This window comes from Paraburkholderia sp. SECH4 (assembly GCF_030511745.1).
GTDB classification, from domain to species: Bacteria; Pseudomonadota; Gammaproteobacteria; order Burkholderiales; family Burkholderiaceae; genus Paraburkholderia; species Paraburkholderia madseniana.
On record NZ_JALOCP010000035.1, the window covers coordinates 1 to 57671 of the forward strand.

Sequence of the window (57671 nt, forward strand, 5' to 3'; positions counted from 1 at the left end):
TCGTATCTCTGATTGACGCCGCCGTTTAGTGTCGGCTTCTCACAGCCGTTCACAGTATCACCGCGGCGGCATCAACACTTCCTCAAACGTTCGACGAGCGGTCAATCATGTGATCGGGCTGCCCTTCATGGCGCAACAGGTGGACATTCCGTCAGCACTCGCTAGCACCGGCATGTCTGAACCACAGGATGAAACAATTAGGAAGTATCTCGGATACCGTTGGGCGCCGGCCGAAAACGCCATCGACTGGCGGCTACGGCGATCCTCGTGACTAGCTAGACTACTTTTCAAGAGCCACGCCCGTAGGCGTCGCCTCAACGTAGAGAACGAGCGCGGCGTCTGACGTACGCTTCCACTTTTGAAGAACGTGAAGCGGATACATCATTCGCTCGTTCAAAACGAGGCCCAAAAAACTCGGGAACGTCGTTTTCATGGGAACATTTCGGATACCAGACTGCTTCGTTCGTTCGAGCATGCTTAACGATAACTTTCGCGCTTCCGAACGTCGAACTAGAAAGTTAGAAAGCGGGAGCAGTATGTTCGAGAGGGGGAACGTCAGACCTGCTGTATGCTTCACAACCCAACCTGCCTGAGTGAACAAATCGACGGCAGAGTCGCGTGTATATCGCCTGACATGTCCAGCTATATCGTCCTCAATGCCCCAATGATCCGGTGATCCTGGAACGATCGTGATCATTACTCCGGTAGGCTTCAGGGCACTTCGTGTGAAGCTTAAGAATCTTTGCTGCGCCTCATCATCGAAGTGCTCCATCACCATGCATGAGATCACAAGATCACATTGCGCAGATTGACCGGTGGCTAACCAGTCTCCATGCACTGCTCGATATTTCCCGCTCTCGATTTCACGAGCGAATCGTTGCTGCAACGTATCGACGGTTGATTGCTCCAGATCATATGCCTCCCCTTGCCATCCGAGCGAAAGCAGTAGCGCGGACGTGTGGCCAGCGCCTGGCCCGACCTCTATGAATCGACCGGCTGGGAGTTGTGCTAGACGCTCTCTCAGATACATCAACTGCAGCAATGTGCCGGGAGGCAAAATAGCCATGACGGAGCTCTCAGGATGAAATCCGGGGCATTGTACCAATAACCCTTTTGGCGAACCGGCACCCTTAACGCCGCACGTCCGGCAAGACGTCCCGCTCACTGTGTCCCATCGGAATGACAGATGGCCGGGCAGACGGCTCCCCCGTGCACGACGGATCATACAAATGGTCACGAATCTCGCTCCCCGGCGCAAATCCCGAAACGCACTTAAGCAGAATTTCCATAATGACCAGATGATCGTTATCGACGCAGGCGTGCTGCAACCGCGCAAGTTCGCGCTCAAGCTCCTCTCGGGGAATGCTCGACTCGTTGGCCTTCATGATCCGCGGATGGGTCGTACCCAGCACGTCATCGCCGATCAGCAATTCTTCGTATAGTTTCTCGCCCGGCCGTAGACCCGTGAATCGAATCTCGATGTCGCCATGCGGGTCGTCCACGTCGCGGATCGACAATCCGCTCAAATGCACCATGCGTCTTGCCAGGTCGTAAACCTTGACAGGCTCGCCCATGTCCAGCACGAACACCTCACCAGTCCGGCCCATCGCACCCGCCTGAATGACCAGTTGAGCCGCCTCAGGTATGGTCATGAAATAGCGCGTGATTTCCGGATGCGTGACAGTGACGGGACCACCATGCTCGATCTGCTTGCGAAACAACGGCACAACGGAGCCTGACGACCCCAGCACGTTACCAAACCTGACCATGCTGAAACGTGTCTTGACCGAACGGTCCTGGGCATATCCCTGCAACACCAATTCCGCCATTCGCTTGGTAGCGCCCATGATGTTGGTGGGCCGCACAGCTTTGTCAGTCGAAATCAGCACAAACGTTGCGACGCCGGCGGAAATGGCCGCCATCGCGGTCGCGCGGGTACCGAACGTATTGTTCAGAACCCCTTCGGTAATGTTGTATTCGACCATCGGAACGTGCTTATACGCCGCCGCATGGTAGACGGTATGAACGCTGCTGCGTGTCATGATGTCTGCCAGCCGCAAGCCGTTCTGGACCGAACCGAGCACCGGTATGAGCGTTGTCGCAAGATTCGCGCTCTTGATCGTCATCGACAATTCCTGCTCGATCGAATACAGCGCGAACTCCGAGTGCTCGTAAAGAATCAGCTTGCTCGGGCGTTGCAGAACGATCTGCCGGCACAACTCCGAACCGATCGACCCACCTGCTCCGGTCACGAGCACGTTCTTGCCATGAACGTTCTCTTCCAGCAGCTTCTGGTTGGGCGACACCGCATCGCGCCCCAGCAACTCGTCGACACCAACCTCGCGCGTGTCGGCGATCTCCAGATCGCCGCAAACGAGTTCGGCAATCCCCGGGACGGAGCGCACTTCCACCTGCAGCCGTTCGAGTTCGTTGACGATCTGGATCCGTCGCCCTCGACTCGCCGAAGGCATCGCGAGGAGCACCAGATCGAAGTCCAGCCGATCACGCAGGCGCGTCAGATCAAGCCGCGAATGAATACGCATGCCCGACACGACCAGACCGTGCAGGCGTGAATCGTCGTCGATGAACGCGACCGGGTGGTACTCCTGCCCCGCCCGCAGGGCGACCGCCAGCTGCCGGCCAGCGCTGCCTGCGCCATAGATCAACACACGTCGGCTCAGGAAGATCGTCGGAGACACGTGCCGCAGCAGCGTGCGGGCCAGAAACCGGCTCGCCACGAGGTAGACAGACGCGAGCACCCAGTAAATCATAATCGCACCGCGCGGAACGTTCGGCAGCGCAAAAATGGCGAGCACGCCTGCAAAGATCAGCACCGACGACGTCACCGCCGCGATGATGGTAAGAATGGCGCGGTCGTCCAGATAACGGATTACCGCGCGATACAGCCCCATACGCACAAAGATCGGAATCCCGATCAATGACGGTAGAAGAAACATCCACAACGGGTGCGCGACCGGAAAATGAAAGTTACCCAGGCGCAGTGCGATCGCAGACCACAGTGCAAGCGGAAGCAAGACAAGGTCCGCGCACAGGATGATGAGACTCTTAGCACGTCTCGGCCAGCGAACGATGCTCTTGATCACGTCGACTCCTAGTGCGAGATACCGTCGCGCCGAATCACCTTGGCGAAGGTCATAACGATGATCCGAACGTCGAATAAAAACGATTGCTTGTGCAGATACTCCACATCCAGAGCCACCTTGTCGGGAATCGGCAATTCATCACGGCCATTGACCTGTGCCCAACCGGTCAGCCCGGGCAAAAGCATGTGCACCCCATTTCGGGTACGCAACTCGATCAGGTCCTGCTGGTTGAATAGAGCGGGACGCGGACCGACGAAGCTCATGTCTCCCGTTATGATATTCCACAGTTGAGGCAGCTCATCCAAACTCGATTTGCGCAGAAAATGGCCCACGCTGGTTACATAAGCATCCGGATCGCCGAGCAAATGAGTCGCAACGGCCGGTGTGTCCGTGCGCATTGAGCGAAACTTGGGCATTCTGAAGATGTCGTTGTTCCTGCCCACTCGATCGGACCAATACAGCGCCGGGCCAGGTGACGTGAGACGCACCAGCGCGGCGATCAGCAGCATCGGCACCAGAAGCAGCACGCCCGCTATCGAAGCAAGCACAATGTCGAATAGTCGCTTCATATAGGTTTTTCTATTCCTGGATGTCTAACGGCGCAGCAGGGACCGAGAAAAGCTCGCGGATCCATCCGTCGAGCGAATATTTTTCATATAGCTCGGGCGCCAACTCGCTATACGGGGTCTCGAAAAACGCCGGGTCGAGTTGCGGGTTGTCGCGATCCACGACGAGAATGTTCTCCGGCCGGAAAAACTCATACCGGCGCACCAGTGCGTTTGTCGTGACGAGTTTTTTTCGCGCGCCGACCATCTCGATGGTGCGCATCGTCAATCCCGTTTGTCCGGGATGCTGAAAATCCAGCACCGCCCGCGACTTCGCAATGATTTGATGCACCTCTTTCTTGGGCAACGGATCAAAGGCGAATTCTTGCCGCGAGCTGGTCCAAAACGCCGGCGAGAAAATGCGGCGCACCCAATAGATCGCCTTGTGCGGCACGAACATATAGAACATCGTGCTCTTGCCGTTGGTTTGCGCGAATTGACGGATCTTTCGCAGCAACGCGTAGCGGTCGCTATGCACCGTTCCCACAAAGCACAGATCGTATTGGGTCGGCAACACTGGCAGTTCGCGAAACTCATTCAGGAAAAATAGCGGCCTGAGTTTCAGTCTCGGGTCCTGCCCTGCGTCTTCCGTATCGAATGTGTAGAGTGCGTCAAACGAAGACGCAGCACCCTGGAAATTCGGATTGTTGCGCACCGAATCCCAAGAGTAGTAGATGAAGCGCGCCCGGCTCAGCTTGGAACGAAATGCGTGCAATATCCTGAGCGGCATGCATTCGAGCTTGATGATGAACACGAAATCGAAGTCGTTGCTCGCGTTATCGAGTATTTGCTCGAAGTAACCAGCCAGCTTACGCTTGATCAGCACCGGAAATCTTCGTATGGCCACCTTAACGAAAGGGTCGGCCGACGGCCGGTCGTCGTGATACTCGACGTGCGCGCCAAGTTGCCGCAACCGCCCAGCAATTTCCCGTTCGTAGCCAAAAAACTTAGGCCCAATGAACAGAATTTTCTTACCTTCGAAAAAATGCTCCATGTACTTCCTACTGCGGCGCCGGTGCGACGCTCGAATTGACGATTTGCGCGGGAACGCCAACGGCAACGGCGCCTGGCGGCACGTCGGTCAACACCACCGCGTTTGCGCCAACGCGCGCGCCTCGGCCGATTCGAATACCACCCAGCACCTTGGCCCCTGCCCCGATGATGACGTCGTCCTCGATGACCGGCCTCGAGGCCGGCGTGAAGTTCATATCGAGTTCTTTCGCGCCGAGCGTCACACCCTGAAAGATAGTGACGTTGCGGCCGATGCTGGCGGCGCCGATCACGGTCCCCGACGTGTGTGGCAGGAATAAACCAGTGCCGATCGGAATGCGGGCGGACACCTCGATGCCAAACAGCACCAGATTAATGACTGAGACAAACCGCGCGAGGAAACCCAAGCGATTTTGCGCAAGACAATAGGCTGCGCGAATCAGGATAGCCGGACACAGACGGGGGTTGCACACCCCCTTGAGGACGCCCAGAGCAGACACTGAGCGGGGCGAGCCGCTCAGTTCGTACATTCTGGCGATGTCGGAACGCGTCGTCTCGAACATCGTCATGCCATCAGCTTATGCCGGCGCAATTCTTCGTTTGCCTGCTCAAGACGGTCCTCAGGCAACGGTTGCGTGCGTACCCACGCGACAAAACGCTCCAACCCCTCGTCGATGCCGACTTGCGGGGTATATCCCAGCACTTGTGTAGTACGAGTGATATCAGCATAGCAATGACGAATATCGCCCACTCGGTACTCAGCGGTAATGTGCGGCGTAATCGTGCTGCCCAGCTTCTGAGCCAGCTTGCTGGCGATGTCCATCACCGATACCGGCTCGCCCAGGCCCACATTGAAAATATCGAAGAGGCCAACGTCGGTGTTCAGCGCAAGGACGAACGCCCGAGCAACGTCGCTCACGTGAACGAAATCTCGGCTTTCAAGGCCATCTTCATAGATCGGCAAAGACTTGTTCTGGCGGATGCGCGTCGAGAAAATCGACAGAATGCCGGTGTACGGATTGTTCAGCGACTGTCCTTCGCCATATACATTCTGCAACCGCAGCACGACGCTCGCGATACCGAGCGCCTGAGCCCCGATACGGATGAGTTCTTCCTGAGCGAACTTCGTCGCAGCGTAAATGGACGCAGGATGAATCCGCGCCTGCTCGCTCGTTGCCACCGGAGCCAGGCCCGCATTGCACACGGGACACGCCGGATCCCAACGGTGTGCCGCCAAAGCTTCACGCGTGCGCGGATCCGGATAACGGATTTCGGCGGGCGAGCAGCTCGGGCAAGCGAATGCGCCTTCGCCATACACAGACCGGCTCGACGCCAGCAGGATCTTGCGCACCTTGTGTTGACCCTGCTGCTGCAGCACTTCGAGCAACAGCGCCGTACCCTGAGTATTCACGTGGTTATAGTGCGCCATCTGATACATCGATTGCGCCGTCCCGGTCTCCGCCGCCAGATGGACGATCGCATCAACGCCTTCGACCGCGCGTTCGAGGTCGGCACGCACACCGACATCGCCGCGCATCACTTCGACCAGCGGCGAAGCCAGCACAGGATGATCGACCGAGGGCAACGCACCGTGGATCTGCGCGCTCAAATTGTCGAAGAGTCTCACGCGCGAACCAGCGTTGACCAACTGCTCTGCGAGGTTAAGCCCGATGAATCCCAGGCCGCCAGTAATCAGAATCGTTTCCATGTCTCACTCAATCCCTTCTTGGACCGATGGCGCACATACGCGCCTTCCCGGCGTCAGTCCTGTTTAACATTGCCGAACATCTCAGCCTGATTGCGCAGCGACGAGATATGTCCGATGTAACGCATAAGCATGTAATACCGGTGCGGCCCGAGTATGCGCAACGCGCATCGCAGCAGTACGTGTATGAATCGAATCGGCCCGCGGAACTTGCCCAGATCCTGGAAAGTATGGCGCTTGGACGCTGCATTTGTACTTACCAGCAAACGATTCTTGCGCGCAAACGCCATGACCTTGCCGTTTGGATCAAATGGGTTTGCAACGTCCGCGAACTGCTTGCGCAATCCAGCGTAGAAGCGACGCAGCGCAGGAGTGATATAGGTGCCGTCTTCGAAATAATCAAAGCCGTAGCGCCGCTTCACGAACTCCTCAGAGCCCTCGGCCTGCAATTGCGCCGCATAATCCTCCGCCAGCGCCTGAAAGTCGGGCCGCGTGCCAGGCGCGAAGCGATTCTGCTTGTGCGCAATGACGTCCGGGCGGGTCGCGTCAAACGAGCTGAAATGGATGAAACGCAACGGATACTGGCCGTTCACGAGCGGACCCTGCGGCCCCGCAGACAGGGTCCGTTCGTGCAGATTCCAGAACGCCACGTTTAATCCCGGATCATGCAGAATCTGCAATGCCGGGAAAAAAGCAGGGGCCAGATCTATCCATTTCTGATCCACAGCGAGGCCCACCTGCGGTTCGTAAAAGCCGAACTCGAGGCAACGATCGGACCACCAGTCGAGGAAGCGCAACCCTTCGTCGCAGCGAGATACACCTACAAAGCCGAGGTTATACGCGCCGAAGCGCAGCAGGTCCACGTCATCGGGCTTGTTGCCGTCGACGACCGGCAGGTTGGTATGCGGTGTTACGACCACGGAAGCCGTTTTCAGCGCCTCCTGTACCGGTGTGAGGGGCGCATAGATCTTGATGTCGGGATCGATGTACAGCGCCACTTCATAGGTGCGCAGCAGCATTTTCAGCGCGGCTGGCTTGACGTTCGTGCTCAGCTCGATCACGTCGAACTCGAACGCGTGCTGCTGGAACTGCTCGACACCGAGGTCCTCGACCCAGATCAGCCGCAACCCAGGACGGTCGATCGATATCGTCGGGTCCTTGCGGTCGACCAGCACAATATGAAAGTCGTGATCGGGATGCCATTGGCGATACGTCTCGTAAAGGACAAGCGCCTTCGGGAGGTAATTGATCGCACAAATTGTTAGCGCCGAGTTGCTGGAGCTCATTTTGCTTCCATCCGGACGAATTTTACTATCTTCAATCATCAGCACACCTGAGCCTGCTTACGCGGCCCCTTCAACATCAACTTGCCAAGCCAATGTAAAACGGGCGGTATCCAGAGTAAAACCCAGAATCCGGGCGAGGAGAAATAAGCGTCTTCAAAAACAGACATGCAAAGCGGGTACAAAGAAACGGCGTACAGATACCACGCTATCGGTTTTGCGCTCGACGAGCTCCATTTGAATAGGAACTGGTGAAATAATCCGAGCGCAAAAAAACCGAATATGATACCCGGAAGTTGCCCGTCATGGTACAGGGGAAACATCGCGGTATAGGTATTGCATGTCAAGGGAACACTGACAAACGGCATGAGCGTCGGGCGCAACGGAACATTAAGGCCCAAATGATCCAGCAAACCCCGCACTGCGTTCGGTATCAATGCGCCACCTGGGATTTCCTGCAAGCCGGTCTGCACATAGTTGTCGAAGCAAGCCACACTGCTGAGCGCATAAACCTTCGTGTTCCAACCCAGTTGCTCAATTAACCCGCTATCCGGGCTACCCTTCTGCAACACGATGGCAACCAGAAAGAAAAGCCCGACAAATAGCCCAAAAGTAGCAAATACCCCGCGAGTGGTCAGAATGCCCTGGCGGAAAAACAGCGCGGCCCCGGCGACGAAAAACAGCAGCATATAGAGTCGCCCGGTTGTCAGGATGGCGGAAATCAGCCCGACTGCAACGATGACAAAAAGCTGACGCCGCGTCAAAGAACCCGCATTTGCCAAAAAGTAAATACAGGCACCCACCCCGAAGAAAAACACTCTTAGCAGACCGAATATCTGACGCCCGCCAGTGAAGTCATAAACAATCGCCTGGCGCACAGCGGGCATGCTCATTCCCGCCCCCAATTCCCCGCGCAGTATGAGATAGAGCTTCGCTGTGGCTAGCATAGCGGCAAAACCATAAAGGACGAGGAACCAATAGAAGGCTTTGCGGATCAGCCAGTCCGGTGCGCTTTGCGCGGGCGCGAGCCTGGCGTCCATGACAGGCGTCGCGGCAGCGACGAGCGTGCCGGCACCGAACCCCAGTATCGTGCATACGATCGATACCCAGGTCAGCCACGAAAACGGTTCGAACACATCGCCGAACATTGCCAAACCAAAGATTTGAGCTAACCAGAACAACCCGAAAATCAGTCGTGGATCAAAGAGCATTGGAGGCCCATCGACGATAGAAGTAGAACATCCCGGCGCAATCAATTGACGCGCGCAGGACCCATGCAATCGCAGCGCCTTCCAGTCCGCCCACCTTCACGCATGCATAGAGCAGGGGAAGATATATCACCAGTTCGACGCAGTGAAGAATGCCCACCGGCCGCGCGATTCTCATTGAGTGCAGCGCAGTGTACGGAATATAACTCAAGCCATTGATGACCACGCCCACCGACAGGATCAGCACCACTCCTATGGCGCGAGGAGCAAACCCGGGCGCGAGAAAGTGTGCCATCAACGGATAGGCAATCAGACTGCAAATCACCGCCAGCGCAGTCATCAACACGAACGTGATTTTGAGGCCCGTGCGGAATATCGCTTTCGCCTGCTCAGGATCAGATGTGTGGCTTCTCGCAAGTCTGGGAAGCAGCGTTGTGCCAATGGCTCCTGGCAAAATCAGCAGCCGCACCAGAAATTCGAACGGAACGGTATAGAACGCGACCAGACCCGCGCCCAGCAGATGCGAAATCACAAAACGGTCGGCATTTACCAGCAGCGGGCTGATCAGATTACTCACAGCCATCCAGATGCCGAACGACAATAGTTTCTTGGCCGTGCCACGTTCAACCGGCAGCCGACCCAACTTGCGGTATGGCAAGCGGACAAGGAAAAACCAGAACAGCAGGGTCGATGCCACCCTTGAGAGGATCAGCCAGATCGTTACAACCACGAGCGACGGCCCGCTCAACCACACGCCGATGACCGGGAACAAAAAGATCGAAACGCCGAGAAAAATGCGAGCGACGTTGCTGGACCAGAAATGTTCGTATGCCTCGATCGCGCCGCGCAGGCCCGCACTGATTGTGGCAAGCGGAATGCCCACCGCGGCAATGAGCAGGCTGTACAACGTTTCCGGTTGCAGCGGCTTCGACACGTTCAACAGCGAAAATGCCAAGGGATGGGCCCCTGCCGCCAGGATCAGCGCACCGATCACGCCAGCAACGAAGGTGAACCGAAGCCCGGAGCGCACTAGTCCGGGAATCTCGCGCTCCCGGTCGCTCCCAATACATGCGGCGACTTGCTGGGTCAAGGCCCGACCCAGACCGAAATCGAACAGGCTGAAGTAACCGATAATTGCCCACAGCAATGTCAGGATGCCGAAGCGTTCGACCCCGAGCCGACTCATCAACCACGGAATCGTTGCAGCGCCGACGAGCAGCGGCAGCCCCGCGCCAGCAAGATTCCAAACCGTATTCCTGCTCAGAGACATTGATAGGTATCATCCCACGAGTGGCCATTGGCAGCGCGCTCGCGCGGCTCCACAGAGAAAAAATCCGCTCGGCCGGTGTGACCGATCCGCACTGAAGCAATGCTCGTCGCATTGCCCACAGCGCGGGATTCCAACTCTGGCCAGTTGTATTTCTAGTTGGACGCGCGCAAGCGTCGGAATTGCTCAGAGACCAACACGTAGGCGACTGTCAGAAGCAATGCGGCCAACCCCGCCGCAATCGTCAGCATGATCCGGCGCGGGCCCGACGGGCTCGTCGGCATTTCAGCTGGAATGAGCTTGATTTCGTTGCGCTGGATTACATCCAGGACTTCAACGCGCCTGTCGATCCGGTCGATCATTGCTTGCCAATAGGTTTCGTCCTGCAGCGCACTGATGGCGGCTGTCAACTGCCCGAGTTGCCCCGACTTCGTCTGCATTTCGTCGGCCAATGCACGCTGAATACCGGCAAGCCGCTCCTGCAACCTTACCATTTCGTTCTGATCGAGCGACTGGGTCAACAATTGCTGCTGTTCAGCTCCTTTCAGGCTGATGCTGGCCAACGTCGTTTCCGCCTCGATGCCTGCCATGCTCACCAGCCCCAGCCGGGTGGACGGCGAGATAGCTGTCACGGCGACTTTCAGATCCGGTTGCTCCAACCGCTCGCGCGCCTTCGCCAGACTTCTCTGCGCGAGTTCACGCCTCGCGCGCAGTTCGTAAATGGCGTTCGACGCGTTGGTCAGATGCAAACCCACCAGCAAGTCGACCATGCCTGTGCCATATCGATTGGCGAGTTGCATCGCCACCTCTGGATCGCGATCAGTCGCTTTGACATCAACATAGCTGTCCTGCAAATTACTAACGAACTGAACATGCGATAAGAGCGTGTCTTTTGCGCGCTCCTGTGAGGATGCCCCGTAGTGGGCTTGCAAATTGAACTGGCGAGCTATCGATTGGGCGAGCCCGTTGTCGCGCAATGCCCACATATACAACTGCGCGGTAGTCGACGGAGCAATCTTCAAGGTCGCGGTGTACTGGTCTTGCATGAAATGCATCGCGCCACCGGCCAGCGCCATGACGATGACCGGGACCCCAATCAATATGCGCTTGCGTCGCATGAGTGCATGAGCCAACGACAGCCACGGCGAACTTGCACCCGCAACGGAAGCAGAATTTTTATCGATCATAGAGTGAACAAGAGACATTTTCGATTGGTATAGATTTCAAGGCAGCCCCGCTGGCCGCAGAACTCGCGGACAACGATGCACGGCGACAACTCAATCGAACAGTTCGGTATCGCGCAAAAGCGCGCCTGCGGCATCCTTCGGGGCCACTATCGGGTTACCGTCGATCGGCCACTCGATACCGATTTCAGGATCGTTCCAGAGAATGCTACGTTCGTGCTCTGGGTACCAGTAATCGGTAGTCTTGTATAAGAACTCGGCCGACTCGGAAGTCACGACAAAACCGTGAGCAAAGCCTTCCGGGACCCACAACTGCCGCTTGTTGGCCGCGGAGAGCACGACACCGACCCACTGCCCGAACGTCGGAGAACTCTTGCGGATGTCCACCGCGACATCAAACACCTCACCCGCGACTACTCGCACGAGCTTGCCTTGCGCATGCTGAATCTGGTAGTGCAAGCCACGCAGCACTCCGGCACTCGAGCGCGAATGATTGTCCTGGACGAATTCTCGCTTGAGGCCGGTGGCTTGCTCAAAGGCGCGAGCATTGAAGCTCTCGAAGAAAAACCCGCGATCGTCACCGAACACCTTGGGTTCGAGGATGAGAACGCCGGGCAACGACGTAGGAATGGCAGTCAGATTCATGGATACTTACTTGATCGATTCGGAAACAATGCGTTGCAGGTATTTGCCGTAGCCATTCTTCGCCAAAGGCCGAGCGAGCTCGGCCACTTGCTCCGCGCTGATCCAGTGGCTGCGATAGGCGATTTCTTCCGGACACGCCACCATCAAACCCTGCCGATTCTGCAGCGTGGCGATAAAGCTGGCCGCTTCCAGCAGTGATTCGTGCGTGCCGGTATCGAGCCATGCAAAACCGCGCCCCATGATTTCGACATCGAGCTCGCCACGCGCCAGATAGCACTTGTTAACGTCTGTGATTTCCAGTTCGCCACGCGCAGACGGGCGGATATCAGCGGCAATGTCACATACCTGGTTATCGTAAAAATAGAGACCCGTGACGGCATAGTTCGAACGAGGCTTTACGGGTTTCTCTTCCAGAGAAAGCGCGCGGAAATTCTCGTCGAACTCAACGACGCCGTAGCGCTCCGGATCATGCACGTGATAGGCAAATACCGAAGCGCCCGCATCGCGGCTGCCGGCGCTCTGCAACTGACGAACCAGATCGTGGCCGTGGAAAATGTTGTCGCCGAGAATCAGTGTGGACGGATCGTTGCCAATGAACTCGCGCCCGATGATGAACGCCTGCGCCAAACCATCCGGCGAAGGCTGCACCGCGTATTGCAGATTCATCCCCCACCTGCTGCCGTCGCCCAGCATGTCGACAAAACGCGGCGTATCTTCCGGCGTGGAAATAATGAGTACGTCACGAATACCGGCCAACATCAGCGTGCTGAGCGGGTAATAGATCATCGGCTTGTCGTATACCGGCAGCAATTGCTTGGATACGGAGCGTGTAATCGGGTACAGGCGCGTGCCAGAGCCGCCGGCGAGAATGATGCCTTTACGCATAGTTCTGCTCAAGAAAGAATGTCATCAAGGAGATGGCGAATTTCCTGCTTCCAATCGGGTAAGTGGATCCCGAAAGTGCTTCTCAAACGCGTGGTGTCGAGCCGGGAGTTGGATGGACGCGGCGCTGGCAACGGATAGTCGCGCGCCGGAATCGGCAGTACCCGCTCGGGATCGGCCTTCAACACGGCTCCTCGCTGCGAAGCGTAACTCAATACTTCGCGCGCATAGAGATGCCAGGACGTTTCACCAGCGGAGGCAAGATGATAGAGCCCAGCCGGGAAGCTTGTGCGATCGGCGTGCAGCCAGAAGCGCCCGACGATCTGCGCAGTCACGTCCGCGATTAACGAGGCTGTCGTGGGCGCGCCAAACTGGTCGGCCACCACATTGAACGTCTCGCGCTCGCGAGCAAGGCGCAGCATAGTCTTCGCGAAATTGCTGCCGTGCGCACCCGCTACCCACGACGTGCGCAGCACCAATGCGTTTGCGCCGACTGCGGCTACCGCCTGCTCGCCCGCGAGCTTGCTCTTTCCATACACCGAGCGCGGCCCGACAGGATCTGCCTCCGTATAAGGCACCTCATGATCACCGCTAAAGACGTAGTCGGTCGAGTAGTGAATAAACAGGCTGCCGAGCGCGTGCGCCTCTTCAGCCAGCACGCCGGGGGCGACGCCGTTGACGGCGTGCGCGAGTTCGGGCTCGCTCTCGGCACGATCGACTGCGGTGTATGCCGCGGGATTGACGATGACATCGGGCCGATACTCGCGCACCACGCGGCGCAGCGCGTCGACGTTCGACAGGTCACAGGTGTTTCGATCGAGGGCAATTACTCGGCCGAGGGGCGCAAAGCTGCGTTGCAATTCGAAGCCGACCTGACCATTGCTGCCTGTGATCAGGACGACAGGTGTAGCAGCGTCGTTATGCGGCATATTGTTTGGCCACCCACTCACGATACTCACCGGACATCACTTCCCGCACCCACTCTTGATTATCGAGGTACCACCGCACGGACTTGCGCAGGCCACTCTCAAACGTCTCCGCAGGTTTCCAACCGAGTTCGCGCTCAAGCTTACGCGCGTCGATCGCATAACGCCGGTCATGACCGGGACGATCGGTAACAAACGTAATCTGGTCGCGGTAGGAGCCTGCCGCCTTCGGGCTGAACTCGTCCAGCAAATCGCAAAGCGTATGCACGACATCCAGATTTGTCTTTTCGTTCCAGCCGCCGATGTTGTACGTTTCGCCCGGCATGCCGCGCTTGAGCACTTCACGAATCGCGCTGCAATGGTCGCCCACGTACAGCCAATCGCGTACGTTCTGGCCATCGCCGTACACCGGCAGCGCCTTGCCCGCCAGCGCATTGGCGATCACCAATGGAATCAGCTTTTCGGGGAATTGATACGGGCCGTAGTTGTTCGAACAGTTCGTGGTCAGTGTCGGAAGACCGTACGTATGATAGTACGCACGCACCAGATGATCCGAGCCGGCTTTCGTCGCCGAATACGGGCTGTTTGGCGCGTAGGGCGTCGCTTCGGTAAACTGCGGATCCGTAGCGGACAGCGAGCCGAACACTTCGTCGGTCGACACATGCAGGAAACGGAACGCAGCCTTATCCATCTCGCTGAGGTCATTCCAGTAGTTGCGCGCGGCTTCGAGCAGCGTGAACGTACCGACCACGTTGGTCTGCACAAAATCTGCGGGGCCATGGATCGACCGATCCACATGACTTTCAGCTGCGAAATGCACCACCGCACGCGGCTTGTGTTCGGCGAACAGACGATCGAGCGCCGCGCGGTCACAGATATCGGCCTGTACGAAGATATGCCTCGGATCGCCTTGCAACGACTTGAGCGTGCGCAAATTCCCCGCGTAGGTCAGTGCGTCGACGTTGAGGATCGCCTCATTCGACTCAAGTAACCAATCAAGCACGAAATTGGCGCCGATAAAACCGGCGCCGCCCGTTACCAGGATCATGAATTTCCCTTCTAGATATTGACGGCGGATCGGGTTCGCTTCACCGATCTGCGCACACCGCGTTGTGGTATTCGTTCTAGTCGACGCCGCGGTGGCCGCTGCCCGCGGCAAACGGACGCTCAGACACCAATCTTATGACGCCCCCAGATTATAAAGCCGTCCCGGGTAAAAACCAGAACCCTAACAACTTGAAACAGCTTGACAAACCGTTTTCTATCGGGTTGCGCCGGGCAATTTGCCGGGAGAAGTGTTGAGCCGGTCGGCAGAAGTGGAAAGCCGACCTCCTGTCCGAACGGCGGCTTTCGGCGTCGGAGAATGTCGCGGGCTTGAGAGCGAAATGCGCCTCGCGGATGCGGAGACGGGTGGCGTTGACTTCGACAAGGCGGCGCGCCACCGCGGCTGGGACGCTACAACCGCCAATTGGCGCCAATCACGCCGCCAACATCCACCGCAACGTATCCATAAACGGAATCGCCTCAACCTCCGGCACCAGCGAGCGCAGCTTGGCCGGCGACCCAGCCAGCATCTTCACGTCGGTTTGTCGCACGAAAGCAGGATTGACCTGAATCTCGAGCTCATGTCCGGTCAGATCACTCGCCGCCGACAGAATCTCCCGCAGCGTATAAGGCGTGCCGGTACACACATTGACCGTTTCAGCAGCAGCCTCCGATTCAAGCAAAGCCTCATAAGCGTTCGCCACGTAGCGCACGTCCGAGAAATCACGCGCCACGTCGATATTGCCGAGTTCGATCGCCGGCTCGCGTCGTGCGAAATGCTCGACGATCTTCGGCACAAGAAAGTTCGATGTCTGCCCGCGGCCCGTGTAGTTGAACGGCCGCACGATCAGGATGGGCAGCCGGTCGAACCAGGTCCGCACCATCGTTTCCATGGCCGCCTTGCTGGCGGCGTAGTGGTTCACTGGCGTGACGGGGAAGGTTTCGTCGATGGCGTCGCTGGTGACATTGCCGTAAACATTCGCGCTGCTCGCGATCAACAGCTTGCGGGGCGTATGGCCAACAGCCGCACAGGCCTCCAGCAGATTCAGCGTGCCGATCACGTTGACGCGGTAAAAATCGAGCGGATCGTTATGACCCACGAAGCTGATCGCCGCCAGATGCACGATGTAGTCGGGCCGCGCGGTTTCGATCACGCGCCGGCAGGCGTCGGGCGACGTAATGTCGAGCCTGAGGCGCGTCGGCGTTTCAGGCTCGTTGCGCCCGGCCACTGTTTCGATCACGGTATGGCCGCGGCCGAGCAGATTGTCGACCAGATAGCGGCCCGTGAAGCCACTCGCCCCGGTGACGAGTGTGCGGATAGGTTGATTCGCATGAAAAGACGACATGCTTTCTCCGTTCACGAGGGTGATCCTGTTGTGGTGCAATATCGCGCGCGGCCCTTGCGGTGCGCCTGACGCCCCGGGAATGCCACTTGCTGGCCGCTCCCGACGGCGCTTGCCACGATATCCGTGCATCAAACGGGCTATTATGTCACGCTAATTTGCTGCACCGCCCAACGCGGCACGCCTTGTTCGTAACCGCGTGTATCGAACTGCACCGACTTCTTGATGACATCCTCCACCGCTTCCACCGTCGCTTCTCCTGCCGCGTTTAGTGCCGGATCTAGTGCCGTTCCGCAGCCGCACCTGCTACCACTCGCTTTCGGCGACCTGCAAGGCTGCCGAAAGCCGTTCCAGCAACTGCTGGCCAAAGCCGCGCCGCCCGAAGGCACGCCGCTGTGGTTCGCGGGCGACCTGATCAACCGCGGCTCCGAATCGCTCGCCACGCTGCGCGACATCATCGCGCTGGGAGACCGTGCGGTGCCGGTGCTGGGTAACCATGACCTGCATCTGCTGTCGGTGTCGGCGGGGATTCGCAAATCGAAGAAAGGCGACACGATCGACGACATTCTCGCCGCACCGGATGCCGCCGATCTGCTCGACTGGGTCCGCCATCGTCCGATCGCGCATTTCGATAACGGCATGCTGATGGTGCATGCGGGCGTGTTACCGCAATGGGATGCCGCCCTGACGATGGAACTCGCCGACGAATTGCAGCGGGCGCTGCGCGCGCCGAACTGGAAGGAAACGCTCGCGGGACTCTACGGCAACGAGCCGAATCGCTGGACGCCCGGCGTCAAGGGTATCGAGCGGCTGCGCCTGACGTGCAGCGCATTGACGCGCATCCGCTTCTGCAATGCCGAAGGCGCGATGGATTTCAGCAGCAGCGCAGGTCTGAATTCCGCGCCGCCGGGCAACATGCCGTGGTTCGACGTGCCGTCGCGCAAGACTGCGGACATCACGGTGGTGTTCGGCCATTGGGCCGCGCTCGGTTTGACCTTGCGCGACAACCTGATCGGGCTGGATTCCGGCTGCGTCTGGGGTGAGAAACTCTCGGCCGTGCGCCTTGCGCAGAATCCCGCGGAGCGCACGCTGACGCAGGTCGACTGCGAGGCGTGCGGCACGCCAGGCGGCAACTAAGCCGACCCGCTAAGCCGCCCCGTTAAGCCGACCGGCCGGACTGATCGACGGGTTCGATCAGCGCCGACGAAGCGTTGGAAGCATCAGAGGCGTTGTGCGTGTAGGGCGCGCTGTACGCGTCGGCCGATGAAATCGACGCCGCGATCGCAGCACCGGACCTCGTCATGCCGCCCTGCATCTCCCGCAGCGCCGCTGCAATCACCCCTTCCGCCTCCGCCGCCAGCGTACGCCGATCCGCACCCGGCGCGAGCGGCGCGCCGACATACACATGCGCAGTCAACGGCCCGCCGCTCAACAGCATGTTCAGCGAATCAGCCAGCGTCAGATCGTCGATATACGCCGGCGCGGTGGATTGCCGGCCCTGCGCATCTTCATACATGATGCACAGCGGCTGCACTGGCGCCGAGGCCGACACGGCGGCCTGGAACATATTCGCGTGAAACGGCAGTAGCGCCAGACCGTTCGTTGTTGTCCCTTCAGGAAACACGCACATCAGCTCGCCCGCGCTCAGGCGGTCGGACAGCTCATGCATGATCCGTTTCGCATCGCTGCGCTTCTCGCGCTGGATGAACACCGTGCCCAGTTGCTGCGCCAGCCAGCCGACCACCGGCCACTGCCGGATCTCGGCCTTCGAGACGAACGGCGTGGGTCGCCACGCATTGATCACGTAGATGTCGATCCACGAGATGTGATTGGCGACCACCAGCGCGCCGCGGTCAAGCCGCGCGCTGTCGTTATGCACGACGAGCCGCATGCCGCATAGACGCAGCATTTTCAGCGACCATTCGCGGTTGAGCGTCTGCCGCCCATCCGCGCCGATCTTGGAAAAGCGCGTCGCAACGATCCACATGCCGTGCAGCAGATGGGCGACGAGACGGGCCTTGCGTAACGCGAGCTTCATTGTTGGAGCTTTCCGTAACTGGGCAATGCCGCGAATATTAGCGCTGTTCGAACGCAACGTGACCGGACACGATGGTCATCCGCACGCGCGCCGGCAGTTCATAGCCGAGGAACGGCGTGTTGTGTCCCTGGCTCTTCAATGCACGCGGCTCGACGCGCCAATACGCGTTGCGGTCGAACACGCAAAGATCGGCGACGGCGCCCACGGCGATGCGGCCAGCCGCCTCCAGCTTCAGCACGTCGGCCGGCGCCGTGGTGATGCGGTTCAGTGCCTTGGCCAACGGCACGCCCGCTTCGTCGGCCCATTTGACGGTTAGCGACAGGAACAGCTCGAGGCCCGTCGCGCCCGGCGTGGCTTCGGCGAACGGCAGCAGCTTTTCGTCGTCGTCGACCGGCGTGTGGTCAGAGCAGATCGCGTCGATCGTACCGTCGACGAGGCCCGCGCGGATCGCCTCGCGATCGCGCTGCTGGCGCAGCGGCGGATCGAGGCGGAATTGCGCGTCGAAGTAGCCGATGTCGACGTCGATCAGATGCACATGGTTCACGGTAACGTCGCACGACACCGGCAAGCCCTCGGCCTTGGCCGCGCGCATCAACGCGATGCCCGCCGCCGACGACACATGCGACAGATGCACCCGTGCTCCCGTCACGCGGACCAGTTCGAAGATCGTGTGCAGCGCGATCGTTTCCGCCGACACCGGCACGCCAGACAAACCGAGCCGCGACGCCAGCGCGCCGCTTGCGGCGACGCCGCCCTTGCCAAGATAGGCATCGACCGGACGCAGCCACACCGTGTAGCCGTATGTCTTCGCGTACTGCAACGCACGCATCAAGACCTGCGTGTCGACCACTGGCACATCGGCCTGCGAAAAGCCGATACAGCCCGCTTCGGTCAGCTCGACCATCTCGGTGATGACCTGGCCCTTCAGCCCGACGGTCAACGCGCCGAGCGGATACACATGCGCCTGGTCCAGATTGCGCGCGCGGAACTTGAGCATCTCGACGAGGCCCGGTTCATCGAGCGTCGGATCGGTGTCCGGCGGACACACGAGACTCGTCACGCCGCCTGCGAGCGCCGCGGCCATTTCGGATTCGAGCGTCGCCTTGTGTTCGTAGCCCGGTTCGCGCAAGCGCGCGGACAGGTCGACCAGGCCCGGCACGATATGCAGGCCTTTGGCGTCGATCGTCTTCGCTGCGTTGAAATCAGCAGGCGCGTCGCCGATGGCGACGATCTTGCCCGCTGCGATAAAAATGTCCTGCTGCTGTTCGGTGCCCGCCGCCGGATCGACCAGCGTGCCGCCTTGAATATGAATCTTCATGCGCTGCCTTAATGTTTAGCCAAGCGTTCAGCTAAGTTCTGCGTGACTTGTCGCGTGTGCTGGTGCGTGCGTTGATGCGTGTGTTGGTGCGCGCCGTGGCGAGATCAATCGTGATTGCCCGCGACGATTCCCATCACCGCCATGCGCACCGCAATGCCGAACGTCACCTGGTTCAGAATCACCGATTGCGGACCGTCGGCCACCTGCGAATCGATTTCGACGCCACGATTCATCGGCCCCGGGTGCATCACGATCGCATCGGGTTTGGCGAGCGCGAGGCGCTCCGGCGTCAAACCCCAGCTCTTGAAGTACTCCTGCGCCGACGGCAGCAGCGCGCCGCTCATCCGCTCGTTCTGCAAACGCAGCATGATGATCACGTCGACGTCTTTCAGGCCTTCGTCCAGGTTGTGGAATACGCGCACGCCCATTTGCTCGAGACCGCCCGGTAGCAGCGTGCGCGGACCGATCGCGCGCACTTCCGGCACGCCGAGCGTGGTCAGCGCATGAATGTCCGAACGCGCAACCCGCGAATGCAGAATGTCGCCGACGATCGCCACGCGCAGATTCGTGAAGTCCTTCTTGTAGTGGCGGATCGTGTACATGTCGAGCAGACCCTGGGTCGGGTGTGCGTGACGGCCGTCGCCGGCATTGATCACGTGCACGTGCGGCGCGCAGTGTTGGGCGATCAGGTACGGTGCGCCACTCGATGCATGACGCACGACGAACATATCGGCATGCATCGCCGAGAGGTTGTTGATCGTGTCGAGCAGCGACTCACCCTTGCTCGTTGACGAAGCATTGATGTTCAGATTCAGCACGTCGGCCGACAAGCGCGTCGCGGCGATTTCAAAGGTCGTGCGGGTGCGCGTCGAGTTCTCGAAGAACAGGTTGAACACCGACTTGCCGCGCAACAACGGCACCTTCTTCACCTCGCGATCGGTCACGCTGACGAACTGGTCGGCGGTATCGAGAATGTGATTGACGATCGCCTTCGGCAAACCTTCGATCGACAACAGATGTTTGAGCTCGCCGTTCTTCGTGAGCTGCGGATTGCCCTTCAGGAAGCCATAACGGAAGCGCTCGGTGGCGCTGTCGGCGGAATCCTGGGAGGCCTGGGTGGCGGTGTTCATGGGGTACCTGCTTCAAATACGGGCTTCAACGTGTTCGGCGTCGATGCCTTGCTCAATGCGCAAAGCTGCGTTCAATCAACGCGTGCTTCGGTGTGAAAGGTGAAACGCGGCGCGCCATCGGCGCCACCTGCTTCGCGGGCGAGCACGAGCGTCGCATCGGCCGGCACATCCACCACGCCGCCGACAAAACGCGCCGCCACCGGCAACTCGCGTCCGCCGCGGTCGGCGAGCACCGCCAGTTCGACCGATGCCGGACGGCCGTAGTCATACAGCTCATTCAACGCCGCGCGAATCGTACGGCCGGTGTACAGCACGTCGTCCACCAGCACGATGCGGCGCTTGTCCACGGAAAACGGCAGCGAGGTCGGGCTTGCCTGCGAGTGCAGGCCTTTTTTCGCGTAGTCGTCGCGATGCAGCGCGACATTCACCACGCCGAAGCTCGGCGCCTTCAGATCGCGCGCAAGGCGCTCGGCGAGCCACGCGCCGCCGCTGTAGATGCCGGCCAGCACGGGGCCATCGGCAGTGCCGAAGGCGTCGCCATACGCCGCGCGAACCTGTTCGAGCACGGCGCGATAAAGCGCTTCGGCGTCAATGGAACTCATGATCGTCGGAAAGTCCGTCTAGATATTGCTGGAGGATGATGCTGGCGGCTTCGGCGTCGAGCATGTCGGCGCGGCCGTTGCCGGCGCGGATTTCCGCCTTCGCCTCGACCGACGAATAGCGCTCGTCGATCCATGTCACCGGCAGATTGAAGCGGCCATTCAGCTGATTGCCGAAGCGCTTCGCGAGTTGGGTCATTTCGTGCGGCGTGCCGTCCGGGTGCATGGGCAAACCGACGACCAGCGCGTCCGGTTTCCACTCTGCGATCAGCTTGCCGATCGCCTCGAAACGGTATTCGCGGCTGCGGTTCTGCACGATCACAAGAGCCCGTGCGCTGCGGGTGAGCGAATTGCCCACCGCCACGCCGATCCGCTTTTCACCATAGTCGAACGCAAGCAGCGTCGCCTCACGTCCGGCTGCCAGGCTCATGCGTGACCTGCTTCGCCCGACAGCATCGAGAGTGAAATGCCGAGCAGCGCGAGCGCGGCTTCCAGACGCTCCTCGGCAGGCACGTCGAAAATGATTTTCGGGTCGGCTTCAACCGTGAGCCAGCCGTTCTTCGAAATCTCTTCTTCGAGCTGACCCGCGCCCCAGCCGGCATGGCCAAGCGTGAGCAGGAAGCGCTCCGGACCGGTGCCGCTCGCGACGGCTTCGAGCACGTCTTTCGACGTGGTCATTTCGAGCCCGCCCGGCACCGACATCGACGACGTATAGGCATTGCCGTCTTTCGGATCATGCAGCACGAAGCCGCGCTCGGTTTGCACCGGGCCGCCGAAATACACGGGCACATGGAGAAGGGGTTCGATCTCGAGCTTGAGATCGATGCGACTGAAGAGCGCTTCCAGGTCGATATCGGTCGGCCGGTTGATCACGAGGCCGAGCGCGCCGCGCTCACTGTGATCGCAAAGGTAGACCACCGTTCCTGAAAACGTGGGATCCGCCATGTTTGGCATGGCGATCAGGAACTGATTGGTCAGATTGATGCGATCGGTACTCTTGGACATAGTTCGGATTTTAGCAAAGACGGTGCAGGATGGCGGGCTTTGAGCGCGGAACCGCGATGTGCGCGATGACCTGCGCCGCGAGCCATCGACGGCGAATCAAGTTGCACTCTATCACGCACGCAGGCCTTGTCCATGGCGCGCTCAGCGGTGTTGACGACACGCATATCGCGTGCCTCCGGGTTCGAACATGGCGCCTCGCTGTTGCCGGCAGAGGATGGGCGCCGGCGCGCAGGGCATGCTGCTGATTGATACAGCAGCCAGCAGCTCAGGCGCCGCCCTGCTCGATCGAACGCGTCAAGGCGGCCAGTGCAGCGCTGCTGCCTGTCGGCGCGACGCCCGCAGCGACTTTATGCAGCATCGCACGTAACGCTTCGGCGGCCTGTTCGAGCGTGCTCGCCGCCGGTGCACCGACGATGACGTGGGAGCGCACCGCCGGCGTCGATACGCCGGCGTGCGCGCGGCGGCGCCACGCGAGCCCGAGTGCATCGGCAACCAGCGCCACGTGGCCGAGGCCCAGCGCGCACGCGGCGGCACCGAGCCGGTAAGCGGCGTCGCCCGCCTGCAACGCTTCGCTCGGATCGGCTTTCTCGGGCTGGTCGGCCGCGCGGGCGTGCTCGGTCAGCGCCGAAATCGAGGCATCGGCCGTTTGCAGGAAATCTTCATACGCATGCGCGTTGACGGTTAACACGCCCAGCTCGCGCGTCAGCGCGCTGCGGGTCGCGCTGACAGCCTGCGCCTGCACGGCGCCAGCTTCCCAAAGCATTTCGGATGCCTGGGTGCCCGCGACGTGCCAATCGACCGTCAAGCCGTAGTCGTGCAGCACTTCGACCTGATCGGCGTCTTCCGCTGCAGCGCCGAACAGCGCGTAATCGCGCCACAGCAGCGCCAGCGTCGCACGCACCAGCGAACGCGGCGCGCGCTCAATGCCGTGCGCATGATCGGCCAGGGTGAGGTTGCAGCGCGCGTAGAAACGCCGCGCGTCGGCATCTCCGGTGGCGCGGCCGCTGACGCGTAGCGCCTTGGCGCAAGCTTTGGCGAGGCGCCAGAAATCGTAGGGATCCGGGCCGGTGAGTTCGGTAAAGACGGCATCCAGTTCGTCGAGCGCCGCGTTCGTGAACGCCAGCGCAGCACCACTGCTATCAGGCTGCGAGCGCAACACCGGCAGCAGCGCGCGCTCGTAGCGCGCCCGCAAATGAGCGAGCTGATCCGCGGACTGGTTATGCAGCGACACCGGCGGCACCGGGCGGGCGCTCAGCGCGAGATCTTCGAAAGCGACGGTCGAACCGGGCGTGTGCTCCGACAGATGGGCACAGAGCGCGTAATAGTGGTTAAACAGCGTGGGCGAACAGGACAGCTCGCGCAGATTGTGGCGCTCGAGCGCCGCGCGGAAATCGTGCAATGCCGCGCCGAACACGGGCCGCGCGCTGTCCGCGTCAGCCGGATCGCCCTCGGCCAGAGGCGAGAGCCGCACCAGCGCGTCCGCGAAGCGCTGCGCGCTCAGCCAGCCGGCTTCGCGCAACCCGTGCGACGCACGCAGCAGCGCCGAGGTGCTCTCGCGGTGTTGCTCGAACGCCAGCAGCGCCTCGGCCAGCGCCAGCTCCGCAGAGCGGACAGCGCCGCCGCGCGGATTGGGCAATGCATCGAAGGAATCGGGTGCAGCGGATCGAAGAGTCATGGGCAGGCGACAGGAAGCTGACGGGTCGCCGCTCGGCGCTGCACGAGAGACTGATCGGCTAACGCGCGAACTGGCGACGGGACAATGACAGATTACCGCTGCGACACGGTGCAACCGGGGACGTTCCGTGTGAGTGCGTTGGGGCTGCGTTCCGAACGCATGAACCGCGTTCGATCCGGCCGACGCCGCCTGCAAAACGCCGCGCCGCAGGCACACGGCATGGCACTCGATTGGACACCGCCGTTTGCCCCTCGGACCTCAGATCTGGACCATCTCGAAGTCTTCCTTGCGCGCTCCGCATTCCGGGCAGGTCCAGTTAATGGGAACGTCCTCCCAGCGCGTGCCCGGCGCAATGCCTTCGTCCGGCAAGCCGGCTTCTTCGTCGTAAATCCAGCCGCAAATCAGGCACATCCAGCTTTGATATTCCATTCTTGTGTCGCGTCGTAGAGTCCGTGGAAACGGGAGCCATGATGGTACCGTGTTGCCGCCCCAATGCCTAGCAAACAGAAACGTGCAATCGTAGTGTGCGGCGGCCTTTGGCTAGAGGGTTGCGTCGGTTTGGTTGGCGCTTACGCGTAGGGTCGCGCCTGGCTGCCGCTCACGTGCTGCTGGCTTGCGGCAATGCGCCGAAGACTGCGAAAAACCGCCTTCATAACGGTTTAGGCCGCATAATTGAGCCGATTGCGCACCCTCTGCGCCTAAATACAGCTCCTTTTTGTAAATCTTCATGCCCAGCGATACGCCTCCGATCGTCCTCACCTTCGGCCTTTCCGATCCCACCGGCGGCTCCGGCCTGCAAGCCGACCTGATGACCCTTGCCAGCATGGGCTGCCATGGCGTCTCCGTGCTCACGGGTTATACCGTGCGCGACTCGGCAAGCTGCGACGAAGTCACCGGACTCGACCCTGAAGTGGTCGCGACCCAGGCTCGGATGCTGCTCGAAGACATGCCGATCGCCGCGTTTAAGGTCGGCGCATGCACGCGCGCTGAAGTGGTGAGCGCGATTGCCGAAGTGGTCGCCGATTACGACGACATCCCGCTGATTCTCGCCCCCGACTTCACGCTCGACGACGAACACGTGCTCGCCGCCGACGAACTGCGCGAAGCGATTGCCGACCTGCTGGCGCCGCAAACCACCTTGCTGGTGGCCGATTCGACCACGCTGCTCGCTCTCGCCCAGCCGGACGGCGACGCCGAGGCGCCGAGCCTCGACGCGGCGATCTCGCATCTGCTCTCGCAAGGCTGCGAATACATTCTGTCGACGGAAACCGGCACGCACCGGCTCGTCAATACGCTGTTCAGCGAAGACGGCCAACTGCGCCAGGATATGTGGGACCGCGGCGCCCATCGGATTATGGGCATTACCGACACGCTCGGCGCCGCGATTGCCGCCTTGCTGGCCAACGGCCAGGACCCTGCTGAAGCCGTACGCGAGGCGCAGGAGTATCTGTATCAGGCGATGCGCAACGCATTTCGGCCAGGAATGGGCGCGTATCTGCCTGATCGCTTCTTCTGGGCCCGCAGCAGCGACGACGACACGCCGCCTGCAACCGGCAAGGATGCGACACCGGGCGAAGCACGGCATTAAATTGGCGGCTCGAAGCGTCTGCTGCGCGAGCGGCAGGCGCCCGGCAAGCGTTTCCACTTCAGCCGCGGCCCGACCAGCCTAATAGGCTGACGAATACAACGTGCGCGAAGCACGCGTAATGCCGGACGACCCAACCCCTTACCCCAAAACAAAAAACCCGCATTTCTGCGGGTTTTTTGTTTTGGGAAGCACGCCTCGCGACGCACTTCCCCATGTGTTTCCAACGGAGCCTCAAACGAGGCCAAGTGAGGCTCAATCGGAAATTACATGTCCATGCCCATGCCGCCCATGCCGCCGGGCATACCGCCGCCCATCGGAGCATCTTCCTTCGGCAGTTCGCAAACAGCAGCGTCGGTGGTCAACAGCAGGCCAGCGACCGAAGCTGCGTTTTGCAGCGCCGTGCGCGTCACCTTCGTCGGGTCCACGACACCTGCGTCAACCAGGTCGACGTACTCGCCGGTTGCTGCGTTGTAGCCGTAGTTGCCCGTGCCAGCAGCAACAGCTGCCACCACGACGCTGGCTTCTTCGCCACCGTTCGTGACGATCTGGCGCAGCGGCTCTTCCATCGCGCGCAGCACGATCTTGATACCTGCGTCCTGATCGGCGTTAGCGCCCTTCAGGCCAGCGATTGCCGTACGTGCACGGATCAGTGCGACGCCGCCGCCAGCAACGATGCCTTCTTCCACAGCTGCGCGCGTTGCGTGCAGTGCGTCTTCGACACGTGCCTTCTTTTCCTTCATTTCGACTTCGGTCGCAGCACCGACCTTGATCACTGCAACACCGCCAGCCAGCTTGGCCACGCGTTCTTGCAGCTTTTCACGGTCGTAGTCCGACGTAGCTTCTTCGATTTGCGTGCGCACTTGCTTCACGCGCGCTTCGATCGTTGCACCTTCGCCAGCGCCGTCGATGATCGTCGTGTTTTCCTTGCCCACTTCGATACGCTTCGCTTGACCCAGTTCAGCCAGCGTTGCCTTTTCGAGCGTCAAGCCGGTTTCTTCAGCGATGACTTGACCGCCGGTCAGGATCGCGATGTCTTCCAGCATGGCCTTACGACGATCGCCGAAGCCCGGAGCCTTGACAGCAACGGTCTTCAGGATGCCGCGGATGTTGTTCACAACCAGCGTAGCCAGCGCTTCGCCTTCGACGTCTTCTGCGATGATCAGCAGCGGACGGCCAGCCTTAGCGACTTGTTCCAGGACCGGGAGGAGGTCACGAATGTTCGAAACCTTCTTGTCGTGCAGCAGCACGAACGGGTTGTCGAGCACAGCAACTTGCTTGTCCGGGTTGTTGATGAAGTACGGCGACAGGTAGCCGCGGTCGAATTGCATGCCTTCAACCACGTCCAGCTCGTCTTGCAGCGACTTGCCGTCTTCAACCGTGATCACGCCTTCCTTGCCGACCTTGTCCATCGCTTCAGCGATGCGGTCACCGATCGACGAGTCGCTGTTTGCCGAAATCGCGCCAACTTGAGCGATTTCCTTGTTGGTCGTGCACGGCTTGCTGATCTTGCGCAGTTCTTCGATCGCTGCGGTCACAGCCTTGTCGATACCGCGCTTCAGGTCCATCGGGTTCATGCCCGATGCAACGTACTTCATGCCTTCGCGGACGATCGACTGAGCCAGAACCGTTGCGGTCGTGGTGCCGTCACCTGCGTTGTCGCTGGTCTTGGAAGCGACTTCCTTGACCATTTGTGCGCCCATGTTCTGGAGCTTGTCTTTCAGTTCGATCTCTTTCGCGACCGAAACACCATCCTTCGTGACCGTCGGGCCGCCGAAGCTGCGTTCCAGGACAACGTTGCGACCCTTCGGGCCCAGCGTGACCTTCACAGCGTTCGCGAGGATGTTCACGCCTTCAACCATCTTGGCACGGGCGGAATCACCGAATACGACGTCTTTAGCTGCCATCTTCTAACTCCTTGAATTCTTTGGGATATGACCGGGAAAAGTAGCGACTGACGCTTACTTTTGCACCACGGCCATGATGTCTTCTTCGCGCATCACGAGCAGTTCGTTGCCGTCGACCTTGACGGTCTGGCCTGCGTACTTGCCGAACAGGACGCGGTCACCGACCTTCACGTCGAGGGCGATTTGTGCGCCTTTGTCGTCACGCTTGCCCGGGCCGACTGCCAGAATTTCGCCTTGATCCGGCTTTTCTGCTGCGGCTTCGGGGATCACGATGCCCGACGCGGTCTTGGTTTCTTGATCCAGACGTTTGACGATCACGCGATCATGCAAAGGACGAAGGTTCATACATACTCCTCTCTTGATTGAGACTGAAGAACGCTGAGAAAACCCGGCTGGCAGAGCCAACCGGCGATGTTGTTAGCACTCTCGTGCAGCGAGTGCTAATTATATGGACGGGTGGTGACAAATTCAAGAAGGGATGTCGCTTTGACTGTCGAGATTCGCTTAACTTTGAACTTTGTTCGCTTAAGTCTGAACTCTTAGCCGCGCGCGGTCGCCACGACGACATAAAATATCTTTTTAAAACAATGACTTATTGTTCCGCCAGCTGTTTCACAGCGTCGCGCGCGCAGTGCAACTGCACGGCCCTCTCTGACGACATCTGTTCGCAAGTCCTAGTGACTCACGCCAAATTTAGGGAAAACCCCACCAGGGTCGCAATCGCTGGTCTCCTTCAGGCAGATCGAAGAACACGATCCGGCCCTGCGCGTCCGGTGCGGTGACCCCGAGTTCACGTGCTCAATCAAGTCGTCACCGAGCAATGCGATAGCAGCTGCATAAAGATACTGAGTTGAGGCAGGTTCCAGCTAAAAACCGCGCAGGGTCGCTCGAGGCTTTTTACGAGTGCTCGACTCAAGCCCTTTTCAAGCCGCTGACAACGCTCCCCGCAGATTCAGTGACGATAATTCCGCCTTTCAGGCGAGTTGCTTTCACCGCTTCACGAACCTTGTCGTGCACCTCATTGGCCGTGACGTCGCCGTCGTAGCGGTAAGTCGCGTCGGGGAGTTGATAGAGAACACCCTCTGCCTTAATGGTGCGATAGCATCGCCCGTTCATGCCCCTCCTCGAAAGCAGGAGAATCCCCACGGCGTCATCTTGAACGACAAGTGATAGTGTTGTAGTGGATCGGCGAGTCCAAAAAAAGTAAGGGACCAAGTCGAGAAAGGGAATACCCACAAGCGTACCCCACTTGCGCTCGATAATAGTCGCCGACCCGAAACGTCACTTCATGGATGCCCGCGATGCATTGGGAGACCCTCTGGCCGGGCGAGGCTACGATCGACGCCGATGCTACCGTGGCATACCAGTACGCGTACGTCATCGCAAAAGCGCCGACGCATACACCCTGCTGGGCTGCCTGATCAAACAGGTATAGACACAATTTGACACACGACGCACCGTACTCGGATATCACAGACGCTTTGCGCGAGTTCTTTACCGAACAACGTACATGTCTACCTAGACCATCGTCGCGAGCGGATTAAAGATCAAGCACTAAACGTCGTGACAGAGAACGCGAGCAACAAGGTGTAAAACGGTCGTTCCGAACATGTTCCTCGTCTGTAAGATAGACATCTCGATGATCCGGGTCGCCTGCGAGAACCCGTGTGAGGCAAGTGCCGCAAACTCCAGCCTCGCATGACACTGGCAAATCGATGCCGTTCTCGCGTAGGACTGCGACCACCGATTTTTCTGCCGGCACCGTAAATATTCCGCCGCTGCGACCCAGTTCAATCTCAAAACATTCAGCGTTCGGCGCCGCCACTGGAGGCGAAAAGTACTCGTAATGGATCCGCTCTTGCGTCCAACCGGCAGCCTTAGCCGCATCGACTATCCAATTGATGAAACCCGTTGGTCCACAGACATAAAGATGCGTCCCGTGGCTTTCGTGCGCAAATACCTTCTCGAGTGCTGGTCGTGGCTTGCCCGTTTCATCATCGAGATGAAAACGAACACGATCGCGAAAAGCCGATGCAGTGATATGTCCGGCAAACGCCATCCTATCTGCTGACCGGCCATAGTAATGAAAAGTAAAATCGCTGTCGCTCCGGGAAAGCACTTCCGTCATGCACAAGATAGGGGTGACACCAATTCCACCGGCGAACATGAGGTACCGTTCAGCAGACGCCAGCTGAAAATGATTCCGGGGCGCACTGATGTGAAGGATGTCGCCCTGCTCAACCAAATCATGCACTGCCATCGATCCACCGCGAGAATTGGGATCGCGCAATACGCCGATACGGTAGTGGTATCTTTCGCCCGGATGATTGCATAACGAATATTGACGGACGAGACCACCCGGAAGATGGACATCGATGTGGGAGCCAGCCGAAAACGCAGGCAGAATATCCCCGCGAGCATCGGCAAGCTCAATACTACATATATCTTTCGCCTCCACCCGCTTGCGCACAACTCGGACGGCGATTGTAGAAACTGTCTGGTTCATTGTATTTTCAGTCTGCAGACGACGCCAGCCGACCTCCGGAGAGAACCGGCCGGCAGGATTTGGTCAAGGACGTTCCCATCAGCCCAATGCGGTGAGCGGTCGCTCTACGGGATTGGGCGTCATTTCGCCGTGAATCATCTTCTCGAACATCCGGCGCCCGGTCACGCAAACCGCGTCGGCTCTAACAAGAACCTCCGAAGTCGACCGACTCTTCTGGATCATTTCCTCAATATATTCGGAGGCCATGACGTCTTCGGGTATCACGCGGTTCTTTTGATAGTCGAACAACTGCTGGGATACGCTGCGATCACTGCTCCACGACTGGCCCGCCGCGAAGAAATAGTTGGTGCTGTGACGGGTGGCAGGCGTCACGGCGTGATAAACCCGCAATGAACCCAAGAGCTCGCCCGGAGTGGCATCGGTTTTCTGCGGAAGAGAAATCTGAGTACCACCAACATGCAGGCACGGCAATAACAATTTGAGTCCCTGCACCCTGTCCACCTTGCCACTGAAATGCAGGAACCGGGAGAAGAAGTCGGGAATGTCGACGTTGCGCTGCGTATAGACACTGGATACCCAGTTCGGGCCTGTTTTGACTTCAGGAACCGTGTCCTGTGCGCCACCACCGCTTCCGAAGCTGGGCATGTGCAGGTATCCGACATGCGTCAGATCAAACAGGTTGTCATGCAAAAGCATGTACCGACCCGCGACAAGGTTATAACCACCGCTAACGATCAGATGATCGTCATCGCCAAGACCGAGTTCATCCTCGCTCGGGATCAGGCTTTCGTCCGCCAGTGCTGGATCACCCATCCAGATCCAAAGCCACCGCCACTGCTCAACAATGGGATAGGAGCGGACCCGGCAGGCTGCCGGTACAGCGGACTGGCTCGGGATAGCGGCGCAACTGCCATCGGGCCGAAAAGTGATGCCGTGATAACCGCACTGAATGTTGTCACCGGAGACGCGGCTTCTGCCCAGCGGAAAGCCGCGATGTGGGCAACGCCCTTCAAGAGCGACAGGCTTGCCGCTCTCCGTGCGGTAAAGCGCGACAGGCTCGTCGAGAATCCAGCGCTCCATCGGCTCTCGCGTCACCTCCTCAGACCATGCCGCTATGTACCATTGGTTTCTGGCTGCAAATAGACCATCGGGCAGTGGATACATTTGAGTCCGTCTCCTGACTAATTAGTTTATTCCGGTTGCGCCGCGCGGCGACCACGTACAGAAGACAGTTGCTCACAGAGTCGGGGGCTTCCGCGTCGCAACCGAGCCGTGCAGGTAACGTTGCCAATTGCCTCTCAAGCCTGCTGCAACTGTCGACTTCCCATATGGTCCGTGTTTAAGACACACAAGGGAAATCGTCAGTAGCGATTGCAGCTATAGCGCCGACTTATGCGAGCGACACGCTGTTGTTCCGGAAGGAGGCTGGACACTACCTGTAATGGACCCTACAGCCACAGTGTGAAAATCAGACGGGCAGGAGAAGTGAGCGGCTTGGGCTCGCAACGATGAAACATATAACGCCGGCGACCCGAATCCCTGAATCGCATGTGGGTGCCGCGTAGGCAGACACACCCAAAAGTCACTCGTATTCCAGCCGTTGGCGCCCTGCCTGCAGTTCTTGTGCGGCCGATTGAAGAACCGCCCGGAACCACCGATGCCCCGCATCGTGGTCGTTCCTCGGATGCCAGTAGACGTGCTCTTCGAAATCAGGAACTTCAAACGGAAGAGGTAGTGTCCGCACACGCTGCGCACCGCGCATGGCGATCAACTTTTCAGGCGCCGTCGCGATCACTCCAGTTTGGGCAACGGCGTCGAGTGTCAACTGAAAATTTGGGAACCATGCCCTCACCCGCGGCTGCTTCGGTTGTCGACGCAACGCCTGCTCGCTAATAGACACTGTTTGGCCCGCAAAGCGGGTTTCAACGTAGGGGAGTTCGCAAAGCTCGTCGAAACTTATGGTGTTGCCTACGGCGCTGTTGTCATTCGCGACCGCAAGCACCAATCGATCCGAAAACAGGTCCGCCGAGGACAGCGGTCCATTGAGATTGACTGGTTCCATCAGCAACCGCTGGGGGATGGCAATTGCGATGTCGATTTGACCGTCCACAAGCCGCGCGAACGTATCGGAGAATAGATCATCGAACTGAACGCTGACCCGTGGGGCAACCTTACCCAGGTATCTGATAACGGGGATTGCTAGAAGATCGCTGCAGTAAGTGGACGCGCACACGCGGAAAATCCGCTGCGCCTTCGCCGGGTCGAAATCCTCAGCACCGTTGGTAAGCGTCCGAATTTCGAACAGAATGTTTTTGACCGGCTGTGCAAGTGTACGTGCACGCGGCGTCAATTCGAGCCGTCGCCCCACCTTTTCCAGCAATGGGTCCGAAAAATGCCAACGCAGTTTCTGAAGCGCAGCACTCATGCCCGGTTGCGAAATGTTCATGCGTTCAGCGGCGCGCGTAACATTTTTCTCGCTGAGCAGGGCGTCGAGCGCGAGCAGAAGATTCAGATCGAGACCCCCAAGGTGCACACCTGTCTCCAGTCAGATTAGCTTTTCATTGTCCGCTGCATGTCAATTGAACAAAATATAGCAAGCTACGCAGAGTCCACGGCCTTCGCTGCGAGAGGCGCCGTACGAACTGCCGGAAGCATATGCTCGCAATTCGCCCGCAGAAAAACTTTACGACTGTCTCTCCTGCCTCACAAATTCGACCAACCGCTGCAGCGCACCGATTGCCAAATCCAGCGAAATTCCATCCGACAGTATGCCGTTCACGACTTTGCCGCCAATGCCCCCCAGAGCAACTGGGGGCATGATGATCTGACGAGACAGCGTGGAGGCAAATAACTGCTGAAGATGGACGTGCGCCCGCACCCCTCCATACAGGCTGGGAGAGGCAGTAATACACACTACCGGCTTGTCCTTCAATACCGACTCATAAGCCGGCCGGGATGCCCAATCAATGGCGTTTTTCAGTACCGCCGGCAAACCATGGTTGTATTCAGGCGTGACGACAAGCAACCCGTCACACTCGCGAATCCTCTCCTTGAATGCCGTGACTGCCACCGGCCGCGTCTGTTCATCATCCAGATCCTGGTTGTAAAACGGCAAAGAACTAATTGCTGCCCGCTCCACGCGCACGTTATCAGACACATGGTCAATCAGCGTCCGCAGTACGGCCGTGGAGTAAGACTGCGCTCGCAGGCTGCCGCAAACTGCCAGCAAAGAGACATGAGGGTTCGTGTTCATCAGGTGAAGACTCCTCTTTTTTGCTAAAAATTTGTTCACTATGCGCGAAGTACCATGACAGGCGTCGAGTGCAAAAATATCAACTATTTCCGTTTCCAAAATGAATGGAGTCCGAAATTGTCAATCAGCGCGCCGTCCGTAACGTAACAAACTCTTCAGCAAGCGTCGGATGCACACCAAGCGTCGCGTCAAAGTCAGCCTTCCGCGCCCCTACCTTGAGAGCAATTGCCAGCCCCTGAATGATCTCCGCGGCGTCGGCCCCCACAATATGAGCCCCAAGCACCCTGTCCGTCTTTCCATCCACGACGAGCTTCACAAGGGCGCGCTCTTCGCGCAATGAAAGCGCTGCCCGCATTGGGCGGAAACTGCTCCCGTATATCTTGACGTCGTCAAACTGCGCTCTCGCTTGCTCTTCGCTAAGCCCGACAGAGGCCGCTTGTGGTTGGCTGAATACAGCAAATGGGACGTTGTTATGCGAGATCGCGCGAGATTGCTCCCCGAACACTGTATCCGCAAACGCATGCCCCTCATGAATCGCGACCGGGGTCAGCTTGAGCCGATTGGTGACATCGCCCACGGCATAGACATGCGGGTTGGTCGTGCGAGAGAATTCGTTCACCTTGATCGCACCGTCTCCGTCAACGCCGACTCCAACCGTATCCAGGCGTAGCCCGCTAGTGGCACAGTGACGGCCGGTGGCAACCATCACCGCATCTACCTCGCACACCGATCCATTCGACAGATGAACGGACAGCGCGTCTCGTGCGCGTTCCACCGCCGTCACGTCGACACCAAGACGAAGGTCGACACCGGTACGTGCTATTTCGTCCGCGAGGTGGAAACGGAGTTCGTCGTCGAACCCACGAAGAATCTGGCTCCCACGATGCAGTTGAACCACCTGCGTACCCAGGCCATTGAAGATGCCTGCAAACTCACATGCGATGTAGCCTCCCCCGACAATCGCCACGCGGCGCGGCGCGTCCCGCAAGTTGAATACTTCGTCTGAGGTCACCGTGAACTCTGCTCCGGGCACGTCAAGCCGTGCGGGCGTCGCACCCGTTGCGAGAAGAATGACCTTCGCAGTAATCACCTCGCCATTCAGGCGGATCCGATGCGGCCCATCCAATTCCGCACGGCCACTGAAAACCGCAACCCCAGACTTATCGAGCAAGCTGCGGTAGACGCCTTCGAGTCGGTCTATTTCCTTGTCCCTCGCCGCGACCATGGCAGCCCAGTCATGAACGTATGATCCGAGCGTCCAGCCATACCCTCTCGAATCCTCAAAGGCGCTCCTGAACTGTGATGCGTACATCATGAGTTTCTTGGGCACACAACCACGAATCACACATGTTCCGCCAAGCCGGAAAGCTTCTGCGATGCCAACCCTCGCCCCATACCCTGCCGCCACGCGACTCGCGCGGACGCCGCCTGAACCACCGCCAATGACAAAAAGATCGAAATCGTAAGTCTGCATGCGCTTGCTCTCTGTATGCGTGAATGGCTCAAATCACGAAGTTGGGCCACCGGGCCCTTCCTCTTCCAAACCCAATCGACTTCATAACATGGACTTTCACCCGGCAACGTATCGTCGCTCCCAACATGATGGGCATGCGTATTCCTACATTCAAGTTGATGATTTGAATCCGGTTCATTCAAGCCATGAATGGCGATGGCACACCATGCTGCTGTTCATCGCGAAAATCTGAGCTCATATCAGCGGCCAACCAACTTGTGTTCTTGTGTTCCCTCCCCCTTATAGATTGAGAGGAAAGGTGAACTCAATCCAGGCCCGATCGCCCTTCGGCCGATTCCTGACGTCGAACTCGTGTTGCCATTTAAAAACGATCCCGGAATCACGTGTGAAATTGAGCCGGATCTGCGGACCGATAGCGTATGCTCTTCCGCGAAACCCATTCCCGTCCACTGGCGCGCCGTTTTGGGTGTCATTGGTCACTTGTTGCAGGACGTAGCCCTGCACCCCAAGTTGAAGCTTCGGCAGGACCGAGTACCCAGCAACCCAGTCCAAGACGACCAGATTCCCCGAGTGGTAACCGTCTGCGTGATTGGGCGAATTGATTTCATAGCCAAGTGTCGCCGAGAACTCAGAACGTGGGAACGGAACGGCTGTCACCTTCAGGGCAGGAATGAACGCATAGGTATTCGATCCCGTGTTGACCAAGCGCGATGCCGAATACGAACCTATCGGCAACACGAAATCCAGTGCGAGCAAACCAAAGAAAGTCTTATCCGGGTTGGAGTATCCAATATTCAGACTGTGAATCGTCAGATCCCCGAAGCCCCATCGGTTGGCACTTCCAAAGGGCAGAGTCGTCCCAGCATGAACGATAGGCAGGGCGAACCCGGATGTGAAAGTAACCGGCCCTAACGTTTCTCCCCATGTGTGCAATACGCGCGGCGCCATTGCGAATACATTAACCTTGAAACCCGGGATAGCGCTTCCGCCGTTCTGGCCGACAAACCGGCTCGCTGTATAGAACGTCGAGTAATCGTAGAACTGCGTTGTGCCTGGGGCGGGCACAATGGCATTCAAAACGGTATCGATCCCAATAGGATAGCTCTGCAGTCCATTTTCGGTGGCGTAGGCCTTTCCGGAAAGGCCAAGCACCCCGAACAGAACCGCTGCCTCCAGACTTTTTCTCCAACGCATAATCGTCTCCAAATATATATAGTCATTTTTAATCCGATCTTTCATACTCGTTCTTTCTTATATTTATAAGTAATGCAAAGTTTTTTCCGTTCTCCTTCTCCTAATCTGTGACTGCCTGATTGCCCCGCGCGCGCGTCCGACACCACCGGCATATCCGTTAATTGCGTAGCCGGGATCGCGACGTTGACGTTATCCGAATCGCGCTGTAGCTCTTGATGCCCCGAGCGGTCGGCACGTTCTCCAATATTTCGTCCTCGCCTTCGTCAAAACAGTGAGGTCAAAATTCTTCGAATCTCAGGCGGTGCGCATTGCCGGTCGTTCCGGGCCCGGCGGGAATAGGCGCCACGCCCCGTCCTGATGACGAAAAAAGAACAGTGCGATCGGGCCTGCGGCTCTCATTGTCTCGACGCATACATAGCATTCGCGTCTGGATCGTCTGTTCCGGAATTCCGTAACCCGAACACCCTTCGCAGGATCAGGAGCTAGCCAGTGCTCCACCATCACGCGTAGCGACCTTTCCGTACCAGACATCAACTTCTCCTTCCCTTCACCTGGTGCCACGATCCTGTGTCCGCAGGCGTGACACAACCATGGCAACGCTAGTCGCATTTACCCGCTCAACTACGGTCTCCCAACCCGGGATACCGGCCCGTCTCACGTGTCCAAGATCGCAACCGCCCGGGTCCAGCCTGCCGATGCTGCGCGGATCTTGAACGGAAAGCAGGCGATCGTGAATCCGTCGGAGGGAAGTACCTCGAGGTTATGCAGCTTTTCTAGATGGCAGTAGCCCACCTGCCGACCCGCCTTGTGCCCCTCCCATATCAGCGAGGGATCACCGGTCTCGGCGAATTTCGTCTTTGTGTGCACAAACGGGGCGTCCCAGCTCCATCCGTCCGTGCCTGTGACTCTTACCCCGCGTTCAAGCAGGTAAAGGGTAGCTGCCGCGCCCATGCCGCAGCCGGCACTCACGTAATCGTCGGCACCGTATCGCTTTCCTGCCGACGTATTGATCACCGCAATTTCGAGCGGCTTCAGTTCATGGCCAATCCGGTCCAACTCCGCCTCGACGTCCTTGGGCTGGACGACGTATCCATCGGGAAAATGGCGGAAGTCTAGCTTCACGCCCGGCTGAAAGCACCAATCGAGTGGAACCTCGTCGATCGTGATAGCGCGCTTACCACCGTCCATCGTCGACGCAAAATGATAAGGCGCATCGAGGTGCGTACCGTTATGCGTGATGAGCTCGACGCGCTCGATAGCCCACGCCTCTTCGTCCGGCAGGTCCTCTGGCCGCAGGCCCGGAAAGAAGTTGACGAGTTCAGGAAGTGACCTCGTATGATCGACGTAGTCGATTTTCGGCCGATAGACTGGCGGATCGGAGACAACATCGTTTTCCAAATAGATCGACAGGTCAACGAACGTGCGACTCATTTCCGTACTCCCATTGCGCCGATTTCCGCGAACGTTTCGCTGACCCAGTCGGCGATGTAATCCCGCGTATTGCTCATGTTGTCCGCGCTGACGTGCTCAACACCCCCTTCTTTGGCCGTGAAGAACTTCAGTTCACGCTTCGGACTATTGACCGCGCCATCGTATTGCGCATGCGCGTACTCCAGAGGAATCTGACGATCTTTGGCGCCGTGCGTAACCAGAAACGGCACCGTAATCCGGTCAATGACATTTTCAAGCGTAATTCGCGGAGCAAATGCCATAAACTCGTCCAGACTCCCCTTGCCCCAAACCCATTGAACGTGCTCCCAGTAATGGGGCACTGGGCGATCGCCCTCCCGCGCCAAACGACGTTTCTGCAGCTCGCCCCAATTGAAATTCGCACCCCACGCAACGCAAAGCCGGTAGCGCTTCTCGAACGCCGCCACCCGCGGAGCGTAGTAGCCGCCAAGAGACCAGGCGCAAACACCCAGCATGTCAGAGTCGACATCACGCCGTGTCTGAAGGTAGTCTGCCACCGCACTTCCCCAGATCTCGCTTTCCACGACGGCGTGCAGTCCGCGCAGACGCAATGCCTCACCCACACCGGGCTGGTCAACCATCAGGGTCGAAACACCGCGGCGAGCCAACGCCTGCGCGATCCCTGATCCGTAGATCATTTCCTTTGTGCTGTCCAAGCCGTTAAAGTGAGCGATGCACGGTGCCGGCGTTCCATCTTTACGATCAGCCCGAACGAACAGACCTGCGAGCACCGTGCCCTGGTACGGAATTTCAACACGCTCGCAGTTTTCTTCGTGTAACTCGGTAAAACGCGAAAAACTCTCCAACATCTTTGAATAGGCGATTTTCCGCGGCGCATAGTCTCGATTCTGCATACGCTCCGCTGTCAGATAATACGTTGCTGCCCTCCCGAGCTTGGCCCCGGCGCTTAATCGCCGCCCACGTGCTTCGTCGTCTTCCGCGAGCTCCACGAGACGCTCCGCCTGGTCACACCAGGCCTTGAAAAAAGACTCCGTCCCTTCGCTATCCGGAAGCAGTGACGCCTCCACGAGTTGCCGGCAAATTACGTCGACTTCACCGATGTTTCCACCCATCCCCAATGCAAGGTTGGCGGACAGATTCCAGACATAGTTCTTGGGAAAATATTCGAGCATTTCATTCCTCTCTATCAGGGCCATGGTGTGTTTCACCATGCGCGCCAAGTGTTTCAATGGGCCGAGCTTTCGGGCTCCCTTAGAACGCCGTCTTGCCACGCCCTTTCAAGCCGAGCATTTCACGAGCTTCATCAGGCGTCGCAACGTCAAGGGATAGCTCCTCCAGAATTCGCCGTATCTTGCGGACCTGCTCTGCATTCGACGTCGCCAACTGGCCGCGGCCGAGATACAGACTGTCCTCCAGACCAACCCGGACATTCCCGCCGAGAATGGCCCCGAGCGTGACAAGCGGCATCTGGTGCCGCCCCGCGCCCAGGATCGAAAAGCGGTAGTTCTGACGACCAAAAAGACGATCGGCCGTTGTGCGCATGACGGTCAGATTCTCTGGATCCGGACCCATGCCGCCCAGCACCCCATAGATCGACTGTATGAAAAGTGGAGGCTTTACAAGCCCCTCATCCACGAAGTGCGCGAGGTTATAGAGGTGGCCGAGGTCGTAACACTCAAACTCAAACCGGGTCCCACACCCTTCGCCCAGTTCGCGGAGAATGTGACCGATGTCCCGGAATGTGTTCCGGAAAATGATGTCCTCGGTTCCTTCGACATAGGGACGCTCCCATTCGAAGCGCCATTGCTTTATCTTCCGCGCGACTGGATGAATCGAGAAATTCATCGAACCCATATTCAAGGAACACATTTCCGGCTTTGCAAGAAGTGGGTACGCAAGCCGATCCTGCAGCGTCATGCTTGTGCTGCCTCCCGTGGTGATGTTGATTACCGCATCCGTCTGCTCAGCAATGCGCGGAACGAACGCCGAGAACACAGCAGGGTCAGCAGTCGGTCGGCCGTCGATCGGGTCACGGGCGTGCAGATGCAGGATGGCGGCTCCTGCTTCCGCTGCCTCTATAGCCTGCGCGGCGATCTGATCGGGGGTCAGCGGAAGATGCTCAGACATAGACGGCGTGTGAAGCGCGCCCGTCACCGCACAGCTAATAATTACCTTGTTCACTCAACTCCTCCAGATTCAATTTCGCGGCATTGCATGGGAATTCGGATGCCATCAGTTGCCATCCTGCCCCGTTGAAAATCCTTGTATGCGCAGCCCCCAGGACGCACGAAAGCGAACTCTCCGGACGTCCCTTGGGTTCTGGAATTGCGCTAGATCGATGCTGTCGTTCCCGCCGGTGAGATGAGAGAGGCACGAACGCGCTGCGATTCTCCTCGCTGGCGTTTCAGCGGACGGAGATGCCCGCGGTCCACCGTCTGCGAATTCGGGTCGGGTCGCGCTCAGCCAACATTGACGTCTCCTTGACAGAATCGTCTGTCGATTCCTTTTTTACTGTCTCGTGTGCAGCATCCGACACCCTCGCGAAATGCCTGCGGCGGACTACAGCGTCGCCCGGACTTCTGGCATGACCGGCACACGGTTCATGTGTGCAATCATCGAATGCGAATTGGTTTTTCTCAACTTGATTATTTGAATCTCACACATTCACCCGATGAATGTATAAGTCGCTGAACTCCACCATGATGAAATCAACGGTAGCTGGCCGCTCCTGCCTACAGTCCACCCGCATGTCGGAGCGAACAGCGACCGACCCTGGAAGACACCTGGGCGTTGCTGTGCGCTCTATCCCAGGCCAACAGCACTAGATAGCCGAGCGTTCGATTTGTATCTGAAGGTGGTGACGTTGTCTGGCATCAACGACGAAGGCGCCGTAGGAGGCACCAACGCGATCCCTATGGTTGAAGAGCAAACGCTCGACCAAGCGTTTTATCGCGCTCACAAACCTATCGTTGCGGGCTCCGTAGGCGGTCACCTTAAAAACCACTACTAGCCAGTCGTGTCCGGAAAGTGCCTATCCATCGGATAGTTCATCTTCTTTCACGACTGCGACAAGCATTCACGCCGTGAATTGGTCGCATTTAAACAATCAAGTTGAGAAACGCCTTCTCGTGACGGATCATTCAGGTACCCGTTCGAAAACAGGCGACGACCGCAAGCCGGTACCGATGCCATAGGAGACAGCAACAATGAATCCCACATTCCGTCCTCCGGATCGTATGCCTCAACGCGATCGGGGAACGACGTCACCGTTCTCCTGAAATTTTCGCGCCCGGCAGCGCTGAGACTATTTCCGTTAGTCCCCTGAGAGCACATTTCTTTCAGTTATTCTAAAGGTTCTATATGCCGATTATTGGTATCAAGTCGCTCGTTTACGGCGTTGAGGATGTCGCACTCAGCACGCGATTCTTCAGTGATTTTGGACTTCCCCTGATTGAAGATGATGACCAAAATTCGACCTTCCAACTTGAAGAGGGATCGTCAGTCGTCATCCGTCAACTTGCCGACCCTCTCCTGCCGGATTCCGCACTGATCGGTCCGGGCGTTCGCGAAGTGGTATGGGGCGTAGACTCAGCTGACGAGCTCGACGCGCTTGTTGCCGACCTTTCACGGGACCGCGATGTCACTACCACGCGGGACGGTGTGGCTCACTTCCTGAGCGACTGCGGTCTTCCCCTTGGGCTCCAGGTCTTCGACAGAAAATCCGTTGTCTACGCGCCTGACGCTGTAAATGCTCCCGGCGTCGTGCGGCGGCTCAATACCCACAGAAAATGGCGAACGCGAGCGCGCCCAAAAGTAATCCAGCACGTTGTCTTTGCCGTGAAGGACTTCAGGAAGTCGTTCGAGTTCTTCCGCGATCGTCTGCATTTCCGGCTCTCGGACTACCAGCATCACTTCGGTATCTATTGCCGTGCCGAAGGCAGCAACTGTCACCACAACCTCTTCCTGCTCAACGCCAACCTGCCGCAGCTTGGCATGGACGGAAAGCCAAAGTTCGACCATGCCAACTTCGGCGTCGAAGACATCGACGAGATCATGACGGGGGCTAATTATATGGAACGGAAGGGATGGGCGAAGTCCGAGTGGGGACTGGGCAGACACCGCATCGATTCGGCTCTCTTCTACTACTTCCCTTGTCCTGCCGGTGGAGAGGCGGAGTACGGAGCGGACGGTGACTACATCGACGACAACTGGATCCCCCGCGAATGGCCGGTGCCACTGTTTGCATTCGCACACTACGTTCACAACCTGCCTGCGTGGCTCCAGGAACCGCCCGCCTGGGAATTTCGTTATCTGGAAGACGGGATCTTTGGGGGAGACTGATCTCCCCGGTTCCAGCATACCAACCTTAATGCAATAAACGACAGCTAACAGGAGAATAACCATGCCCACGATTCGAAGGGTACTCATCGTCGGTGCGGGAATCGGTGGCCTAACCGCAGCGATAGCATTGCGCCGCAACGGCATCAATGTCGAGATGGTCGAACAAAACCCCAACTGGTCCGTCTACGGCGTAGGCATTATCCAACCCAACAACATGCTCCGCGCGCTGGATCGCATTGGTCTGGCTCAGCAATGTGTGGACGATGGTGCAGGATTTCCGGGATGGCGCATACATGACAAGGATGGGAATCACCTGATGGACGCGCCGTCAACCTGTGCCGCGGCGCCTGCCTATCCGGAGAACAATGGCATCACCAGACCCCGTCTGCAGAAGATCCTTTCCGATGCAGCACTGTCAGCCGGCGCAACGGTAAGCCTCGGAACCACTATCGATGCGATCCACGATGAAGGTAACGCGGTGCGCGTGACGTTTCCTGACGGAACCTCAAGCAGCTACGATCTGGTGATTGGAGCAGACGGTATCTATTCGAAGGTTCGGGAGTTGCTCTTTGGCGATAAATATCGTCCGCTTTATATCGGGCAGGCGGTATGGCGCTACAACCTGCCCCGCCTTCCCAGCGTGACATGGGGAGAAATGTTCTTTGGCCCCGATAGCAAGGTCGGCCTCGTTCCCATGGCGGAGAAAGAAATGTATATGCTTCTCGTGTCCTCGGAGCCAGGCAATCCCTGGATGGACCGAGCTCAACTCGCGGACAACATGCGCCAGCGCCTGTCAGCATACACCGGACCCGTCGCGCAACTGCGCGAGAGGATTACAGACTCAGCCGCGGTCGTCTACAAGCCCATGGAAACCCTCCTGATGCCAGATCCATGGTACCGCGGCCGCACCATTTTGATTGGCGATGCCGCGCATGCAGCAACACCGCATCTCGCCCAGGGTGCGGCAATGGCTATCGAAGATGCCGTATTGCTCGGTGAGCTATTGGGACGCGATTCAGGTTTGCAGGAAGTTCTGGACGAATTCATGCGTCGCCGGTTTGAGCGTGTGCGCTTCGTTTTCGACTCCTGCAACCAGATCTCGACATGGGAGAAGCAGGAGTGGCTAGGAGAGAACGACCCCAATGCCAAACCTGGCGAACTACTTCACAGCGCAATCCTTGAGCTGATGAACGACTACTAAACCAGCCGACAGTCCGGAGGCTAGCAGTAGTATTCGCCACCCCTCGGACTTCGATACTGTTCTTGCATGGAGACTCTAGATGACGCAAATCACCCTTCATTTCGCGCCGAATACCTGCGCGCGAGTGACCATGATCGCTCTCGAGGAGATTGGTCACCCCTACGAAACCGAACTCGTCTCGTTCGTCAGAGGGGACCACCTGTCTGAGGGTTACCGTGTGCTCAATCCAAAGGGCAAGGTTCCCCTTCTCGTCGTCGACGGAAAACCGCTCACCGAGAACGTTGCAATATTGACATGGCTAGCTCAACGATTTCCGAACTCAAACCTGCTGCCCAGATGCACCGACGCCTTCGCTTACGCACAGGCTCTGGCTGATCTGTGCTTCTGCGCGTCCGGGCTGCATCCCATCGTCACTCGGCTGCGCATTCCCCAGTATTTTTGCGATACTCCTGATGCTGCTCCGCGTGTATTCGCAATGGCGGAAGATGCAATGCGTCCCAACTTCGAACTGATCGACTCGCGTCTGTCGAAGAACGAATGGTGGTATGGCGATACGTGGTCCATCGTTGATGCTTACATCAACTGGGTCTGGTTTCGCGTCGCTGGGACAGACTTCGACACATCGCCGTACACTCACTTCGCCCGGCACAACGAGAAACTCGCCAGACGGCCTTCCGTTCAACGTACCGTCGAGAAGCATGAACACGCAGCCGATTGGCTGGCAAGCCAAGGGCTTGAGGTCAGGTTCAGCGGCGCCGGAGCCTTCCAGATCAAACATTCGACCAGCGGCGCAGCTTCGCCCTGAGACACCCACGATCTGCCAGAGAGCACGAAGGGCGGTAACAGCCTGTACAGGTTCGCCCCCAAGCTAATGCCGTCATTCACAGTAAGGACGGGCCGTGAATCGCCGGAACATCCGCTTTGTAGAGACCGCGACGAGCCGTGCTAACGCGAACTTTCCCATTCTTTAAACAGGATGTCGCGGCCTGTGGACTGGAGATGCGGCCACATTCGGTGTCCTGCTTGCAACGCACAGTGCGAATGAGAAGCGGCCTACCCGTCGCTAACGAGCGGTCGGTGCCTGAGCCTTGCGTCCCCCGCCTCTTACCTTGCCGGACGACGTCGTCGATCCGAAGGATTGCGCCACGCGCGTGAGTAGCCCCCTGAACCACGAGATGGCCGGATCCCGCTCCTGATATTTATGCCACTGCACCATCTCGACAATTTGCGGTGTAGGTACCGGGCACGGGAGTACGCGCATTGGATAAATTTCCGCCATCGCGTGGGCCAGTCTCGTCTGGATCGTCGCTACTCGGTTCGTGCCCACAATCAACCTCGGCAGCACGGCAAAGCTCGGCGCCACGAGCTCTCTTCTCCGCACAAAGCCGTGTCTCACCATGAAATCCTCTTCCGCCGACACCAATTCGCCAGAACCCCACTGGACCGCAACGTGTCCCATCGACATGTATTTTTGGCGGGACAATCTCGAAGCGATTTCCTGGTTCCCGTTCCACACTATGCACACGAATGTTTCCGCGAAGAGATTTTCCGATGGGTGGTTCTTCGAAGCGAAGAAGTCCGGTGCGAGTAACAGTTCGATTTCCCCGCGATCGAGATTCTCATGAGATTGCGTACTGATCAGACGCAGATCGAATTGCATGTTCGGCGCCTCCCTCCACGCTATCTGCAGAACGTCCGCAAGAAAGACATTGATCATGTAGTCAGAGGCCTCGATCGTCATTTTTCTGGTTGACGTGGACGGATCGAAACTCGGGCGCGTTGTCGTAATCGCCTGTACTTGCAGAAGGACATCACGTACCGGCTTTACAAGGCTCTCCCCCATTGGCGTCAACACCATGTTTTTTCCGACCTGCTGCACGAGATCGTCGTCGAAATACTTCCTTAACCGCGCAAGCGCGTTGCTCATCGCCGGCTGACTCAGAAATACGCGGTCAGCTGCACGCCCCACGCTTCGCTCGGCGAGTATCGCATCCAAGACGACCAGTTGATTCAAATCCAGTCGATTAAATCGCAATTGCAGTACCCTCCTCCAGGCTAACACCAGTATAGCGAGTGTAAACTCCCATGACTCGCATTACTTCGATGAGCGGCATGACTGGAGGACTTCACGAAGACCTTGAAATAAAAAATGGTGCTCGTCGGTGATTACCCCGGCCTGCAGGATTTTCAACAGCGACTGTCGGAGTTCATGGAGAAAAGGTACAACCGGAGCCTTTGACATTCCACTCAGCGCTGGCGTATGCGTTTGACCCCGATGCGGGCGTCAATATGTATGCTGGGGGAAGAAGTCGTGGCACTCTAACTGCCTCGACGATCTAGGGCACATGACCTGATCATTCATCGTCGCGCGGGATGTCAAATCGCGGAATGTTCGACTACATCTATCAATCGCGCGACACAGCAGGTAGCGTTCATCGCACCACCCTACTCGATCACCCGAATAGCGTTGGCATCGCTCCGACGGGACCCTCGTTACAAGGCCGGCGATTTGTCCCACATGGTCACGAGGGCGCTGTCACATTGCCGGATCTGTCGCGTAAGATCGTGTGATGAAGAATGCTAAATCGCTTTATCACGGCCACCGCTTTCCGGCTGCCGTCATCGGTTGCGCTGTACGCTGGTATTGATATGACTTTGCGTGTCAATCGCGACATTGAAGAGTTGCTCTTTGAACGCGGGGTGATCGTCAGCTACGAAACGATCCGGCGTTGGGCCGACAAGTTCGGCGCGGGGTTCGCGCATCGCGTCAAGGCTGCGCGTCGCAAGCCAGGCTCGACCTGGCACCTCGACGAAATGTTCGTGACACTTTGCGGCGAGCCCTATCTGCTGTGACGAGCAGTCGATCAGCGCGGCGTAGAGCTCGATATCCTGCTGCAGAAACGCCGGGACAAGGCGGCAGCCAAGCGGTTTTTCAAGCGCGTTCTTGCCGCTTGTCCCGAGGCACCGCGCAAGATCGTGACCGACCAGCTGCGCAGCTATCCTGCGGCAAAGGCCCAGATCCCAGAACTGATCAACGTCAAGCACGTCTTCGTCAAAGCCAGTGCCCGGGTTAACAACCGCGCTGAAAACAGCCAGCAGCCTACACGTGAACGCGAGCGCCGCTTGCGTGGTTTTCGTGATCCCAAACGCACGCAAGCTTTTCTGTCGAGCTTCGGACCGATCCGGCAACATTTCGCGCTAAAGCGCCATCTACTGCGTGCGCCGCTCTACCGAAAACAACTCGGCGAACGCTTTGCCATGTGGCATCGTTTCACTGAGCTTAGCCAAAATCCGTCTGGTTTTTGAGGAAAAATCAGTCTACCGAACTACTGCGACTCCAACACTTTAATGTGACAACGCCCTTGAGAGTAGGATGCCGAATCCCATTTACCTTTTGTGAATCAGCGTATCCGCCCCCCCTTGCCGCCTGAATGGCCCTTTCCGCCTAGTCGCGATGTCGCTGGTCGCACCTTTGGGCACCTTGTCGCGCTTCAATATCGCGGCGCCGATGTGTGGCTCTGGAGGTGCCGTTGCGGCGGCCACGTGACTGCCGAGTTGGAGGCGGTAGAAGGCGGCAGAACGCGTGATTGTGGCTGCCGTGAGCAGCGTCGTGTGTGGCGGTCCCGTCCAGGCTCACCTGCGCTGCGAGGCGGTGAGGTGTTTGGCCAACTGACGACCGATCGGTACGCTGGCGATGGTTTGTGGGTTTGCAGGTGCGACTGCGGTGGTGAGGCAACATTCAGCGCCGGGCGCCTGCGACTGGGCAAGGCGCGTTCGTGCGGCCGCTGCTTCGGCGCTTCGACCGACTGACCGGCACAGTCTGTTCGACTTGGTCATGGCATGCGCGGCGTGTTTGTCCGACGCTCCACACGATGTGTGGTGGCTCGGAAGCGTGAACGACGTTCTTTGGAAGCTGTCGTCGGTGTTTAGGAATTAACCCCGGGCATGTCAACTTTATCTCGACGTTCCCAATACGACCCACAACGGCCCGTCAGCAGACTGCTCGTGAACGGCTGTAGCTCTGCCTTTTGCGGACGTTGCGCTTTCTCGCAGTTGCGGCGTTCGGCGATTCCGATTCTGAAATGATGGTAGCAATAATCAAATCACGTCTCGTTCGAAACTCCCAAAGGCTGATTGCTCAAGTGCTTCCCATGCGAAGATCTGTCCGACGGTGATACGCTTTTCGTCCGAGCAGGTCGAAAGAAACAGTCCATACCCTTCGTCTACGAACTCGTCAGAAAGCTTTTTGATTGGGTCCGCGTAGTGAAACTGATGCACGTTCCATTTCAACTGCTCGCGGGAAAAATCCGTTTTGTGCAGCGCGCACAAGTGTGCGAGGAGTAACTGGTGATAACCAAACTCTACGTGCGCGAACAGGAGGCCGCTTTTTTTGTGATACAGAAAGTGGCCGGCTGAACCCGACCGAACGTCGTCCAATGCGTCGGCAAGCTGCTCTGCGAATCCAAAGCGGGCATGCCTCCAAAGATAGCGATCCAAACCTGCAGCAATGTCGGGTCGCGGCAGTTCCGTGAAAACTAACAGAAGCAGACGTGTGATCTCCGCAGAATCTTCTGTTCCGTATCGCATATAACCTTTGCGAAAGGTGGTGCGTAGTCTTCAGTCTACCGCATACCGGCGGTTGCGTTTGGGCAGGGCCTTGGCTCCGTTTCCTTCACAGCGGGGAACACGCATCGGGGATTCTTACTTTAATTCTGGTGGGCGGATGCCGACTTCGCGCCGAAGAAATTCCGATCGCCTTTCCCGGGGAGCGCACTTAATCGCCTGACAATCGTTGACGGGCAACTTCTTATCCTGGCAAACCACGTTGTCCTCCGCCTGCCGGATTAGAACCCGGATTCCAACAGGACACCCGTCCAGCGCCGTATGATCGAGACACAAAAAATACGGGGGCCAAGATGAGCGATGCGCAAAGCATCACGTTTGAAGCGGTGCAACTCAATGACCGATCGGGGTATTTCGTGCGAGCTACGTGGCCTGACGGTTACGAACAGCAGATCACTGGCTTCACCGACGATGCCGAGGCCCGCGAGTGGATAGCCAACGATAGCCGGGGTTGGCTAGACTGGATGCCGCACCGTCCACAGCTTGGCACCTAACACCGGCTGATCCGCGCATGCTAGCAACGCCCGGCTATCGCCGAGTGCGCGGGGGAGCCGGACGAAAAAAAACCGATCCCATAAAGGATCGGCTTGGAAAGGTCCTGGTATTTCCGAGGGGAAAACGCTGCCAGAACCTGAGAGAGCGGCCGGAATGTACTCCAGGCAAATCAGATGCAGCCGACTGTTTCGGCTCTTGGTCTAATCGTTAACGACAGCGTCGCGGTTTCCTGAAGTGCTGCCGATTAGCTGAGTTATAGGGCGCGTCGCCCGCCGGTTCGTTAGCGGACGGTCGCAAGTCTTTGTCGATTGACTGAAGCTGGCTGGACCTGGCTGGACCTGGTCCGACGGCGAACTTCCGTAGGCGACCCTCAACGGATCTTCGCCTCGCGGGAAAGCATTCGGCTCCGGTGAGAAACATCCGCGCGCGACCCTGACCTGATTTTGTCTGTCCAGTTGCCGCTATGATGAGAGACGGGAGCGAGCGAATAGGCGCCAATGTTCGCTGTCTGCGTGCGCCGATAAGGACGGCGGTCAGGGCGGAAAATCGCAATGATCGACTCAGTCCGTGAATTGCGGCGAAGGACGAAACAGAGCTATGGTATATAACCTTAGTCAGTTGCTCCCTCAGTAGGAATTTAGCAACGAACCATGATGGAGGTCGCGATGCAAAGGCGAAACTTCATACGGACAGGGGCTGCCGCGCTCGCTGTCGCCGGTCTTTCGTTCGCGGCTTGTACGGCCACGACGAGTCATGCAGCGACCAGCGAGTCCAACGCAGCGAAACGTCGGTCAATCGATGCAAAGGTCCAGGGCACCATGTCGCGACTCTACGCGAACGTCAGGGGTTCGCGGGAACTTGTCGCAAAGGCGAACGGCGTGCTCGTGTTCCCCTCCGTGATTCAAGCCGGCTTCGTCGTGGGCGGTCAATACGGCGAAGGTGCATTGCGCGTAGGCGGGAAGTCGGTGGGCTACTACAGTACGGTATCCGGTTCGTTCGGCCTCCAGGCGGGTGGCCAATCCAAGGCCATCATCTTCCTGTTCATGACGCGTGATGCGCTCAACCGCTTTCGCCGCTCCGACGGCTGGTCAGCAGGGGGCGAAGGATCGGTCGCGCTTGTGAAGGTAGGAGCGAACGGGGTGATTGATACGAACACGGCAACCGCGCCGGTCGAAGCGTTCGTGCTGACGAATGCCGGTCTGATGGGCGACGTCTCCCTCTCGGGTACCAAGGTGTCGCGTCTGAAAATCTGATGACGGAATTGGCCCTGTGGTTTCGCACGGTCCTCACTATGACGAGTCGGTGAGGAAGGTCAATGCTCATCCCGCCTTTCCGGGTGGCGACAACTTTCGCCGCTGTCGCTCGGCGCCCGCCGCGATAGGACGCGGCTCGCGTACGAAGGGTGTGCGAGCCGGTCCCGGGTTCGATCAGAAAGAGTGACGCAGACCGATGTTGACCGCGGTGGTTCCCATGCGTGGCGCCACGGGCGCGCCATAGGTGATGGTCGTGGTCGCGTTGCCTTTGTTGTTCACGTAGCCAACCTGCGCATAAACCAGCGTGGCTTTGGAAAGGCTGTATTCGGCTCCCGCGGCGATCTCGGTCGACTTGTTGGCCGAGTTATTCTTGTCCTTCAGGTAATACAGGCCACTCGTGACCTGGAAAGCCGGCGTAAAGCGATAGCCGAGCCCGACCGAATACAGGTCCAGGTCGACCAGATTCGAGTGCGCGGGATTCTTGCCGTTACTGTAGGACGCTGAAACGGAGAAGCCCTTGATCGTGTACAGCGCACCCAGATACCAGAAGCGATTGTTGTCGAGCCCGGTGGGGACGGTCGTCGGACCGGGGTTCGTATCATGACCGTTGTAGTACACCGCCGACAGCTTCAGCCCGTAATTCGAATACTTCAGCACCGCCGATTCGCGCGTGCCACCCTGGAAGCTTCCCGCGACGCCGCCTGGCGCGTATTCGAGCGCGCCGCTCACGCCGCCGAAGCTCGGCGACTGATAGACGATCGCATTGCTGTCGTACAGCGCGCCGATTGGTCCGTTGGTACTGGTGCCCGGCCAGCCCGCCGCCGTGTTCATGCCCAGCCACGCGGTCAGGATGCTGCCGAAGTACTGGCCCGAGCGAACGTCGGTCTCCGCCATCGCGTAGGCCATCGGCACGATCTGGCGGCCCAGGTTGACCGAACCGAACGGGCCGGAGAGGCCGACGGTCGCGACCTGATTGAACTGCGCCGCAACGCCCGGCGTATCAGAGAGACCGAACTTGCCGGTGCCACTGTCGAACACGCCCTGCAGCCTGAAGTTGACGTGGTAGCCGCCGCCGATATCCTCGGTGCCTTTCATGCCCCAGAGACTCGAATAGATGCCACCGTCCTTGTAGCGATAGACCTTCCCGAGGTTCTTCGCCGCCGGGCTGAAGGAGGCAGCCGAGGTGCTCTGATAAAGCAGACCGGAATCAATGACGCCATACAACGTCACCGACGACTGCGCGTACGCCGAAGTTCCGATTGCGGCCAACGCGACCACAGCGATTCCTTTCAACTTCATTCTGTCTCCTAATTAATTTATATGCTCAACCCGCAACTGCCAGATCCACCTTCACAACGTAATCCGTCGCTGTCATCAGACGACGGCTACGAATAGTGCTCAAACTACCCACGCACGCCGTTTTCCAACACCTTGCCAGTAACACGAAGCAACACCGCATCGGCCGACACGACGGCGTTCGGTGTCCGCCACTCGCGATTTGACCTTCGTGGTGTCCGCCATCGGTACCGCGAACAGCATGCTCAGTCGGCTCCCAGGACCATCACCATGTACGCCGACATGACGAGACCACCGGCCTGAACCAGACACGATCGCGCATCCTTCACCTGGCGCTCCCCGGCCTCGCCGCGCATCTGCCGGACCGCCTCGATCATGAGCTGCATGCCGAATTGTCCGGAGTGGTTGAACGACAGCCCGCCCCCCGACGTGTTGAGCGGGAATGCGCCGCCCGGCGCGATCCGGCCGTCGCGCACGAACGCGCCTGCCTCGCCCGGCGCGCAGAAGCCCAAGGCCTCCAGGCCGTGCAAGACGTTGATCGTGAACGCATCGTAGATCTGCACGACGTCGAGGTCGCTGCGGCTCGTCTGCGCCATCGCCAGTGCGTTGGCGCCGCACGTCGCGAGAACATCGTCGTCGAGCCAGTCGTTGCTGCGTAGCGGCGTCGTATGGTGCAGATATGCATCGTCGAAGCCTCGTACGACAACCGGGCGCTTCCTCAGGTCGCGGGCACGGTCCGCGCGCGTCACGATCATCGCTCCGGCACCGTCGGTCACCTGGCAGATGTCGTACTTGCGCAGCGGATCGGACACCATCGGCGCAGCCAGGTAGGCCTCCATCGTCAGGTCCTCACGCGCCGCCGCGTTCGGATTCAGCTGTGCCCACTTGCGAGCGGCCAGCGCGACTTCGCCAAAGTCCTCCGGCTTCGTGCCGTAGCGATGCATGTGCAGCTGCGCCTGCATCGCGTAGAAACCAATTGGACTCAGCATTCCATAGGGCTGGATGAACTGTCCGTTGGGCGAGCGTGGGTCGGTAGCGTGGCCGCCCTTCTGGCGGCTGCGGTCCAGTCGCTGCGTACTACCGTAGGTGATCAGCGCCACGTTGCACAGGCCGGCCTCGATGGCGCCGATCGCGTGGACAAGGTTCGTGATGTTCGACTGGCCGCCCACCAGGGTGCTGTCAACGTAGCGCGGCTTCAGGCCGAGGTATTCGGTAACCAGCAGACCGGCCGCGCGGTCGTCCCAGTAGGCGAACACGCCATCGATATCGTGCGGCGCGATGCCTGCGTCGAGCATCGCGCCGCGCGCGGAGCGGCATTGCAGGCTGAGCGCCGTGTCTCCGGGGCCGGCCTTGCCGAGTCCAGCCTCGTCGATGCCGACGATCGCATATTGGTGAGCGAGTGCATGCTTCTTCATCGCCGCCTACCTCTTCGCGCCGAACTGCAAGCGGATGTCCTTCTTGAGCACCTTGCCGACCGTACTGCGCGGCAACGTTTCCCAGAACACCACATCCTTGGGGGCCTTGGTGCTGCCCAGGCGCTGCCTGCACATCGCGATCAGTTCGTCGGCGCTGACCGACTGGCCGGGCTTGAGCTCGACCACTGCGGTGACGCGCTCACCCCAGTCCTCGTCGGGGATGCCGACCACGGCACAGTCCTGTACGGCCGGATGCCCCCAGATCACCTGTTCGATCTCGCCGGGATAGATGTTGAATCCACCGGAGATGATCATGTCCTTCTTGCGGTCGACAATGTACAGGTAGCCGTCGGCGTCGAACTCGCCGATATCGCCGGTGTGATGCCAACCGAACTGGTGCGCATCGGCATTGGCCTGCGGGTTGTTGAAGTACCCCGGCGACACCAGTTCGCCCTTGGCCACGATCTCACCGCGCTCGCCCACACCGACGATTTGCCCGTCATCGTCCATCAGCGCCACTTCGCAGGCGCCCGTGGGCCGGCCCGCCGAGCTTAGGCGCTTCAGGTGCCTCGGATCGTCGCCGACTTCATGGTCAGAGCGCGACAGGCAGGTGATAACGCCCGGTACTTCTGCCTGTCCGTAGGCCTGGAAAAACACCGGCCCCCACAAGGCCAGCGCCTCCCTCAGCTTCTCCACCGACATCGGCGCGGCGCCGTACATCACACATTCGAGCGACGAAGCATCGCGACGGCTGGCGTCCGGATGCGCGAGCAACCGGTAGATCATGGTCGGCGTGAGGAACAGGTGCGTGACCTTCTCGCGCTCGATCGCCTCGAGGATGCCGCCGGCGTCTGGCGACGGCGTGAGCACGTTGCGTGCGCCGAAGATCGCCATCGCCATCGTCGTCGCGCCCGCGGCGTGCGTAAGCGGCGCCACCACAAGATGCACGGGGTCCTTCTCGGGCACGGCAAACTGGTTCTGGATGCGGTATGCGGTCAGCAGCGAGCGATGGGTCTGCATGATGGCCTTGGGCCGTCCGGTGGTGCCGCCGGACGACTTGATCTGCGCGACAGCGTCGAGCGGCTTACGCACGGCGACGCGGCGGCCCGCGTGGGCGCGGCTCCAGCCGGCGATGCACGGCCCGCCTTCCTCAACTGGCTCGTCGAGGCCGATCACGACCTTTAGCGTCGGTACGCCTTCTCGAACGCGCGCCAGGTGCGGGGTGAACTGCGCGTGGCACACGAGCGCACTCACCTCGGTGAAATGCATGAACCAGATCAGGTCGTCAATGGCGTCGCGCCCGTTCAGCGGCACGTAAGTGGCGCCGGAGCGAAGGATACCGAGCATCGCGACGAAGCCGATCAGATTATTCGGCGTCAGGATACCGACATGGGCGTCGCCGAGGCCGAGTTCGCCGAGCGCGAAGGCGACCGCATGCGAATTACTCTCCACCTCTGCGTATGTGAGCCGGGTATTCGAATCCTGGAGGCAGACGCGGTCGGGAAACTTCGCCGCGCCGGCATCGAACGAGTCTGTAATCATGAAGCCACCGAGAGTTTGAATTGAGGAAGCGTGATGTCGTCGCTGATCGACTCGAACACCACTTCGACCGGCGCGCCGACGCTGAGCTGATCCAGGTCGGAATCGACGATCTGGGTGAGCATGCGGACACCCTCGGCCAGGTCGATCATCGCGATCGCGTAAGGCACCTTGCCGGCCATCGCCGGGTTGGCGGCAATGTGGCAGATCGTGTAGGTGTAGATTCGTCCCCGGCCGCTCGCATCAACCCACTCCATGTCGTCGCACAGGCAAACGGTGCAGAACGGTCGGGGGTAGAACTGATGCCGTGCACAGGCGGTGCAGCGCTGTATCGCGAGCCTGCCCGCCCTGGCGGCCGCCCAGAACGGCGCGGTCTCCGTGGTCGGTTGGGGTAGCGGCCGGCTCATATGCTGGCTCCAAAGGTCGCGCCAGTGACCTGGACGCGCCGTCGAATCCGTCCGAGACCTGCGACCAGATCGGCGAGCGGATTGCGCACGCTGAACTCGTCGCCGTTGCCCGTGGGTGACAGACCGTCGATCTTCTCGTCGCCATACATATAGCGCAGCAGCAGGGCGTCATCGTCCAGTTTCGGGTAGCGCTTGCGAAGGCCCGGCAGCACCGGTTCGAGCGGCGGCGGTGTGAGCGCGACATCGCGCGAACCGCTCTGGAGGATGCGGTCCTTGACGTCGGGATCCACAGGCAAGGGCAACTCGCCGAAATAGTCGCAGACGTACTTCTTCACTTCGTCAGGCACCACCTTGTAGCGCTCGTTGTTGAGGACGTTCATCACCGCCTGTGCCGCGACGATCGCGGGATAAGGCGTGACCATGATCGGCGAGCCGAGTTCGACGCGCACGCGGCCAATCTCTTCGAGCACCGCAGGCAGCTTGTCGGCGATCCCGGCCTGCCTGAGTTGCGATTCCAGATTGCTCATCGCGCCGCCCGCGTACTGGGTAACGTAGTGACTGGGTTCGTACTCGGCAGGCGCCCCGACCGGTTGCTGCTCCCGTTGCGCCACTGCGCCGAGGTAGTCCCCAACCTCGTCGAGCAAGCCGTCGTTGACCACGACATCAAAGCCGATCTCGCGCAGATTGCGCGCAATCATCTGGCTGGCCGGCAGCGAATTGCCGTTGGCCAGCGGATCGACCGCCGTCAGGATGCTGTCCGCGCCGTGCACCGCGGCCTCGATCGCGAGCCATGGCCCGAGCCCGGTCAAGCAGTGCGTGTTGAATTCCAGCCGCTTGTCGCCGATCGCCTGCTTCAGCGCCGGCACGAGCGTGCGGACCCTGTCGATCGTGAGGATGCCAGCCGCATCGCCAAGCGCGACGGTCTGTACGCCGAAACGCTCGACACCTTCGCGCGCTTTCCGCGCATATAGCGCGTCGTCATAACCGGGCGCGATGTTGTAGCCGAGTCCGAGCGTCACATTGGCGCCGAGCCGATGTGCCGTGCCGATGCTCGAGGCGAGATTGTCCGAGCACAGCAATGCATCGAAAACTGCAACTTCGCGGATGCCGTTGGCGATCTGCCGTTCGACAAAGAGGTCGGTGATATCGTCGGCCACCGGAAAGAAACCGCGCATCAGGTTGCTACGAACGGCGCCACGCATCGGCGTGCGGGTGATCCGCTCACGCAGCAGGCGGATGCGCTCGAACGGGTCCTGATTCAGGAACAGCACGCTCGCATCGAACTGGACCAGCGCGATCGTCTGCATCGAGACGAAGCCGGCCTGGTCCATGCGTTCGGCGATGGGCAGCATGTGCTCAGTGCGCATGCGGGTGGCCCACAGGCATTGCTGGGCATCGCGCAGCGTGTCGTCTGTCAGGTGGATGGTACGGCGCTTGCCAGTGCGCGCGGTCTGAGCCGCGACGAGACTCTTCAGGTGTTCGAACATTGAGGCTACTCCTTGCACTGGTGAAGGCGGATATCGACGCCCGGGCCCGTCACGCTCAGCAATGCGTAACGCTGCGAGCGCTGGAGGAGACCAAGCGCCAGGCGGTCCCAGGGTGAAGCCGGCCGATAAGTCAGTTCGGCGGCGCTCGACTCACGAGGCACTGACGACGGGTTTGCCGCGAAAGCATGCGCCAGCAGGCGCGACGCATCGTCAAGCAGAGGCATCGCGCGGCGGATGTCCTCGAGGCTCTTGCATTCAATCTTCCCCAGCGCTCCGACCCGTTGTTGCAGTTCGCGATCGAATGCGCCGTCGACCGGCCCGTAGGCGCCGAGCAGGATGCGGCGCAGGCCGGGCTGGAGCTCGGCATAGCGCGCCATGCCATTGAAGTGCTGCCACGCCTGGGCCGCGATGGGTCCGGCGAACGGCGCGACCATCGGCGGGTTTCCAACCTCGGCGCGCACACGAGCGCACTCCTCTGCAAACGCGTGCAGCCCGGCAAGCTGACCGGACTGGGTCAACGCGTCCATCGCCTGCGCCGCGATTTCTCCTGGCAACTGGTGAACATAGGGTGCCACGTCGAACACCCACGGCGCACCGGCCGGCAAGCCCTCAGCGTCGGCAATCCGAGCCAGTTCCGCGTCCGCTTCGGCAACACTGGCCATGTCTGGCACATCGGCGTCGACGCCGAGCAGTGCGAGCGAACGCACCAGTCTCGTCAGCGACGGCACCGACGCGCCGTTAGCCACGCATGGCAGTGCCGTGTCGATGCCCGCCACGCCCAGGCGCACCGCTTCGATGACGACCTGCGGCGCGAGCGCCGTCTGGCAACGCGTATGCAATTGCAATGGCGTCGCCCGCAGCGTCTCGAGCAGCAACGGGAACAACGTCGCGATGCGGTCCACCGTCAGCACGCCGGCCTCGTCGCGCAGCATCACGCGGTCGGCCCCGTCGGCCACAAGGTGCGCGGCCTGCGTGCAGTACCACGCGTCCGTGCGACGCTCGGCGGCGTCGTACGGCAGCACACCGATGGCGCTGACACCGGCCCGGCGCGCCGCGAGGAACATCGGGCGCAACCGGTCGCGCTGCAACAGCGGATCGACGATGACAACCTGCGCGATGCCACGCGCAGCGAGCTCGGCGATCCAGGCCGCGCCGACGTCGGGCGACAGCACGTCGGCACCGCGGCCGCCGTGTTCGGTCAGGAGGTCGAGACGTGCACGCAGTACCAGCGACCCGGCGGCCGCACGCAATGCCGTCACGCGCTGCCAGGGATCCTCGCCACGGGCAAGGCACTCATGAAACGTAGTGGTGCTGATGACCTCGACCTCAGTGACGCCTGTTCCCGCCATTCGCGCGAGCGGAAGCTGCGCCATCGCCGTGGTCAGCGCGCCCGACCAGGTGACGGTCTGTCCGTCGGTCAAGCTCACGTCGGAGAACTGAACGCGCGCGATCATGATTGCACCTCCACGGCCGTGGCCGCCTTCAGCGCCGCCTTGCGGGCCGGAATAAAAGTGTCTTCGACCCAGCGGGTTGTGACCTGGCCCTTCGCAAAATCGTCATGCTCGAGGACTGCCTCGTGGAACGCGATCGTCGTAGCCGGACCTTCGATGTGGAAGTCGGCCAGCGCCCGGCTCATTCGCGCGATCGCCTCGGCGCGCGTCGGCGCATGAACGATCAGCTTGGCGATCAGCGAGTCGTAGTACGGCGGCACCGTGTAGCCCTCATGGCAATGCGTGTCAAGCCGCACGCCCTCGCCCGAGGGTGGCTGCCACCGATCAATACGTCCGGGCCGCGGCAGGAAGTTTTTGTCCGGGTCCTCGGCATTGATGCGGCATTCGATCGCGTGACCGTCGAGCGCAATGTCCTGCTGACTGAACGACAGCGGCAGCCCACAGGCGACGCGAATCTGCTCTGCCACCAGGTCGCGCCCCGTCACCTCTTCCGTGACCGGGTGCTCGACCTGGATGCGGGTGTTCATCTCAAGGAAATAGAACTTGCCGTCCCTGTCGTCGACCACGAACTCGATCGTGCCGGCCCCGAAGTACCCGACGTTACGCGCCAGGCCCACGGCTGCTTCGCCCATCTGCACGCGCATCTCATCCGAGAGGAACGGCGACGGTGCCTCTTCAATGAGCTTCTGGTGCCTGCGCTGGGTCGAGCATTCGCGCTCGCCAAGGTGCACCACGTTGCCATGCTGGTCGCCCATCACCTGGATCTCGATGTGCCGCGCCTTCTCGATGAACTTCTCGACATAGAGCGTCGCATCGCCAAAGGCCGATTGGGCTTCCGACGATGCCGACTTGAACGCGGCTT

The 57671-nt window shown here is 59.3% G+C and carries 51 protein-coding genes and 1 pseudogene (1 of these 52 running past the window's edge); 8 read left to right on the plus strand and 44 right to left on the minus strand.

What is annotated here, in order from left to right:
• Positions 1 to 280 precede the first annotated feature (280 nt).
• The 15 genes from M0D67_RS32870 to M0D67_RS32940 form a co-directional block, all read right to left on the minus strand.
• Entirely contained in the window at positions 281 to 1066 is a 786-nt protein-coding gene (locus M0D67_RS32870) for a class I SAM-dependent methyltransferase (RefSeq protein WP_266241075.1), read from the minus strand.
• Positions 1067 to 1130: 64 nt separating this feature from the next.
• Complete coding sequence (locus M0D67_RS32875; protein WP_266241076.1) at positions 1131 to 3104, minus strand: nucleoside-diphosphate sugar epimerase/dehydratase; 1974 nt, start codon at positions 3102 to 3104, stop codon at positions 1131 to 1133.
• A gap of 8 nt (positions 3105 to 3112) precedes the next feature.
• Positions 3113 to 3673, minus strand: a complete 561-nt coding sequence (locus M0D67_RS32880) for a sugar transferase (RefSeq protein ID WP_266241077.1) — start codon at positions 3671 to 3673, stop codon at positions 3113 to 3115.
• A gap of 10 nt (positions 3674 to 3683) precedes the next feature.
• Positions 3684 to 4703: a hypothetical protein gene (locus M0D67_RS32885; RefSeq protein WP_266241078.1), complete on the minus strand. Its 1020-nt coding sequence runs from the start codon at positions 4701 to 4703 to the stop codon at positions 3684 to 3686.
• A gap of 7 nt (positions 4704 to 4710) precedes the next feature.
• Positions 4711 to 5268, minus strand: a complete 558-nt coding sequence (locus M0D67_RS32890) for a serine O-acetyltransferase (protein WP_266241079.1) — start codon at positions 5266 to 5268, stop codon at positions 4711 to 4713.
• Complete coding sequence (locus tag M0D67_RS32895; protein WP_266241080.1) at positions 5265 to 6407, minus strand: NAD(P)-dependent oxidoreductase; 1143 nt, start codon at positions 6405 to 6407, stop codon at positions 5265 to 5267. The genes M0D67_RS32890 and M0D67_RS32895 overlap by 4 nt, the downstream gene beginning before the upstream one ends.
• 53 nt (positions 6408 to 6460) lie before the next feature.
• On the minus strand, positions 6461 to 7729 hold the full coding sequence (locus tag M0D67_RS32900) for a glycosyl transferase (protein ID WP_266241107.1): 1269 nt from the start codon (positions 7727 to 7729) through the stop codon (positions 6461 to 6463).
• Complete coding sequence (locus M0D67_RS32905) at positions 7729 to 8898, minus strand: O-antigen polymerase (RefSeq protein WP_266241081.1); 1170 nt, start codon at positions 8896 to 8898, stop codon at positions 7729 to 7731. The genes M0D67_RS32900 and M0D67_RS32905 overlap by 1 nt, the downstream gene beginning before the upstream one ends.
• Entirely contained in the window at positions 8888 to 10165 is a 1278-nt protein-coding gene (locus M0D67_RS32910; protein WP_266241082.1) for a flippase, read from the minus strand. Before M0D67_RS32910 ends, M0D67_RS32905 begins: the two co-directional genes overlap by 11 nt.
• A gap of 152 nt (positions 10166 to 10317) precedes the next feature.
• Complete coding sequence (locus M0D67_RS32915) at positions 10318 to 11367, minus strand: Wzz/FepE/Etk N-terminal domain-containing protein (protein WP_308112624.1); 1050 nt, start codon at positions 11365 to 11367, stop codon at positions 10318 to 10320.
• A 72-nt stretch (positions 11368 to 11439) separates the two neighbouring features.
• On the minus strand, positions 11440 to 11991 hold the full coding sequence (rfbC, locus tag M0D67_RS32920) for a dTDP-4-dehydrorhamnose 3,5-epimerase (protein ID WP_266241084.1): 552 nt from the start codon (positions 11989 to 11991) through the stop codon (positions 11440 to 11442).
• Positions 11992 to 11997: 6 nt separating this feature from the next.
• The gene (rfbA, locus tag M0D67_RS32925; RefSeq protein WP_266241085.1) at positions 11998 to 12876 is read right to left on the minus strand and encodes a glucose-1-phosphate thymidylyltransferase RfbA; all 879 of its coding nucleotides are present in this window, start codon (positions 12874 to 12876) and stop codon (positions 11998 to 12000) included.
• A gap of 8 nt (positions 12877 to 12884) precedes the next feature.
• Complete coding sequence (gene rfbD, locus M0D67_RS32930) at positions 12885 to 13802, minus strand: dTDP-4-dehydrorhamnose reductase (RefSeq protein WP_266241086.1); 918 nt, start codon at positions 13800 to 13802, stop codon at positions 12885 to 12887.
• Entirely contained in the window at positions 13792 to 14847 is a 1056-nt protein-coding gene (rfbB, locus tag M0D67_RS32935) for a dTDP-glucose 4,6-dehydratase (RefSeq protein ID WP_266241087.1), read from the minus strand. Before rfbB ends, rfbD begins: the two co-directional genes overlap by 11 nt.
• A gap of 430 nt (positions 14848 to 15277) precedes the next feature.
• Positions 15278 to 16189 (minus strand): GDP-mannose 4,6-dehydratase, encoded by a 912-nt coding sequence (locus tag M0D67_RS32940; RefSeq protein ID WP_266241088.1) that lies wholly within the window; start codon positions 16187 to 16189, stop codon positions 15278 to 15280.
• Between the two features lie 222 nt (positions 16190 to 16411).
• On the opposite strand from M0D67_RS32940, the gene M0D67_RS32945 reads away from it, so the two are divergent.
• Complete coding sequence (locus tag M0D67_RS32945; RefSeq protein WP_154560276.1) at positions 16412 to 17323, plus strand: symmetrical bis(5'-nucleosyl)-tetraphosphatase; 912 nt, start codon at positions 16412 to 16414, stop codon at positions 17321 to 17323.
• Between the two features lie 22 nt (positions 17324 to 17345).
• Here M0D67_RS32945 and M0D67_RS32950 read toward each other — a convergent pair whose 3' ends face one another.
• The 8 genes from M0D67_RS32950 to M0D67_RS32985 all read right to left on the minus strand — a co-directional run bounded on the left by M0D67_RS32950 (position 17346) and on the right by M0D67_RS32985 (position 24380).
• Entirely contained in the window at positions 17346 to 18224 is an 879-nt protein-coding gene (locus M0D67_RS32950; RefSeq protein WP_266241089.1) for a 1-acyl-sn-glycerol-3-phosphate acyltransferase, read from the minus strand.
• 37 nt (positions 18225 to 18261) lie between these two features.
• A complete protein-coding gene (locus tag M0D67_RS32955; protein ID WP_266241090.1) occupies positions 18262 to 19542 on the minus strand; it encodes a dihydroorotase in 1281 nt (426 codons plus the stop codon).
• Positions 19543 to 19646: 104 nt separating this feature from the next.
• Positions 19647 to 20672, minus strand: coding sequence for an aspartate carbamoyltransferase catalytic subunit (locus M0D67_RS32960; protein ID WP_120346234.1), 1026 nt, complete (start codon positions 20670 to 20672; stop codon positions 19647 to 19649).
• Between the two features lie 71 nt (positions 20673 to 20743).
• A complete protein-coding gene (gene pyrR / locus M0D67_RS32965; RefSeq protein ID WP_266241091.1) occupies positions 20744 to 21274 on the minus strand; it encodes a bifunctional pyr operon transcriptional regulator/uracil phosphoribosyltransferase PyrR in 531 nt (176 codons plus the stop codon).
• Positions 21261 to 21701: a Holliday junction resolvase RuvX gene (gene ruvX / locus M0D67_RS32970; RefSeq protein WP_115782008.1), complete on the minus strand. Its 441-nt coding sequence runs from the start codon at positions 21699 to 21701 to the stop codon at positions 21261 to 21263. The genes pyrR and ruvX overlap by 14 nt, the downstream gene beginning before the upstream one ends.
• Positions 21698 to 22276, minus strand: a complete 579-nt coding sequence (locus M0D67_RS32975) for a YqgE/AlgH family protein (protein WP_266241092.1) — start codon at positions 22274 to 22276, stop codon at positions 21698 to 21700. The genes ruvX and M0D67_RS32975 overlap by 4 nt, the downstream gene beginning before the upstream one ends.
• Positions 22277 to 22541: 265 nt before the next feature.
• Entirely contained in the window at positions 22542 to 23951 is a 1410-nt protein-coding gene (locus M0D67_RS32980; RefSeq protein ID WP_266241093.1) for a hypothetical protein, read from the minus strand.
• Positions 23952 to 24209: 258 nt separating this feature from the next.
• Entirely contained in the window at positions 24210 to 24380 is a 171-nt protein-coding gene (locus M0D67_RS32985; protein WP_006047743.1) for a rubredoxin, read from the minus strand.
• Positions 24381 to 24678: 298 nt separating this feature from the next.
• Between M0D67_RS32985 and M0D67_RS32990 the strand changes: the two genes are divergently transcribed.
• Positions 24679 to 25539 (plus strand): hydroxymethylpyrimidine/phosphomethylpyrimidine kinase, encoded by an 861-nt coding sequence (locus M0D67_RS32990; RefSeq protein ID WP_154560269.1) that lies wholly within the window; start codon positions 24679 to 24681, stop codon positions 25537 to 25539.
• Positions 25540 to 25802: 263 nt separating this feature from the next.
• On the opposite strand, the gene groL is transcribed toward M0D67_RS32990, so the two are convergent.
• From groL to M0D67_RS33055, 12 genes are all read right to left on the minus strand, one after another.
• Positions 25803 to 27443, minus strand: coding sequence for a chaperonin GroEL (gene groL, locus M0D67_RS32995; protein WP_154560268.1), 1641 nt, complete (start codon positions 27441 to 27443; stop codon positions 25803 to 25805).
• A gap of 54 nt (positions 27444 to 27497) precedes the next feature.
• A complete protein-coding gene (gene groES, locus M0D67_RS33000; protein ID WP_007178996.1) occupies positions 27498 to 27788 on the minus strand; it encodes a co-chaperone GroES in 291 nt (96 codons plus the stop codon).
• A 567-nt stretch (positions 27789 to 28355) separates the two neighbouring features.
• A complete protein-coding gene (locus M0D67_RS33005; RefSeq protein ID WP_266241094.1) occupies positions 28356 to 28559 on the minus strand; it encodes a hypothetical protein in 204 nt (67 codons plus the stop codon).
• Positions 28560 to 28983: 424 nt separating this feature from the next.
• Entirely contained in the window at positions 28984 to 29949 is a 966-nt protein-coding gene (locus M0D67_RS33010) for a PDR/VanB family oxidoreductase (protein ID WP_266241095.1), read from the minus strand.
• A 78-nt stretch (positions 29950 to 30027) separates the two neighbouring features.
• On the minus strand, positions 30028 to 31113 hold the full coding sequence (locus tag M0D67_RS33015; RefSeq protein ID WP_266241096.1) for an aromatic ring-hydroxylating dioxygenase subunit alpha: 1086 nt from the start codon (positions 31111 to 31113) through the stop codon (positions 30028 to 30030).
• A gap of 418 nt (positions 31114 to 31531) precedes the next feature.
• Positions 31532 to 32482, minus strand: a complete 951-nt coding sequence (locus M0D67_RS33020) for a LysR family transcriptional regulator (RefSeq protein ID WP_266241097.1) — start codon at positions 32480 to 32482, stop codon at positions 31532 to 31534.
• Positions 32483 to 32632: 150 nt separating this feature from the next.
• Positions 32633 to 33202: an NADPH-dependent FMN reductase gene (locus tag M0D67_RS33025; protein ID WP_154560265.1), complete on the minus strand. Its 570-nt coding sequence runs from the start codon at positions 33200 to 33202 to the stop codon at positions 32633 to 32635.
• Positions 33203 to 33326: 124 nt separating this feature from the next.
• Positions 33327 to 34676 carry a glutathione-disulfide reductase gene (gene gor, locus M0D67_RS33030; protein WP_154560264.1) on the minus strand — a complete coding sequence of 450 codons (1350 nt, stop codon included), beginning with the start codon at positions 34674 to 34676 and terminating at the stop codon, positions 33327 to 33329.
• Between the two features lie 279 nt (positions 34677 to 34955).
• Complete coding sequence (locus M0D67_RS33035; protein ID WP_266241098.1) at positions 34956 to 35915, minus strand: transporter; 960 nt, start codon at positions 35913 to 35915, stop codon at positions 34956 to 34958.
• A gap of 609 nt (positions 35916 to 36524) precedes the next feature.
• Positions 36525 to 37301, minus strand: a complete 777-nt coding sequence (locus tag M0D67_RS33045) for a cyclase family protein (RefSeq protein WP_154560263.1) — start codon at positions 37299 to 37301, stop codon at positions 36525 to 36527.
• Positions 37298 to 38473: a S9 family peptidase gene (locus tag M0D67_RS33050; RefSeq protein ID WP_154560324.1), complete on the minus strand. Its 1176-nt coding sequence runs from the start codon at positions 38471 to 38473 to the stop codon at positions 37298 to 37300. The genes M0D67_RS33045 and M0D67_RS33050 overlap by 4 nt, the downstream gene beginning before the upstream one ends.
• Before the next feature lie 79 nt (positions 38474 to 38552).
• Complete coding sequence (locus tag M0D67_RS33055) at positions 38553 to 39482, minus strand: 3-keto-5-aminohexanoate cleavage protein (RefSeq protein ID WP_168435679.1); 930 nt, start codon at positions 39480 to 39482, stop codon at positions 38553 to 38555.
• Between the two features lie 1179 nt (positions 39483 to 40661).
• Here M0D67_RS33055 and M0D67_RS33060 point away from each other — a divergent pair.
• The 3 genes from M0D67_RS33060 to M0D67_RS33070 all read left to right on the plus strand — a co-directional run bounded on the left by M0D67_RS33060 (position 40662) and on the right by M0D67_RS33070 (position 43648).
• Positions 40662 to 41642 carry a VOC family protein gene (locus tag M0D67_RS33060; RefSeq protein WP_266241099.1) on the plus strand — a complete coding sequence of 327 codons (981 nt, stop codon included), beginning with the start codon at positions 40662 to 40664 and terminating at the stop codon, positions 41640 to 41642.
• Between the two features lie 61 nt (positions 41643 to 41703).
• The gene (locus M0D67_RS33065) at positions 41704 to 42843 is read left to right on the plus strand and encodes an FAD-dependent oxidoreductase (protein WP_266241100.1); all 1140 of its coding nucleotides are present in this window, start codon (positions 41704 to 41706) and stop codon (positions 42841 to 42843) included.
• 79 nt (positions 42844 to 42922) lie between these two features.
• On the plus strand, positions 42923 to 43648 hold the full coding sequence (locus tag M0D67_RS33070) for a glutathione S-transferase family protein (RefSeq protein WP_154560260.1): 726 nt from the start codon (positions 42923 to 42925) through the stop codon (positions 43646 to 43648).
• Positions 43649 to 43906: 258 nt separating this feature from the next.
• Here the strand turns inward: M0D67_RS33070 and M0D67_RS33075 are convergent, their stop codons facing one another.
• Positions 43907 to 44857, minus strand: a complete 951-nt coding sequence (locus tag M0D67_RS33075; RefSeq protein ID WP_266241101.1) for a LysR family transcriptional regulator — start codon at positions 44855 to 44857, stop codon at positions 43907 to 43909.
• 556 nt (positions 44858 to 45413) lie between these two features.
• Here M0D67_RS33075 and M0D67_RS33080 point away from each other — a divergent pair.
• Positions 45414 to 46149, plus strand: a pseudogene (locus M0D67_RS33080) (IS6 family transposase).
• Between the two features lie 792 nt (positions 46150 to 46941).
• Here the strand turns inward: M0D67_RS33080 and M0D67_RS33085 are convergent.
• A complete protein-coding gene (locus tag M0D67_RS33085) occupies positions 46942 to 47430 on the minus strand; it encodes a hypothetical protein (RefSeq protein WP_154560258.1) in 489 nt (162 codons plus the stop codon).
• 329 nt (positions 47431 to 47759) lie between these two features.
• Between M0D67_RS33085 and M0D67_RS33090 the strand changes: the two genes are divergently transcribed.
• Positions 47760 to 47960: a hypothetical protein gene (locus M0D67_RS33090; protein WP_154560257.1), complete on the plus strand. Its 201-nt coding sequence runs from the start codon at positions 47760 to 47762 to the stop codon at positions 47958 to 47960.
• A 666-nt stretch (positions 47961 to 48626) separates the two neighbouring features.
• Positions 48627 to 49214: a YSC84-related protein gene (locus M0D67_RS33095; RefSeq protein ID WP_154564079.1), complete on the plus strand. Its 588-nt coding sequence runs from the start codon at positions 48627 to 48629 to the stop codon at positions 49212 to 49214.
• Positions 49215 to 49388: 174 nt separating this feature from the next.
• Here the strand turns inward: M0D67_RS33095 and M0D67_RS33100 are convergent, their stop codons facing one another.
• From M0D67_RS33100 to accC, 7 genes are all read right to left on the minus strand, one after another.
• Entirely contained in the window at positions 49389 to 50513 is a 1125-nt protein-coding gene (locus M0D67_RS33100) for a porin (protein ID WP_154564077.1), read from the minus strand.
• A 242-nt stretch (positions 50514 to 50755) separates the two neighbouring features.
• Entirely contained in the window at positions 50756 to 51925 is a 1170-nt protein-coding gene (locus M0D67_RS33105) for a thiolase (RefSeq protein WP_154564075.1), read from the minus strand.
• 6 nt (positions 51926 to 51931) lie between these two features.
• A complete protein-coding gene (locus tag M0D67_RS33110) occupies positions 51932 to 53467 on the minus strand; it encodes a class I adenylate-forming enzyme family protein (RefSeq protein WP_154564073.1) in 1536 nt (511 codons plus the stop codon).
• Positions 53464 to 53871 carry a Zn-ribbon domain-containing OB-fold protein gene (locus M0D67_RS33115; protein WP_154564071.1) on the minus strand — a complete coding sequence of 136 codons (408 nt, stop codon included), beginning with the start codon at positions 53869 to 53871 and terminating at the stop codon, positions 53464 to 53466. Before M0D67_RS33115 ends, M0D67_RS33110 begins: the two co-directional genes overlap by 4 nt.
• Complete coding sequence (locus M0D67_RS33120; RefSeq protein WP_154564069.1) at positions 53868 to 55358, minus strand: carboxylase; 1491 nt, start codon at positions 55356 to 55358, stop codon at positions 53868 to 53870. Before M0D67_RS33120 ends, M0D67_RS33115 begins: the two co-directional genes overlap by 4 nt.
• A 5-nt stretch (positions 55359 to 55363) precedes the next feature.
• The gene (locus tag M0D67_RS33125) at positions 55364 to 56812 is read right to left on the minus strand and encodes a hypothetical protein (RefSeq protein WP_154564067.1); all 1449 of its coding nucleotides are present in this window, start codon (positions 56810 to 56812) and stop codon (positions 55364 to 55366) included.
• On the minus strand, positions 56809 to 57671 hold the 3' portion of the coding sequence (gene accC, locus M0D67_RS33130; protein WP_154564065.1) for an acetyl-CoA carboxylase biotin carboxylase subunit. The gene runs 550 nt beyond the window's last position; only the last 863 of its 1413 coding nucleotides appear in the window; its start codon lies beyond the right edge, outside the window — the gene reads right to left on this strand; it ends in the stop codon at positions 56809 to 56811. Before accC ends, M0D67_RS33125 begins: the two co-directional genes overlap by 4 nt.

What these genes read in the sequence shown, in the direction of transcription:
- M0D67_RS33110 (WP_154564073.1), bottom strand. Translation starts at nt 53,467, where the DNA reads ATGATTACAGACTCGTTCGATGCCGGCGCGGCGAAGTTTCCCGACCGC.
- M0D67_RS32870 (WP_266241075.1), bottom strand. Translation starts at nt 1,066, where the DNA reads ATGGCTATTTTGCCTCCCGGCACATTGCTGCAGTTGATGTATCTGAGA.
- M0D67_RS33085 (WP_154560258.1), bottom strand. Translation starts at nt 47,430, where the DNA reads ATGCGATACGGAACAGAAGATTCTGCGGAGATCACACGTCTGCTTCTG.
- M0D67_RS32940 (WP_266241088.1), bottom strand. Translation starts at nt 16,189, where the DNA reads ATGTCGTCTTTTCATGCGAATCAACCTATCCGCACACTCGTCACCGGG.
- M0D67_RS33090 (WP_154560257.1), top strand. Translation starts at nt 47,760, where the DNA reads ATGAGCGATGCGCAAAGCATCACGTTTGAAGCGGTGCAACTCAATGAC.
- M0D67_RS32955 (WP_266241090.1), bottom strand. Translation starts at nt 19,542, where the DNA reads ATGAAGATTCATATTCAAGGCGGCACGCTGGTCGATCCGGCGGCGGGC.
- M0D67_RS32960 (WP_120346234.1), bottom strand. Translation starts at nt 20,672, where the DNA reads ATGAACACCGCCACCCAGGCCTCCCAGGATTCCGCCGACAGCGCCACC.
- M0D67_RS32905 (WP_266241081.1), bottom strand. Translation starts at nt 8,898, where the DNA reads ATGCTCTTTGATCCACGACTGATTTTCGGGTTGTTCTGGTTAGCTCAA.
- M0D67_RS33045 (WP_154560263.1), bottom strand. Translation starts at nt 37,301, where the DNA reads ATGAGTCGCACGTTCGTTGACCTGTCGATCTATTTGGAAAACGATGTT.
- M0D67_RS33025 (WP_154560265.1), bottom strand. Translation starts at nt 33,202, where the DNA reads ATGAACACGAACCCTCATGTCTCTTTGCTGGCAGTTTGCGGCAGCCTG.
- M0D67_RS33035 (WP_266241098.1), bottom strand. Translation starts at nt 35,915, where the DNA reads ATGAAAGATCGGATTAAAAATGACTATATATATTTGGAGACGATTATG.
- M0D67_RS33095 (WP_154564079.1), top strand. Translation starts at nt 48,627, where the DNA reads ATGCAAAGGCGAAACTTCATACGGACAGGGGCTGCCGCGCTCGCTGTC.
- gor (WP_154560264.1), bottom strand. Translation starts at nt 34,676, where the DNA reads ATGCAGACTTACGATTTCGATCTTTTTGTCATTGGCGGTGGTTCAGGC.
- M0D67_RS32990 (WP_154560269.1), top strand. Translation starts at nt 24,679, where the DNA reads ATGCCCAGCGATACGCCTCCGATCGTCCTCACCTTCGGCCTTTCCGAT.
- ruvX (WP_115782008.1), bottom strand. Translation starts at nt 21,701, where the DNA reads ATGAGCCTGGCAGCCGGACGTGAGGCGACGCTGCTTGCGTTCGACTAT.
- M0D67_RS33005 (WP_266241094.1), bottom strand. Translation starts at nt 28,559, where the DNA reads ATGAACGGGCGATGCTATCGCACCATTAAGGCAGAGGGTGTTCTCTAT.
- rfbA (WP_266241085.1), bottom strand. Translation starts at nt 12,876, where the DNA reads ATGCGTAAAGGCATCATTCTCGCCGGCGGCTCTGGCACGCGCCTGTAC.
- groL (WP_154560268.1), bottom strand. Translation starts at nt 27,443, where the DNA reads ATGGCAGCTAAAGACGTCGTATTCGGTGATTCCGCCCGTGCCAAGATG.
- M0D67_RS32915 (WP_308112624.1), bottom strand. Translation starts at nt 11,367, where the DNA reads ATGTCTCTTGTTCACTCTATGATCGATAAAAATTCTGCTTCCGTTGCG.
- rfbB (WP_266241087.1), bottom strand. Translation starts at nt 14,847, where the DNA reads ATGATCCTGGTAACGGGCGGCGCCGGTTTTATCGGCGCCAATTTCGTG.
- M0D67_RS32895 (WP_266241080.1), bottom strand. Translation starts at nt 6,407, where the DNA reads ATGGAAACGATTCTGATTACTGGCGGCCTGGGATTCATCGGGCTTAAC.
- M0D67_RS32985 (WP_006047743.1), bottom strand. Translation starts at nt 24,380, where the DNA reads ATGGAATATCAAAGCTGGATGTGCCTGATTTGCGGCTGGATTTACGAC.
- M0D67_RS32945 (WP_154560276.1), top strand. Translation starts at nt 16,412, where the DNA reads ATGACATCCTCCACCGCTTCCACCGTCGCTTCTCCTGCCGCGTTTAGT.
- M0D67_RS32885 (WP_266241078.1), bottom strand. Translation starts at nt 4,703, where the DNA reads ATGGAGCATTTTTTCGAAGGTAAGAAAATTCTGTTCATTGGGCCTAAG.
- M0D67_RS33065 (WP_266241100.1), top strand. Translation starts at nt 41,704, where the DNA reads ATGCCCACGATTCGAAGGGTACTCATCGTCGGTGCGGGAATCGGTGGC.
- groES (WP_007178996.1), bottom strand. Translation starts at nt 27,788, where the DNA reads ATGAACCTTCGTCCTTTGCATGATCGCGTGATCGTCAAACGTCTGGAT.
- M0D67_RS33050 (WP_154560324.1), bottom strand. Translation starts at nt 38,473, where the DNA reads ATGCTCGAATATTTTCCCAAGAACTATGTCTGGAATCTGTCCGCCAAC.
- M0D67_RS33070 (WP_154560260.1), top strand. Translation starts at nt 42,923, where the DNA reads ATGACGCAAATCACCCTTCATTTCGCGCCGAATACCTGCGCGCGAGTG.
- M0D67_RS33010 (WP_266241095.1), bottom strand. Translation starts at nt 29,949, where the DNA reads ATGAACCAGACAGTTTCTACAATCGCCGTCCGAGTTGTGCGCAAGCGG.
- M0D67_RS32980 (WP_266241093.1), bottom strand. Translation starts at nt 23,951, where the DNA reads ATGACTCTTCGATCCGCTGCACCCGATTCCTTCGATGCATTGCCCAAT.
- M0D67_RS32910 (WP_266241082.1), bottom strand. Translation starts at nt 10,165, where the DNA reads ATGTCTCTGAGCAGGAATACGGTTTGGAATCTTGCTGGCGCGGGGCTG.
- M0D67_RS33100 (WP_154564077.1), bottom strand. Translation starts at nt 50,513, where the DNA reads ATGAAGTTGAAAGGAATCGCTGTGGTCGCGTTGGCCGCAATCGGAACT.
- M0D67_RS32950 (WP_266241089.1), bottom strand. Translation starts at nt 18,224, where the DNA reads ATGAAGCTCGCGTTACGCAAGGCCCGTCTCGTCGCCCATCTGCTGCAC.
- M0D67_RS32890 (WP_266241079.1), bottom strand. Translation starts at nt 5,268, where the DNA reads ATGACGATGTTCGAGACGACGCGTTCCGACATCGCCAGAATGTACGAA.
- M0D67_RS33120 (WP_154564069.1), bottom strand. Translation starts at nt 55,358, where the DNA reads ATGTTCGAACACCTGAAGAGTCTCGTCGCGGCTCAGACCGCGCGCACT.
- M0D67_RS32900 (WP_266241107.1), bottom strand. Translation starts at nt 7,729, where the DNA reads ATGATTGAAGATAGTAAAATTCGTCCGGATGGAAGCAAAATGAGCTCC.
- pyrR (WP_266241091.1), bottom strand. Translation starts at nt 21,274, where the DNA reads ATGAGTTCCATTGACGCCGAAGCGCTTTATCGCGCCGTGCTCGAACAG.
- M0D67_RS33015 (WP_266241096.1), bottom strand. Translation starts at nt 31,113, where the DNA reads ATGTATCCACTGCCCGATGGTCTATTTGCAGCCAGAAACCAATGGTAC.
- M0D67_RS33125 (WP_154564067.1), bottom strand. Translation starts at nt 56,812, where the DNA reads ATGATCGCGCGCGTTCAGTTCTCCGACGTGAGCTTGACCGACGGACAG.
- M0D67_RS32880 (WP_266241077.1), bottom strand. Translation starts at nt 3,673, where the DNA reads ATGAAGCGACTATTCGACATTGTGCTTGCTTCGATAGCGGGCGTGCTG.
- rfbC (WP_266241084.1), bottom strand. Translation starts at nt 11,991, where the DNA reads ATGAATCTGACTGCCATTCCTACGTCGTTGCCCGGCGTTCTCATCCTC.
- M0D67_RS33060 (WP_266241099.1), top strand. Translation starts at nt 40,662, where the DNA reads ATGCCGATTATTGGTATCAAGTCGCTCGTTTACGGCGTTGAGGATGTC.
- M0D67_RS32975 (WP_266241092.1), bottom strand. Translation starts at nt 22,276, where the DNA reads ATGTCCAAGAGTACCGATCGCATCAATCTGACCAATCAGTTCCTGATC.
- rfbD (WP_266241086.1), bottom strand. Translation starts at nt 13,802, where the DNA reads ATGCCGCATAACGACGCTGCTACACCTGTCGTCCTGATCACAGGCAGC.
- M0D67_RS33105 (WP_154564075.1), bottom strand. Translation starts at nt 51,925, where the DNA reads ATGAAGAAGCATGCACTCGCTCACCAATATGCGATCGTCGGCATCGAC.
- M0D67_RS33115 (WP_154564071.1), bottom strand. Translation starts at nt 53,871, where the DNA reads ATGAGCCGGCCGCTACCCCAACCGACCACGGAGACCGCGCCGTTCTGG.